Here is a 57,671-nt window from a genome sequence, read left to right on the forward strand (position 1 = left end):
CTTTTGTTTGAACCCTTTGCTACGACAAAATTTAAGGGTAATGGACTAGGTTTAGCCCTGAGTTTGCAGATTGTGGAGGCGCATGGGGGGTGGATCGCGCTCCATGATGAAGCAGGTAAAATTTTTCAGATTGCCATCAAGCAAGAGGCACAAAATGCTGAGGAAAATTCTTGAGTAGATCCGGGGTTTTTTTCAAAAAGTGTAGAGGTTTTTTTAGAAAAAATTTCATTTTCTGATAGAATAGATCCAATTCACTTTTCTAAGGAGCAGCATGAACAACTACGTAGATTCCATTATCCAAAGAGTAAAAAAAGAAAATCCCGACCAAGTTGAATTCCACCAAGCAGTAAGAGAAGTGGTCTCCTCTCTGCGCTTTGTGCTAGAAAAAGAACACAAATACAGAGATTATGCGATTTTGGAGCGCCTCATCGTACCAGATCGAGAGATTGGCTTTCGCATCACTTGGGTGGATGATCGTGGCAAGGTGCATGTCAATCGCGGCTATCGCATTGAGTTTAATAATGCCATTGGACCCTACAAAGGAGGATTGCGATTTCATCCCAGCGTAAGGCAGGGGATTATCAAATTTTTGGGTTTTGAGCAGATATTCAAAAATTCTCTCACCACTCTTGGTATGGGAGGAGGCAAGGGGGGGAGTGATTTTGATCCCAAGGGCAAAAGCACAGGGGAGATCATGCGCTTTTGCCAGGCATTTATGAATGAGCTTTATCGTCACATTGGCGCGCATACTGATGTTCCCGCTGGTGATATTGGTGTGGGAGGCAGAGAGATTGGCTTTTTGTTTGGACAATATCGTAAGCTTACCAATCGCTTTGAGGGAGTATTCACTGGCAAGGGATTAAATTGGGGAGGCAGTCTTGTGCGCCCTGAGGCCACAGGATATGGCGCTGTGTATTTTGCAGAAGAAATGCTAAAGGATCGTGGTGAGAGTCTAGAGGGAAAAATCTGCAGTGTTTCTGGCAGTGGAAATGTGGCCATATACACGATTGAAAAGCTCTATCATCTAGGCGCAAAACCCGTGACTATAAGCGATTCTAAGGGGATGATTTATGACAAAGAGGGGATTGACCTCTCCTTGCTCAAAGAGCTAAAAGAGGTGCATCGCGTAAGCTTGGAAGAATATAAAAAACAGCGTCCGCAAGCAGAATATACTCGCGTAGAAGATTATGAAGAGGATGCGCATGCTGTGTGGAGCGTCCCTTGTTTTGCAGCCTTCCCCAGTGCCACAGAAAATGAGCTCACGCTAAAAGATGCCCAAAATTTGCTGGCCAATGGTTGTAAGTGTGTCAGTGAGGGTGCAAATATGCCCTCCACTGCAGAGGCAGTGGATTTATTCTTGCGCGCAAAAATTTGTTATGGCCCAGGCAAGGCTGCAAATGCTGGTGGTGTGGCTGTGAGTGGATTGGAGATGGCGCAGAATGCGGGCATGCATAAGTGGAGTTTTGAAGAGGTGGATTCTCATTTACGTTCTATTATGGAAAATATCTTTCTCAATGCTTCGCAGACCGCAAAAGAATTTGGCGACCCTACAAACTTGGTGTTGGGTGCAAATATTGCGGGCTTTAGAAAGGTCGCGGATGCAATGATTGATCAAGGGGTGGTGTAAGCAAGGCACAGAAATTCATCGCATTCTTGCACAAATTTTCATCAAAGGGTATAAAAATCGATGGGGTTGGATTGGAGTTTTGTTTTTGCAAATATTCCCATATTTGCAAAAGCCCTTGTTTTGACATTAAAGATCTCTTTTTTTGGGATCTTAGGCGCCGTGATTTTAGGCATGCTGGTGAGCTTTTTGCTTTATTATCAGGTGCGATTTTTGAAAAATATTGCAAAATTTTATATCGAACTCTCACGCAATACGCCACTGCTAATCCATTTGTTTTTTTTGTATTATGGCCTTGGTCAAGTGGGGATTAAGATTGATGCTTATCATTGTGCGGTAATTGGGGTGATTTTTTTGGGCGGAAGCTATATGGCAGAGAGTTTTCGCATGGGTCTAGAATCTGTCGCCAAAAGCCAGATTGAGTCTGCCAAGGCCCTGGGGCTTAGCACTAGGCAAATCCTGGGCTATGTCATTTTGCCTCAAAGTTTGATCTATGCACTTCCTCCTCTAGCAGCCAATGTAATTTTTTTGCTCAAAGAGACTTCAGTGGTTAGTGCCATCGCCCTTGTAGATGTTGTTTTTGTCACCAAGGATTTGATTGGGACTTATTACAAAACTAAAGAAACCCTATTGCTTTTGATTCTCACTTATTTGATTGTTTTGCTGCCTCTGTCTTTGTTTTTTCTCTGGTTAGAGCGCAGATACAAAAGGATTTTGTAGTGGAAGTTTTGTGGGATGTGCATACCTTGCTTCGCATTCTTGATGGCATCAAAAATACGCTTTATATTTCTTTGGTAGCGATTTTTTTCTCCATTATCGGAGGGTTTTTGTTTGGCATTTTGATGAATAGCCCCTTTTTGCTACTTCGTTTTCTTTGCCGCCTGTATTTAGAATCCATCCGCATTATTCCCATCATTGCATGGCTTTTTATTGTGTATTTTGGCTTTTCTTCTTTATTCTCACTGAGTGCTCTACAAGCAAGTATTATTGTCTTTAGTCTCTGGGGTATTGCAGAGTTTGGAGATTTGGTGCGTGGAGCCATTACTTCCATCCCTCCTCACCAGACCCAAAGTGCTAGGGCTCTAGGGCTTAGCGCCCTGCAGATTCAGTTTTTTGTAATTCTACCGCAAACTCTTTTGCAGCTGCTTCCCTCAAGCCTCAATCTTGCCACACGTATGATCAAAACTACGGCACTTGTTTCATTGATCGGGGTGATGGATCTTCTCAAGATTGGTCAGCAAATCATCGAGCTAAAAAGCCTAGAGTTTCCACAAGTAAGTTTTTTTATCTATGGAGAGATTTTTTTTATTTATTTTGTGTTATGTTATTTTCTTTCATTTTTTGGAGATCGATTAGAAAAAAAACTAAGATTTTAAGGAAAGAAAATGTCTATAGTTTTGGAAACAAAAAAATTAGTCAAGTTTTATCAAGAAAATCAGATTGTGCTCAATGGCCTAGATGTACAGATCAAAAAGGGAGAGGTGGTTGTGATTTTGGGGGTGAGTGGATGTGGTAAAAGCACGTTTTTGCGCTGTTTGAATGGGTTGGAATCCATCCAAGGAGGGGAAATTTGGCTTGATGGCAGGCAGCTAGATCTCAAAAACGACTGGCATGGGGTGCGACAAAAAGTGGGGATGGTGTTTCAAAATTATGAGCTTTTTCCTCATATTGATGTATTGGAAAATGTCTTGCTTGCTCCACTCAAAGTACAAAAACGCCAGCGCCAAGAAGTGGAGGAAGAGGCCATTGTTCTCTTGACTCGCATGGGTTTGAAAGACAAAATTCATGCCATGCCAAAGCAATTGAGCGGCGGACAAAAGCAGAGGGTTGCTATTGCGCGTGCACTCTGCACAAATCCTGAGGTTTTGCTGCTAGATGAGATCACAGCTTCATTGGATCCAGAAATGGTAAAAGAAGTCTTAGAGATTGTTTTGGAGCTGGCAAAAGAGGGGATGACGATGGTGATTGTCACCCATGAATTGAAATTTGCAAGCATGATTGCAGATAGAATTTTGTTTTTTGAAAAGGGCAATATTCTTGCTAATCTTCCGCCAAAGGAGTTTTTTACACAATCTGGCAATGACAGAATTAAAAAATTTTTAAGCATTTTTGAATTTTAGTGCAAATGTGTTATGATGCTACCGTGATCCGAAGGGATCTTAATTTTATACGAGGAAAAATATGAAAAAATTCGCATTTTTATTTATTATTTTCATGACGATGATGTTTTGGGGTTGCTCCTCAGATAAAGAAAAACAAAGCAATTTTGATCTCATAAAGCAAAAAGGAGTACTTCGAGTAGGGGTATTTAGTGATAAACCTCCCTTTGGCTATGTTGATGCTAAGGGTGAATTTGATGGTTTTGATGTGTATATTGCAAAAAGAATCGCTAAGGATTTACTCGGAGAAAAGGGCAGGGTAGAATTTTATCCCGTGGAGGCTGCAGCCAGGATAGAATTTCTCAAAAGCGGGAAGGTGGATTTGATTATGGCAAATTTCACCAAAACCAAAGAGCGTGCAGAGGTGGTGGATTTTGCCAAGCCTTATATGAAGGTTTCTTTGGGAGTGGTGTCAAAAAATGGTGAGATCACCACGATTTCCCAGCTCAAAGATCAGACGTTAATCGTAGATCGTGGTACAACTGCAGATTTTTATTTCAGCAAAAATCATCCTGAAGTAAAATTGCTTAAATACGATCAAAACACTGAGGCATTCTTGGCATTAAAGAGTGATAGGGGTGTGGCATTGGCACATGATAATACACTATTATTTGCCTGGGCCAAACAAAATCCACCCTTTGCTGTAGGTATTGCAGAGCTGGGAAATCAGGATGTGATCGCCCCTGCCATTGTCAAGGGAGATGCAAAATTCTTGGATTGGCTCAATCAAGAGATCACAAAGCTTACCAAGGAGGGATTTATGAAACAAGCCTATGATGCCACTCTTAAGCCAGCCTATGGAAATAGCGTTGATCCAGACTCTGTGATTTTTGAAAAATAAGAATTCTTGGATATGATTGCAGGTGTAAATTATTCAAAGGAAACAAGATGAAAAAGATTATTTTGGGTTTAGTTTTGTTTACCAGCAGTGTTTTTGCCTTCAGTATAGGTTCTCTCCAAGTAAGTCCTGAAATCGGCGGAAATATTAGCTACCAAAATACCAAGGGCACGAAATTCACCTTTGGTGGTTATTCTAGGATATGGTTTGGCATTTCGCGTATTGTCATCGCCCCACAGGTCAAGTATGATGTGATTTATCAGGGCAAGGCTAATTATTACAACTTGCAAGCAGGTGGGTTGATTGGATTTGAGATGCCTGTGGTTCCCATCACTCCCTATATTGGTGTGAGCTGGTCAAAATTTTACAATATAGGTCTTCAGAATGCTGCGGCGTTTAATTATGGAGTGAAGTTTAATATCCCCTCCGTTCGCTTCCTTACCTTTGGTGTGGATGGTGTGTATCAAGCACCCAAGATCATAGGTGGCGGTCGTTTGGGAATGAATCGTATTGGCGTTACTCTTGGCGTTGAGTTTTAATGCTGCAAAAATTTCTTAATGTCCTGCAAGAAGCGGGGCAATTAAGGTTGATTGAGCAGCCCGTAGATGTTTATCTTGAAATTCCTCACCTTGCCTATCTTGAGGTAAAAAAGTCTGGTGGTGGCAAGGCCCTGCTTTTTACTCATCCCATCGACAAAAAAAACAACAAGGCTTTTTCCATGCCTGTAGTGATGAATCTTTTTGGTTCACAGGAGCGCCTGAATCTGATTTTTGGTAAGAGTGGTGATGAGATTGCAAGGGACATCCATCAGTTGCTAGAACTTACTCCTCCAAAAAATCTCAGAGATTTTTTTCAGAAAGCAAGGCAGATCTTTGCCCTGCGTCACATCTTCCCCAAAAAGCGTAGAATCTTTGCGCCAAGATCCCAAGAGGTAATTTATAGAGATCAAGAGGTTGATTTGTATGCATTGCCTATTTTGACCACATGGGAGCATGATGCAGCTCCCTTCATTACCATGGGGCAGATTTATACCCAAAGCCTAGATGGTAGGAAAAAAAATCTTGGAATGTATCGCTTGCAAGTCTATGATAAGAATCATCTGGGCATGCATTGGCAGATCCACAAAGATGCTCAGCATTTTTTTCATGAATACCAAAGGCATGGAGAAAAAATGCCTGTGAGTATCGCAATGGGAGGAGATCCCCTCTATACTTGGTGTGGGCAAGCGCCCTTGCCTTATGGGATGTATGAATTGATGCTCTATGGTTTTATCCGAAACAAATCTGCATCCACCGTGCGCTGCATCACTAATCCTCTCTATGTCCCTGAGGATGTAGATATTGTAATTGAGGGTTGGGTGGATCCTGGTGTGATGAGATTAGAGGGGCCCTTTGGAGATCATACGGGGTTTTATACTCCCATGGAGCCTTATCCTGTGATGGAGGTCACTGCGATCACAATGAAGCATTCCCCTATTTTTCCTGCCACGGTTGTGGGCAAGCCGCCATTAGAAGATAAATATATTGGCGCATTGACAGAGCGCATTTTTCTGCCATTGTTACAAAAAACATCTCATGGTTTATTGGATTATTATATGCCAGAAAATGGAGTATTTCACAATCTCATCTTTGCAAAAGTGAATGTGCAATATCCCGGTCATGCCAAGCAGATGATGCATGCTTTTTGGGGTGTGGGGCAAATGAGTTTTGTCAAGCATGCCATTTTTCTGGGAGCAGATGCCCCGGATTTCCATGATTTTGACGCCCTGGGGATGTACATTCTCAATCGCTTTGATGTAAAAAATATCATCATTAGCGAGGGAGTATGTGATGCACTTGATCATGCAAGCAATGATTTTGCATTTGGTGGAAAATTGGGACTGGATGCAAGTGGAGAGGAGTGCAAAAGAGATTTTTCTCTTTGTAATAATGAGGATCTATTATCAGCCCTGCAGGAGTGCATCCCGGAAGTCTTAGGCCTAGAGCAATATTTTGTGCAGAGTAATGCTCCTATTTGCATCGTAGGTGTGCGCAAGCAAAGAAATATGCTAGAGTCCATTAAATCCCTAGATGTTGCGCTTCTCAAATCCATGCGCATCGCGATTTTTGTGGATTTTGATAGAAATGATCTAAAAAATCCTTATATGCTGCTTTGGAGGATTGTGAATAATATTGATGCCAAAAGAGATGTCAGGATTTTGGGGCAGAGTGTATTCATCGATGCGACGGATAAAAGCTTGATTGATGGATATACCAGAGAGTGGCCCATGCAGACAGATTGCACGCCAAGTGTGCTGCAGACACTCAAGGATAGGGGGCTATTAGAGGGAGTTGATGAAGAGATGATGAAGAAATTTCAAATTTGTGGCTAGAGGATCATAAAATGCAGGGTCTAAAAAATAAACTTGATTTTGTTTTGCAAAAAATTGAGCGCGCCCGTATCGCATATAGCAGGCATCAAATCATCAAACTTGTGGCGGTGAGCAAATACAGTGGTGTGGAAAAAATCGCAGAGCTTTATCATTGTGGGCAGAGGGCTTTTGGTGAGAATAAAGTCCAGGATCTGCGCGAGAAACAACAACATCTTCGCTCCTTTCCCTTGGAGTGGCATTTTATTGGGAATTTGCAGCGCAACAAGATCAATGCCCTGCTAGAAAGCCGCCCTTTTTTAATCCATTCTGTGGATTCTTTGGAGTTGGCAAAAGAAATTAACAAAAGAGCCCAAAATCAAGTTGTGCGCATCTTGTTGCAGGTCAATAGCGCAAGAGAGGAGGGCAAAAATGGCATCTCCCCTGAAGAATGCATAGAGGTGTATGACCAAATCCTCTCTACCTGTAAAAACCTTAAACTTGAGGGCTTGATGTGTATGGGTGCTCATAGCATTGACTCCAAAAAGATAGAGCAATCCTTTGGTATTACAAAAGACTTGTTTGATAGATTGCAGGATAGAGGTGCCAAAATTCTCTCCATGGGGATGAGTGGGGATTATGAAATTGCTATTTCTTATGGAGCAAATTTATTGCGAATTGGTTCAGAAATTTTCAAAACTTCTTTTTGAGTTTCCTTTGCTTTCCCTGCGAGCAGGAATGCAGAAATTAGCCATCGATGAATTTCTGCAAAAATTCTGTAAGTCTTATGAACTTGTTTGTGATGTGGGCGAGCATATTTGAGGTTTTTTATCACGGGAGTTTTTTGGTGCTTTTTTCAAGGTAGGGAGAGGAAATATTTTGCTTAAAGATCATTTTCCCTATAGGCAAGGAGAGGAAATTGGCAACCACCTGGCATTTGATCTTAAAAAGAAAAAATAATGTATCTTTTTTATGGCTCTCCAAGCATTCAAAATTCCCCATTCCCTTGGCAATGATGAGATCGGCGCGATCAAAAATCTCTTGGATTTCTTTGGTGGCATCTTCATAGATAAAGCCTGGTGTGCACACATGGCTGCTTGCGATTGTGCAGTATTTGAGAAGATCTGTGCATAGGGGGTTTTGGGTGATGTCCTCTAGGGTGAGATCATTGATGATGGGTGCATGGCGAGTGAGATAGAGGATGTTGAGATCTGGGTAGAGGGTTTTTAGATTTTTGATTAGCAGCGTGTCAAAAATATTTTCTCCGGCATTATCGGCTAAATACAACAAGGTGCTTGCGCGCGAAATTTTCTCCCAGAAAGGTTCAAAGTCAAACCTTGCAAAACTGAGAGCAAGGTCCATTTTTTCCCATGAAAATTTTGCCTGCGCTCCATAGTCAATGACATTTCCCAATGCAGCAATCTTGATGCTTTCTTTAAGTAGACTCCTTGGCTCTTCTTGGCTAGGGGTACCAAGCTCTTGGAGCATTTGATGGGCTTTTTGTATGCAAGCTTTTTTGATGGATTGATAGATATCAGGAGTATTTGTAAGCTTGGCAAGATTTTCATAGATGGGCAGTGCGATTTTTGGGGGAGGGGATTTTTTCTGAGTGCAGAGGAGATTTTTGGTCTGCTCCAAAATTTCTTCATGATTTTCTTGTGGAAAGAGCTTGAGCGTGTTTTGGATTTGCTGGAATATGCATGCCTGGCATTCTTTGGTGGCATTCATGATTCTTTTATGATTCCCATATTTCCAATTTTCCCCCACATGAGTTGGTGCTTGCGCTTGAGGAATGCAATCTCCTCATCACGATTCTTAATCTCCTGTAGCAAAAGATCCAGACTTTGATCTTTTTTTTGGGCCTCTTCTTGAAGGGAGAGTAAAGTCTCTTTGAGCAGAGTATTTTCTTTTATGACATCTTCATTCTGTGTTTGTGAGAGGAGTTTTTCATAGAGAAAACTTAGGGTTTGAAGCGTTTGCTCAAAAAACATGGGTTCTAGGACATGGGAATTCATATCCATTGCGACGAGTTGGCTTTCAATCCTTTGCAAAAAGAGTTCAATGCCCTTTTTTATGGGGATGTGAGGGATGTCTTGGATGAGTGTTGGAGTGAGAGACTCCAAGATCTCCTGCTCTTTTAGATGCGTGGCTGCGAGGAATTCTTGTAAGGAAATTTGTGCCATTATTTTTTACTGCTATCAAGGATGGAATTTACATTTTTGACGCTATTGGGATCTGCCCAGAGGTAGATTTCTACGCGATTGTTTTTGGCGCGATTTGCAGGGGTATTGTTGGGCGCGATGGGGGAATTCTTGCCATAAGAGGTAAAAGAAAGCTGCTTTTGATTGACTCCTTGTTGGATGAGAACATTCATTACAGCCATTGCTCTTGCAGCTGCTAGGAGATAGTGATTTTTGTAGGGGGAATTGGGTGGGAGCGGTGCATTATCTGTATAACCCTTGACATTGATGGAGACTTGTGGGGGGAATTTTTTGATGACATTTGCCATATTGCGCAAATAATCCTTCATCTCATCATTGGCAAGCTCCGCACTCCCATTATCAAAAAGAAGATCTGAGGGGAGTTGCAGGGTGATGCCATGCTCGATTTGCTCTAGTACCCCACCCTCTTGGATGATCTGCTCTAATTGCACGATGTTTTCCACTGTTTTCACTGCATTAGAGTCTTGAGATTGTTGGGCCTTGTCTCCATCTTCTTGATCGGTGACATCGCCTGGATTTGGCGGTATGCGAGTCACGGGCTGGATGGTTTCTGGCTTGGGCGTTGCATCAAAGATTTTGATGAATTCTGTCTTTAGGGCCTCGACCTTGGCTTTGTTTTGCGCAGAAATTGCATAAAGCGCAATAAAGAGTGCGAGCAAAAGCGAGAGAAAATCTGCATAAGGAACCGCCCACTTCTCTCCAGCGGGGCATTCTTGTTTTTTTGCTTTCTTTGCCATAGTCTACTCAAATTGGGAGATTTTTGGGCTGCCTGGAGTGATGTATCCAAGAAGCTTTGCTTCTAGATTGCGAGGATTATCTCCATTGGCAATGCCAATCACCCCCTCCAAAATCACGACTTTTTCTTTGATGATGTCATGAGAATTTGCCTTGAGCTTATTGCCCCAAGGACCAAAGATGGCATATGCACACATAATCCCTGTAACAGTCGCAGTAAATGCTCCAGCAATCCCTGCTGCCATTTCTGCGGGATTGTCAAGCTTTTGGAGTGCAAGCATAAGCCCCATAACCGCCCCCACCAGTCCAAAAGTCGGTGCAGATTCCCCTGCTATTAGCCAGTAATGTGCAGCGCCATGGTAATACTCCTCTAACTGTTCAATCTGGATCTCTAGATCTTCTTTGACGGTCTTGCTTTCCTTGCCATCAATGATCATAGAAAGTGCTTCGCGCATGAAATCATCTTCTACTTGAGCAACCTTGGCCTCTAGCGATAATACGCCATCTTTTCGGGCTAGATTTGCAAATTCAATGAGCTGACGAATGGTTTCATTGAGATTGACTTTCGCACCCAGGAATACGATTTTTACTTCTTTGAATCCCGCCTTGACATAGTGCATATGCGTTCCTGTCATAGCAGAAAACAGGGTTGTGGGAATAATGATAATCACTGAACTGATATGGATGAGGTGTAGAGGATTCCCGCCCTCTAGGATGTCCCCAAGAGAAATTGATGCCAATGCCAAAAGCATACCCAAAAGACTTGTTAAATCCATAAAACTACCTAAAAATCATAAAAATTGCCCTCCATTATAGCAGACTTTTCCAAAAGTTCATCAAAGCATGCCTTCCCTCCCTTTGGTATCGTGCCCCTGCTTTGTTGGCCCTGGTTGATGAAGCTTGATGAGGGCTGAGCGTTTGGATTCTGTGGATTTCAAAATCCCGTCATTTTAAAAACTAAGCAGCTTGTATTTGGTTTGGTTTCAAAAATCAAGCGACCTCAATTGATTCGGTCTTGGAAGCGGAAAAGCAGCATGCCGCTAAATGCATCGCCCTTGTAGAATTCTGCACGGTAGATTTTGCCTTTTTTGTCAATGGAAAAGCGCGGGGCGCATTCTTTTTTGCTGATCAAAATCCCCATTTCATTGGGTTTATCAGAACGATCCTTAGGAGAGACAAAGCCAATGATATTAGCCCGATATCCCGGCAGATCCAGGATTTCAAAATTTTGCTTGACAGGAATGATGCTGCCAATTTTCACTTCTTTGGTCTTCCCATCAACTTGGATTTTTAGGGTTTGGAGTGAATTATCAAAATCCAAGTATTCTGGGGAAAATTTGGTCATGACCTTGTTGCCATATTTGAGAAGCACCTGATTGTCTTTTTGCAAAAGACCTAAAATATGAGCCCTGGATTCTAGTGGGATGCTAGAGATGCTCTGCTTTGGCAGAGGGAAATAATTGAGTTCTTCACGCAGGCCATAAAGGGGCAGGGTGATGCTTTTTGCAATCCTTACATCAAGATGTGTGTCATTGATGAGATGGTAGAGGCTTTGGGGTGTGAGCTCAAAATCCCGTCTAAATTCAATGCCCAATTGCCCCAGCAACCCCTCAATGGCGAGCAAATGATAATACACACGCTTTTCTAAAGAGAGATTCTTGCTGGCCTCATTTGCAAAGGCAGATTTTTTGTTTTTGATGGCAAAAAATGTAAGTGCTTTTTCCATCTCTACATCCCCTTTAGCGGTTTTGGTGTCACGTTTGTAGTATCTGTGCTCAGGACTTAGTAAATGCGCATTGATGTGCTTGATGACATGATCTGTGATCTTCCCAAGCTCTGGGAATTTGGCATTTGTCACTACTTCCTGATCGATGATGCTACAGGATCCCCAGCGATTGGGATTTTTGTTGGGATCGATGTAAGTGGGGCGATAGAATCCGCTGCCATCATGTAGGTGCAAAACCGCATCTACCGAAGGGTCGGTAATGAGGGATTTGATGTGTCTGATAATGGGATATTCAGGGTCATTTTTATCTAGCGCGGCAAATTTGCGATTCATGTCGTCATAAATACCACGGTGATTGCGCAGTATGGAATGTTTGTTGATGGCAGGGACCACCCAAACCTCTCCCTTTTTGATCTCATAATGCATTAAAAAAATATTGGCTGCATTAAATCCTCCTGGCTCATCTCCTTGGATTCCAGCAATTAGCAAGAGTGTGGGGAAGGCATTGGGGCTTTGTTTTTTTTGTACATCAAAATCTAGAGCAAGGCTGGGAGAATTTTTTGCAGGATTTTTCTGTGTTTTTGCTGCAGAATTTTTTACCAAAGCTAGTGGGGTTTTTGTCATCACCTCTGCTGCAGAGTTTTTTTTCTCTGTTTGTTTTTTCCCTGATTTAAAGCCCATCTCAGTTTGCACCTTGGCCTCCGTCTTTGTATCTGCTTCCAAATCCACCCCTTGGGCAAAAAAGCAAAAAAACACAAAGAATAAATATGACAAAGAATTGCCCCGCTTCTGTGCTTCCATCAAAACTCCTGAAAAATGATTTATTATAACAAAAACCCAAGCTACCCGATCGCTTCGTTTTCGCTCTTTTTGTGGAATAAAAAATGCTTGTGAACTTGACATAGAAATTTTAGGATGCAAAGGGAAAAACATGGACAAAGATTTTTTAAAAACACTCAAAAAGCATTTGGATGGGATAGAGGGCGCAGAATTTGAAGTCAAAAACATGAGAAATTCTAGTAGGAAAAATCATCAATTTGGTGAGGATATCAAAAGTGCCAATGAGTTCATTGGCGCGCTGCAGGTGGTGGATATCGCGCTCAAAAAAATTCTCAATGAAGCAAAAAACATTGATGGGGAATTTGAAGAAACCAATACCCAGTATGATCGCGTGAGTTACAACATCGAGCAGCTCATTGAGAAATGCAGCTTCATGGGCATGGCACTCTTTGATGTCAATATTAGCACAAATTTTGGTGGCACAGAGATTTCCTTTGACATTGTTTCGCCTATGGCATTTATCCTGCAAAAAGACATGGAGAGCCTCTGTGGCTATGTGGGAGACAAGCGCGAGGAAATCAAACAAAAGCTAAGTCTCATCTCTGCGCGTCTGTGCGGCGAGATTCAAGAAGAGCCACAGGCTCTAAATCCCTTGGATAGTTTTGATTTCAGAGAATTTTCAAAAATGTTTTAAAGCTTGCTTTGTTTTGGTAGAATGGGCGGAATTTTTTACAAGGGTTTTTATGCTGCGCTTTGCTCCTTCACCCACTGGCGATATGCATATTGGGAATTTGCGCGCTGCGATTTTTAATTACATCATCGCCAAGCAAAGGAAAGAAAAATTTCTCATTCGCATCGAAGATACGGATTTTGCTAGAAATATTGCCGATAAAGACAAGGAAATCTTGAGCCTATTAAACCTCTTTGGGCTTTTGTGGGATGATTTGGTCTATCAGAGCCAGAATTTCTCAAAGCATCAGCATTTTGCACAAATCTTACTGGAGAAGGGTCTTGCATTTTGTTGCTATTGCACCAAGGAATTTTTGGAGCAAAAGCGCCTGGAAGCAAAGGAGGAGAAAATCCCCTTTCGCTATGAGGATGCGTGGGCAGAGTTGCAAAAAGATCAAAACACAAAGCCCGTGATTCGTCTAAGGGGCAGCGCTAGGGCGCTTGTTTTCAGAGATAGGATTAAGGGAGAGATTTGCTTTGAGCCCAGTGAGCTAGATAGCTTTGTGATCTTGCGTGAGGATGGGATCCCTACTTATAATTTTGCTTGCGCCATTGATGACATGCTCTATGATATTTCTTTCATCGTTCGCGGGGAGGATCATGTAAGCAATACCCCAAAGCAAATGCTTATCCAAAAAGATCTAGGCTATGACAAGAAGATAGAATATGCCCATTTGCCAATCATCCTAGGCCAAGATGGTAAAAAAATGAGCAAGAGGGATGCGAGCTCCTCAGTGGGATATCTTTTGAGCGAGGGTTTTTTGCCCCAGGCGATTATAAATTATCTCATTAGCATGGGTAATCACACTCCCAAAGAGGTTTTCACTTTGCAAGAGGCAGTGGAGTTTTTTGACATCAATCTCATCGCAAAATCCCCGGTGAAATTCGACCTTCCAAGACTGCGATTTTTGAATCGCGAGCACCTAAAGCGCCTCAATGAAGGGGAGATGGCATTGCTGCTAGATTCTAAAGATCTTAGCATTGGTGCATTGGCAAAATTATTTTTGCAAGAGGCTAGCACGCTTAATGAGATTCGCACAAAGATAGAGCGAATTTTCTCTCCCAAGGATATTTATTCACCTTATGAAAATCAGGATTTTTCTAAGGAATCTTTGGTGTTATTTGAGGCATTGCAAGAGATGTTATTACAAAAAGATTGCGCAAAAATGGAATATGAAGAATTCAAAAAAGAAGCCATGCAAAAAAGCACCCTCAAAGGGAAGGCGTTTTTTAAGCCCTTGAGGATTTTGCTTACGGGTGAATCTCATGGACTAGAGCTTGATGTTTTGTTTTTGTATCTGCGTCTGCATTTGAAAGAAATTTTGCGAATCAAGGAGGGGTGATGGGGATCTTGTCTTTTTTGATCAATGTGTATATTTGGATTGTAATCATCGTAAGCCTATTGTCTTTTACACGGGTGGATACCACTCATCCCATAGTGAAATTTTTGTTTCAGATCACAGAGCCTGTGTTTCATTTTTTTCGCTCTAGGCTGCCTCTGACATACCAAAATATCGATTTTACCCCCTTAGTGGTGGTTCTTCTTCTAAGCATCATCAATCATCTAATAGCCTAAGGAGTGGGGATGAAGAAGTGGAGTTTGCTTTTTTGTTTTTGTGGATGTATTTTTGCCAAAGAAATCACTATAGATTTTCTTCAAAAGCAACCCCAGGGTGTGGCGCGGGATTTTTATATTTGGTATTTTATTTCGCGGGATAAGACGAGTATTGATGAGGCAAAGGTCGCTTATGATTTGGTTTTTAAAAAAACTCCCAGGATTGAAAAGGCAATGGAAAAAAAAGGCATTATTCATGAAATGCCTCGCGATATTTATTGCAAAAAACTGGATTTTGATGCATTGAAAAAAGAAGATGCAGATTGCATCGCCTATGGAATCAAGCTAAGCCTCATTCCCACATTACCCCAAGCAGATGTAGACATACTTCTTAATGCCCTAAAAGAGGGGCATGAGAATCTCTATGATCAGATTTTGGTGTTGCGCAGTCCAAGCATATTAAATGCTCTTTTATCCACCACTCCCAAAAATTTCGCACAAATTTTTCATGGACTAAGCTATGTGCAAAAACTTGCATTATTTAACCAAGGGGATTTTGACACTCAGGCATTAAAAAAGCTTTTGGATGCCAATTTTTCTGGTGTGAACCGTGCGATAACAAAAATGATCTTAGATCCCAAATTTCATGGAATCAAAAATGCTCTGTCTGAGATTGAAGTTGGTCAATCAGATGCCAACACTTTCTTTTTGCTGGGGATGAATGAGTTGCTATTGCAAAAACCAAAGAGGGCATTGGCGTATTTTGCAAAATCTCAAAATGTGGCAATCGATCCTTTTATGCGGGATAGGGCATTGTTTTGGCAGTATCTTTTGAGTGAGGATCAGAGCTTTTTGCAGCAGGTTGCCCAAAGCACTTTTGTGGATATTTTTTCTATCTATGCCAACAAAAAACTCCAAACCACTCCCAAATATCAAATTATCTCTGATTTTGAAATTTCTGGGGAAATGCCAAAATTTGACATAAAAAACCCTTTTGTATGGCAGCAAAAAAAAACAGAGATTTCTGGACTCAGCGGACAGAAGTATGAGGACGCCCTTGAGCAATTCCACTACAAAGAAAGTCTGCCGCATCTTGTTTTTTTTCTCAATCGCAAACATCGCTACAATCATAACTATTTCATTTTTGCCTATGATGATCCCAAATTATGGAGAAGCCCCTTGCAAAAGGCTCTAGTCTATGCTGTGGCGCGTCAAGAAAGCCATTTGCTCCCCGCACTCATTTCTAGCTCTTATGCACTGGGAATGATGCAAATCATGCCCTTTAATGTGGAGCCATTTGCCAAGGATCTCAAGCTAAGAGACATTACGCTTTTTGATATGTTTGAACCAAGGATCGCGCTAAGGTTTGGAGCATTTTATCTTGACCAGCTAGAGAAGGAATTCAAACATCCCCTGTTCATCGCCTATGCTTATAACGGAGGGCCAGGGTTTTTGCGCCGCACCTTGGCAAGAAATCATTTATTTTTGAAAGACAGAAAATATGAGCCTTGGATTTCTATGGAGCTTTTGCCCTATGATGAGTCTCGTTTCTATGGGATGAGGGTGATTGCCAATTATCTCATCTATGCGCAAATGCTGGGAAAAGATATTGATGTGGAGGATTTTCTCAAGCAAACCATAAAATTTCAAAAAGGAAAGCAATGATAAAAAAATGTTTATTCCCCGCCGCAGGATATGGGACGAGATTTTTGCCTGCAACAAAGGCCATGCCAAAGGAGATGCTACCCATCCTAGATAAGCCTCTAATCCAGTATGGGGTGGAGGAAGCCATGCAGGCAGGATGTCATACGATGGCAATTGTCACAGGTCGCACCAAGCGCGCCATTGAAGATCATTTTGATATTAGCTATGAGATTGAGCACCAGATTCAGGGCACGGAAAAAGAAGCCCATCTCAAGGAGTTGCGCCAAGTCATGGATCAGTGTACCTTTTCATACACGCGACAAAATAAAATGCTAGGGCTTGGGCATGCGATCCTCACAGGAGAGGCATTGATTGGCAATGAAGCATTTGCGGTGATTTTGGCAGATGATTTGTGTGTGAATCAAGAAGAAGGAGTGCTAGCGCAGATGGTGAAGCTTTATGAACGTCATCAATGCAGCATTGTGGCCATTGAAGAGGTGGAGGCAGAACAAATTGACAAATATGGAGTGATCGCAGGTAAGGAAATTGAGCAGAATGTCTATCGGGTGGATTTCATGGTAGAAAAACCTAGGCGTGAAGAGGCTCCTAGTAATTTGGCAGTGATTGGGCGCTATATTTTAACTCCTGATATTTTTGATATCTTGCGCATCACTGAGCCTGGCAAAAAGGGTGAGATTCAGATTACGGATGCGTTGATGAAGCAGGCAAAGGCAGGAAGGGTGCTGGCTTATAAATTCAGAGGCAAGCGTTATGATTGCGGGAGTATTGCTGGTTTTGTAGAGGCCACCAATGCCCTCTATCAAAAAATCCAAGGCTAAATTAGTGTGTATGATCTTGCATTTTATTTGACTTTTTTTATCATTTGTGGACTGTTTGGTTTTCCCATGCTGCTTTTTGCAGTGTTTTTTTTGTGGCAGAGTCCCAAGCCTTCAAAAAGGCCTACTCCAGCCCAGATTATAGAGAGCGTAGAAAACACCCAGAGCGTAGAAGAGATTTCCAAGGCCTATGCAATGTTTTATGATTATTATGGCAGGATCCCAGTGGATCAAGAGGAGGGTAAGGAGTGGTTTGAGTATTTCACAAAGCTAATTAGCCTGTCAGTTGCGAGTGTTGAGATGGTGCTGGATTTGAGTGATAGGATCCAAAAGATTAACCAAGAGAGACAAAGAGAGGTCGTAGATTTGACTGCAAATATTTTGAGGACAAAGAAAAGATAAACAAGGAAGAGTTATGGATTATTTGAGGATTTTGGGGGAGCAAAAGATTGGGGGAGCGATTTGTGTTAGTGGAGCAAAAAATGCCGCCTTGCCACTTCTGGCATGCGCTCTCCTTTATGAGGAGGGGCTAAGCTTGCATCATCTCCCTGATGTGGTGGATGTCAAGACCTTGGTGCGTTTGTTGGAGTATTTGGGATGTGAGATTCTTTGGAAGGGGAGTCATCAATTATTTGTGAGTGCCAGGCGTTTGGTTCATACTAAGGCCACCTATGACATCGTGCGCAAAATGCGCGCTTCCATCCTTGTGCTAGGTCCCTTGCTTGGGAGATTTGGAAAATGTGAGGTGAGTTTGCCAGGAGGCTGTGCGATTGGTGCGCGTCCTGTGGATTTGCATATCAAAGCAATGGAGAAAATGGGCGCAGAAATTCATATTGATAATGGCTATATCATTGCCAAGGCTCCCAATGGGCTTAGGGGTGCGCATATTACATTTGACAAAATTACTGTAACGGGGACAGAGAATGTATTGATGGCTGCAGCTCTTGCCAAGGGAACCACGCAGATTCTCAATGCTGCCAAAGAGCCAGAAGTCGTGCAGCTGTGTGAGCTACTGCAACAGAGTGGGGTGAAGATAGAGGGGATTGGGAGTGATACTCTTGTGATTGAGGGCAGAGATGGCATAGCACTTCAAAGTCAAGAGATTCAAGTCATCCCAGATCGTATTGAGGCTGGGACCTATCTGTGTGCTGGTGCGATTTTGAATCAAAGGCTTGCATTAGAGAATGTAAATCCAAGGCATTTAGAGAGCATCACAGACAAGTTAGAAGAGATTGGATTTGGGATTGTGAGAAGGGAGAGTAGTGTGGAGATCTTGCCTGCTCAAAAGCGTAGAGCTTTTGAGGTAATCACCACAGAATATCCTGGATTTCCCACCGATATGCAGGCCCAATTCATGGTGCTTGCCACGCAATGTGAGGGGACTAGCGTGATTGAGGAGCGTTTGTTTGAAAATCGCTTCATGCATGTGAGCGAGCTTCAAAGACTGGGTGCACACATCACGCTAAAGGGCAAGGTTGCTCAGATCACTGGTCCAATAGAGCTTAATGGCGCGGATGTGATGGCAACGGATCTGCGTGCGAGCTCTGCTTTGGTTTTGGCCGCACTTGTTGCCAAAGGTTATACTCAAATACATAGAATTTACCATCTTGATCGCGGCTATGAGGCCATTGAGGATAAGTTGCGTCAGATTGGGATTGACATCCAAAGATTAAAAGAATAGAGGTGAAGAATGAAGACAAGAAAAGAGCATGATTTTATCGGGGAAATGGACATTAGTAATGAAGTTTATTATGGGATTCAGACATTCCGCGCGCTGGAGAATTTTTGCATCACCAGAAGAAGGCTTGGGGATTATCCCATTTTTGTCGAATCTCTAGCAAAGGTCAAAAAAGCTGCTGCGCTGGCAAATCACGAACTTGGAAAACTCGATGATAGGCTTTGTGATGCGATTTGTAGGGCCTGTGATAAGGTGATTGCTGGGGAATATCATGATCAATTTGTTGTGGATATGATCCAGGGGGGTGCGGGCACGAGTACAAATATGAATGCCAATGAGGTGATTGCAAATCTAGCCCTTGAGATCTTGGGGCATAAAAAAGGAGAGTATCAATACTGCCATCCCAATGATCATGTAAATCTCTCTCAATCCACCAATGACGCCTATCCCACCGCGCTTCGCGTTGCGCTGTATGAGCGTTTGACCAATATGACAGAATACATGAAGATCTTGCGTGATTCTCTTGCTAGGAAGAGTCATGAATTCAAACATGTCATCAAGATGGGGCGCACCCAACTCCAGGATGCTGTGCCAATGACTCTGGGTCAGGAATTCAAAACCTTTGAGCTCATGATATCTAAGGTCATTGACCGGGTTTTGGAGTCTAGAAATCTTGTGCGCATTATCAATCTTGGGGGCACTGCCATCGGCACTGGGATCAACACCCATCCAGATTACAAAAAAATCGCAGAGAAAAAGATCCAAGAGGTCACGGGTCATCCCTTCATCACCGCCCAAGATCTCATTGAGGCCACACAGAGCACAGGTGCATATGTACAGGTGAGCGGTTTGCTTAAGCGTGTGGCTGTCAAGCTCTCAAAAATCTGCAATGACTTGCGTTTGTTAAACTCTGGACCTAGAGCAGGACTTAATGAGATTAATCTACCCAAGATGCAGCCAGGCAGCTCCATCATGCCAGGCAAGGTCAATCCTGTGATTCCTGAGGTGGTGAATCAGGTATGCTTTGCAGTCATTGGAAATGACGTGGCAATCACCATGGCAGCAGAGGGTGGGCAGCTTCAGCTCAATGTCTTTGAGCCTTTGATTGCTTATAATATCTTTGAATCCATCATCATGCTCTCTCGCGCCATGGAGACCTTGGCTACAAAATGCATCGATGGAATCACTGCAAATGAAGAAATCTGCAAGAATTTCGTGCTAGGAAGTGTGGGCATCGTCACTGCACTCAATCCCTACATTGGCTATGAAAACTCCGCATCCATTGCAAAAGAATCGCTTAGCACTGGCAAAAGAGTCTATGACATCGTGCTGGAGCGCAATTTGCTGAAAAAAGAACAGCTTGATGAAATTCTTTCTTTAGACAATCTTGTCCCTCAAAGATGAAATATAGGCTCAAGCAATACCAGCAACTCAAAAAACTCTATATTCTCAAAGCTCTGGGGCAGCGCTACATAGAGCGCGCTCAAGAGCCCTCTCTAGCTCAAGATGACCAAAAAGAGGATTTGCATTCCCTGCGTCAAAAAATATTGCATTGTAGGTTCTGTGAGCGCAGCAAGATCCAAGAACCTATTTTTGGTATCTTGAATACAGCTGCACGCGTGGTTTTTGTCACTCCCACTCCCATCCTGGATGCCAAAAACCAATTCCTGCCAAATCGCAGTGCCAGGATGCTTCAAGACATCTTGACCAATGTTTTTGGTTTTGATGCTAGGGAATATGGCATTCTCTCTCTTTTAAAATGCGCAGATACCCCCATCACAAAAGAAGAATTTTTGCAGTGCCAATTACATTTTTTTGCCCAATTGCAAAAAATGCCCCATGCCATGGTTTTATGTTTTGGAGGCAAGGAGGCTTTGGATTTTTTTGATTTATTGGATCAGAATTTCTTTGGAAAGTTGATAAAATTGCGGGATCAGAGGTTTTTAATTACTTACTCTTTATTGGATTTATTGAAAAACCCCTCCCTGAAAAGAGAAACCATGCAGCACCTATCCTTGCTAAAAGAGGCTTTATGAGATTGATTTTGTTTTTTGTATTTTGTGCATTTTTGTGGAGCAAGAGCTATGTGATCTCTCCACTGCCTCCCCCGCGCCAAGAGGTTTTGGACATCAATACAAAGAAATGTGATGCTAAATGTCTCTATAAAATGTATGAGAAAAAGCGCTATTTTTCTTTTATCTCTGAATTTGACCCTGCAATCAAAGATCAAGACCTGCGCGCAAAGCTTACTTATTTGCTGGGTGAAATGAATATTTTCATGGATGCGAGTTTTTTTGAAGAAATTAAAGATGCCAAAAAAATCCGCATTGCCCTGCTTGTCCCCAAGGATGTTGTAGGGCGCTATTCTGTGATTGGGATCAATATGATTTTGGCATATCTTACCAGCAGAAATGTGACTTTTTCCTTTGAGGTATTTGATAGTAAGATCGAGGAGCCAGAGGCGCTGCACTATGCTTATGAGGAAATTCGCCAAAAGAAATTTGACTCTGTTGTGGCAATGCTTACTCAAAATGGAGTGGAGAAGTTATTGAGTGATACAAAGATTTCTTTGCCTACTTTTGTACCTACAGTCAATAAAAAACAGATAACAGATCGCCATATACCTGAAAATTTATTTTTTGGCGGGATTGATTACAAAGAGCAGATTCAGATGCTCTATGACTTTGCCAAAAGCGACGCTGTGGTGGAATACAATGATACCAGCAATATTGGAAGGTGGCTTGCAGACTTGAGTAAGCAGGCTGGCTTTCCTATCATATTTCAAGAATCCATCAATAACGAAAAGGCTGCGCGTTTTTCCAAAGAGATCAAAAAACAAGTTGAGATCCTCAAAGAAAGCGATGTTTTGTTAAATATCCCTGTAATCAAAACAGGCCTCATCCTCCCTCAAATTGGTTTTTTAGAAGAGGGTCCCAAGCGCTTCTTTTCCACTCAGATCAATTATAATCCCTCGCTTTTGATGCTAGTTAAACCCAAAGATCGGGTGAATTTCTATGTGGTCAATGCCATTGGCAAGGCGGATAATTATCTTGTTGGTTATGGGCTTTTGCTAGGCAGTGATTTGCAATATGATTGGGTGAGTTATTCCATTGGCATTGGGGTGGAGATGTTTTTTTTGAATCGCGGCGAAAAGATTCGCAAATTTTTCTCTGAAACCCTGCAAGATGGGCAGGTCCAATATGTCAACAAAATCTACCGCACACAGAAAAATAATTTTCAAGAAATGCAGCAACAATAAGGAGTGCTGGTGAGTAGCAAGCTGAAAAAAAGACAACAAACCCAAAAAGAAATTCAAAGAGGCGCGCTTGTCTTCTTTTTTATCTTGGGGGTGGCATTTTTGGGTGCACAATTTGGCAATATCGCTTACCATCCTTTTTTGGTGATTTTTTCCTGTGTGATTGGTGCGTACATGGCCATGAACATCGGTGCCAATGATGTGGCCAATAATGTGGGGCCTGCAGTGGGTTCTAAATCTATCAGCATGTTTGGAATCATTATCATTGCTGCTATTTGTGAGTTGGCAGGAGCGATTTTGGCAGGAGCAGATGTAATTAATACGCTCAAATCTGGGATCATCGATCCTTTGGGATTTCATGATGCTAAGGTTTTTGTCCTAGTGATGCTCTCAGCCCTCATTGCTGGTGCTCTATGGTTGCATCTAGCCACAGTAATCAAGGCTCCTGTCTCTACCACGCATTCCATCGTAGGCGGGATTTTGGGCGCAGGGATTGCTGGGGGTGGAATGGAAGTGGCCAAATGGAATGTGCTTTTAGAGATTGGCGCAAGCTGGGTGATCTCGCCATTGCTTGGGGGTTTGATTGCTGCGGGGTTTTTGTTTTTTATCAAAAAAACCATCACCTATCAACAGGATAAAAAGCAAGCTGCCAAAAAAATTGTCCCTCTTTTGATGTGTTTTATGACCTTTGTCTTTAGTCTCTATCTGATTTATAAAGGCCTCAAAAATGTCATCAAAATCCCACCTCTTGGGTCTTTTGGCATTAGCTTTGCCTTGGGCTTATTGGTGTACATTGTGCTAAAGCCTTATTTTGAGAGGAAGGTTGGGAAGCTAGAAAACACCAAGGATGCAATAAATAAGCTTTTTTCCCTTCCTCTTGTGGTAGCAGCGGCATTTTTAAGCTTCGCACATGGGGCCAATGATGTAGCCAATGCCATTGGCCCGCTTGCTGCAATCAATCAAATGCTGGGGAATCTTGATGGGGTGAGTACTGAGGCAAGCATTCCTTTTTGGATCATGGTTATTGGGGGATTTGGCATTGCTCTAGGACTAGCACTCTATGGTCCAAGGCTTATTAAGACTGTGGGCTGTGAGATTACTGAGCTCAACAAAATCCGTGCATTTTGTGCGGCCATGAGTGCTGCTATCACCGTGCTTATTGCCTCTGCTCTTGGGCTTCCTGTGAGCTCGACTCATATTGCTATTGGGGCGATTTTTGGGATAGGATTTTTGCGAGAATATCTCAAAAGACGTTATGGAAAGATGCTCCAAACCATACAGGATGCTCATAGCACTAAGAGCGAACTTGATTTTTTTATGGAAAAATTTCGCAAAGCAAGCGTGAAGCGCAAGGGATTCATGCTAGAGAGTCTCAAAAAAAATAAGCAGCAAGAAATCCTGCTAGCAAAAAAACAAAAAAAGGTGCTGAAAAAAGTCTACAAAGAGGAGTTAGTCAAGCGCAGTGCGATCAAAAAAATCATCGCATCCTGGCTCATCACAGTCCCCGTGTCTGCCGTGTTCTCGGCACTCATCTATTGGATTTTATCCACAAGTAAGCTCGCTTTTTAAGATTCTGTGATACAATAGCGCCACTTCAGGCAGGGCTTTGTTAATCGCTGAAAAGCTCAAATTTAAGGAGTACTTTTGGACCCCTACCACTCGGTTTTAATGTTATTTGTGACAGTGCTTCTGGTGTTTCTGAATGGCTTTTTTGTGCTTTCAGAGTTTGCGATGGTCAAGGTGAGAAAAACAAGACTAGAGGAATTGGTAAAAGCCAAGGCTATCAATGCAGGTCTAGCACTAAAAATCATTGGCAACCTTGATACATATTTGAGCGCCACGCAGTTAGGGATTACTTTTTCTTCTTTGGCATTAGGTTGGATTGGAGAGCCAGCCATCGCCCAGCTCCTCAATGTTCTTTTCATAGATTTTTTTGGAAATAATGGCATCTTGTTGCACACTCTTAGTTTTGCCATCACATTTGTGTTTATCACTTTGTTGCATGTGGTGCTTGGAGAAATCGTCCCCAAATCCATCGCCATCGCCAAGGCTGAGCGCTGCGCTCTCATTGTTGCGCGTCCCCTGCATTATTTTTGGGTGGTGTTTTATCCCATCATTTGGCTTTTTGATCGCCTGGCAGGATTTTTCCTACGTCGCTTTGGCGTTAAGCAGGCCAAGGAGCATGAGAGTGTGCATTCTGAAGAAGAGCTTAAAATCATCGTGGGAGAGAGCTTGAAAGAGGGGTTGATTGATTCGATTGAGGGGGAGATTATCAAAAATGCAGTGGATTTTTCTGATACCACTGCCAAAGAGATTATGACCCCTCGCAAGGATATGATTTGCTTGGATGCAGAGAAGAGTTATGAGGAAAATATCCAGACTGTTCTTGAGACACGCCACACACGCTATCCCTATTATGAGGGGAGTAAGGATAATATTTTGGGCATGATTCACATCCGTGATCTGCTCAAAAATACTCTGACCTGCAAAAAAACTGATCTCAAAAGTATTTTGCGCGAGATGATCATCGTGCCAGAGACTGTTTCCATCGCCCAAGTCCTTAGCAAGATGAACAAAGAGCAGCGCCATACTGCATTAGTGGTGGATGAATATGGCGGTACAGCCGGGCTGCTTACCATGGAGGATATCATCGAGGAGATTATGGGGGATATTGCTGATGAATATGATGAGCGCATAGAGGAGCATTATAAAATCGATGAGGACACTTATGTATTTGATGGAATGATGGATTTAGAGAGTATTGAGGAGATTTGTGATATTGCATTTGATGATTCTTGTGATCAAGTCACCATTGGAGGGTATGTGTTTAGTTTGCTAGGACGCTTGCCTGTGGTGGGCGATGTAATTAAGGATTCTAATTGCAAATTTGAGGTGTGTGAAATGGATGGGGCAAGGATTAAAAAACTCAAGCTTAAGTGCATCTTAGAGCCTCAAGACCCAGAACAAAGCTAAGTTCCCTTCCTGTTTGGCGCAGAGATTCTCATCAAAAATCCATATCTAAACATATTCCATTTTCAGCAGCTACTCCCCCTAAATCTTGATCCCACCCTCTAGTGCATTGCAAGAATGGAACCCATTGGCGTGCAGTTCAAGTGGCTTAGTGCTTGGTTGGTGGGGTTGAAAATTTTTCGCGCAGGCGTTGCAAAAAGTCAATGGAGTCTTTAAGATTTGTGTGGTGTAATTCATAGCTAAAGTTAGATTTTTTGTAGACCCTGTCGTAATACTGGGTAATCAAAAGCCTTGTGGTTTGCTTGAGATCTCCAAGCTCAAAGGCTCTATGGATGGTATCAAAAGTCTCTTTGTTCATATAGGATTGGATTTTTTGCATGGCTTTAGAAAATTGTGCTGCTGGGATGGGGTGATAGAGCTTGATGATGCGCTCTATGCGCGATTGCAATGATGCATTCACAAAAACTTTAGGTGCATTTTGATAGCATTCAAAGATCTTACGTGGCACGATAAGATTTCCTAGCCTCTTGCTCTCTGCCTCGATAAACAATGGCTGGGGTTTTGTATGAATTTCATGGGCAATGAGATTTTCAAACATCTTTTGACTAGGCTGGGGGCCGAGCTCTTTGGTAGCAATATCTCCAAAGCTTGAGCCATAATGATGGGCTAGGGATTCTAGGTGGATGCACTGCTCTTTGAGTGCTTCTAAAATCTCGCTTTTTCCACATCCCGTAGGGCCAGAGAGTGTGATGAATTGAACGGGTTTTTCTAGGGTCTCTAGCACAAAGGTGCGGTAGCTTTTATACCCGCCCTGCAGTTTTGTCACTTGGAAATTGAGATTTTTTAAGACCTCATAGAGAGCCTGGCTTCTTTTGCCTCCGCGCGCGCAATAAATGAGGATTTTGTATTTGTGCTGCAGGGGGATATGAGACTCCCTGCTGGCAACTTTTTGTAAAAATTTGGCGATATTTTGGCATGCTAGGCTTGCTCCCAAAAGATTTGCTTGCAGCATGTTTTGGTGGTAGAGAGTTCCGATTTTTTGAAATTGCTCATCTTCAAGTACGGGCATGTTGTAAGCATGGGGAATGTGAGAGTGTTTGTATTCTAGGGGAGTGCGCACATCAATAATGAGGTCAAAGTCTTTGTAATTATCCATTAATCCACCTTAGAGCCCTTAAAGATCAAATACCAGCTAATTGCACGCGCAAGATCTAAGCGCTCATATTCTTTTTTTGCAGATTCTAGCAAGGTAGGATTTTTGTTTTTGGCGTAGTAATAATGCTCTTTTGGGTTATAGATGAGCTCGGGAGTCGCGATGGCAAAATACCCCAATGCAATATGATTATTAAGCTTAAAATCAGGATTGTTGCTAGCAAGGGGCTTACCAAAGCTCGCATAAGAAAAGTCTTTGGGTGCAATGAGTTCAAGGATTGTCGCAGAAATATCTATATGGGATCCAACAGAAGTGGTTTTGTGCATGTTGAGGGTAGGAGCATAGAGGATGAGGGGGACTTGCTTGGTGATAGAGAGATTGGGATCTTTGGGACTAAAATGTCCATAATGATCCCCAGTAATAACAAAAAGACTATCAGGATATTTAGCGCTCATTTCTCGGATAAACCTTGCTAATATGCGATCTGCATAATAAATATGCCCTAGGATCTTGGGGTCAATTTCAAGTTGATTTTCTTTGACAAATTGTTGGATTTTTTCCATTGGCACATGATAACTCTGCAGGGGGATATCAAAGGGCTGGTGATTGGAGGTTGTCATAATCATATTAAAACTGGGAGCATCTGTAGTGTTTTCTAAAATAAAATCAAACAGCACTGCATCGCTATATCCCCAGACATTGTGGTAGGGGGTGGGATAGGATTTTTTGGTATTGTGGAGAAAATTTTCTAGATTTTTATCATCAAAAAATTCTCTAAAGCCCTGCAAGAGACTAAGGGTTTGGAGTTTTTGCCAGCGACCACTCCCTCCATAAAAAAATGCGGTTTTATAACCAAGTTGATTCATAGCATAAGGAATGGCAGTCTGGAATTTGGGCAGAATTCCTAGCAAGCTTTGTAGAGGGATATCTAATTGAAATAGCCCTGTGATTTGGGTTTCTAGGCTTTTGGCAGTAGAGGGGGCATTTTCTAGAAATGGTTCAAAATAAATTGCGTGCGGGCTTTTAAGCAGGGCTTTTGTCTGGCTAACAAGATGGATTGCATCATACAAGGAGTCATAAAACCATTGGCTCATACTTTCTGCAACAATATAAAAAATATGACGGATTTTGGTGTTTGAGGTATTGTGAGAGTGCTGCTCTAGCAATTTATAAATGTCTAACTGCCCTTGTTCATTTGAAAGGTTGAAATATTTGCCTAGGATTTCTCTGATATCTCCAGTGGCAAAATCCTGCATTTTAGAGTTTTTGATGATTTTATAGCCTTTGTAAACCAGATAAAGGGAGCGATAGGAATCTGTGGTGATTTTACGCAAGAATGGATTTTCGCAAGGAATTAATTGCTGATCAAGGGAATGGATTTTTATGCCAAATGAGGAGCTAAGCATCATGGTAAGCAAAGCACAAAGCACAAAAAATAACCCTAGACTGGGGAATAGATGCAAAGAGATTGTGGAAGCATCGATGCGGCGCATGCAAAATTTATAGATAAAAATCATCAAAAAACTTGCAAGCAGCCAAATGATGACTTTGATACTGATATCATAATTTCCTGAGAATCCCGTAGCAAGAATTGCACCACGATCATCAAAAACAAGTCCTAAGAGATTGGTGTCATAGGGTTCTTGATAGATTGTGTAAAAAAGCATATTTCCCATACCAAGAAAAATACTAAGAGAAAAGACAAATCCCGCATAATAGATGAGAAAACGATTTTTTGGCAGGAAGCTAAGAAACAGATACAAGATTGCAAATGCTGCAATATTGCGATTATCATACATCCCTCCATTATAAAAGCCTCTCAAGAGATCCCCCCAAGTAAAGGCCCCTAATTCCTGATGATAGACTCCTACATAGAGGATAAAAGCCCCACGCAATAAAACAAATAAGATTACAAGCAAGAGAGCAAAAACAAATGTTTTGCAGATATTTTTAAAAATCATTTTTTTGTTTTCTTCTTATAAAAAATAATTTTTAAAAACGCAAAAAGAAGGCTTAGAGGATCAAAGAAATAATCAAGAATTTGATAAGAAGGAAAGAGCTTGATGGCACAGGCAAGCAAGGAAAGCAGATATAACAAAGCCAAAACCCGATCAAAAAAATAAGCCACCAGAGTAAAAGCACAGACAAAAACTAGCGCAAAATATGGCGGCCAATAATAAAGTGGCAGAGGGATGATGTCAAGATAGCACAGGAAAAAAACAAGATTTGCAATGAGTAAAAACACATATCCACGCAAAGAAATCAGTACATGCTTCTTGTTCTGGGTCTTTTCTAGCAATAAGATGACGCAAAAGCCAAGGGTGGTGAAACTTAGAGGCCCAAGGAAGCTAAAGAGGATGTCATTGATGCTAAGATGCCATCCAAAAAATAGCGGGAGATTGCAAAAAATCCCAATCAAAAACAGGAGGAAAATTTGTGTGATGCGCCCAGAAATAGGCAGGCTGGCCACTCCAGCCAAAATGGGTAGGGTGAAGAGGGAGTGCATCACCGCGCTCCCTCCAAAGCATCCATGTCTATCCTCACATAGCGAATGAATTTGCGATCAAATGTGTAGGTGACATGCAAAATGCCATGCGGATCCATCCATGCGGTGGGGTAGCTGACCTCTCCCTTTTGTGTGGGCGTGGAATCGATGTCAAAAAGCTTCTCAAACACTTCAGGGCTCTGCATTTTTGAGAGTGTGAGTTTGCCGCGGTTGGAGTTATGGAGGGGGGTATTGTGCAAAAGATAGACCTGTTTGTTTAGTGCAAAGAGATTGAGAGAATTGTCGTAATTCTTGAGATTTGTGGGGGTGAGTGGGCCATATTTTAGGTTATTATCACAGGTTTGGGTATAGAGGATATTTTTGGCTTTTTTGTTGGCGCGATATGCTAGCATGCAGGAAGTTTGGCTGATGCTAGTGAGCGAGGGTTGCAAAAGCCCATTGAGGTGATTGGGCTGGGAGGTCATCAAGAGATTTCCCCTAGCATCAAAAACGAGATTGATGGGATATTTGGTGGCAAGTTCATGATAAATAGGCAGAATGAACCCCTTTTCTTGTGTACTTAAGGTAATTTCCACGGGACGAGTGCGCACTAGATTGCTGATGTTGAGAAAGGGGCTTAGATGCAGGGCCTTTTGGAAGACAAAGGTGGGGATGGCGCCTTTGTTTTCTGCGCTGTAGTGATAAATTTTACTTGTCGCCCATCCTCCAATACTCACCCCAACCACAAAAAGATGGAGAGTATCGCCCAGGGTGTAGAGCACGGGATTGCCAAGTTTTGCAATATATTCTCTGCTATCTTGCATAAGCATGAAGCGATCGAGGATTTTGAAGGGTTGCTGCCATTTTTTGGAGTAGGCAGATTCCAAAATACTGCCATAGATGGCCACATCAGCTGCCCCCTCCCTGCTGCCAGCAAAAAATGCTACCAATAGGGAGTTGTCACGAATGGGAGTGATGGTGCTAGAATGCGCAGAGGCAGCATCTGGGGGCATGGGAATATCGCTACGATAGGTTTCTTTGCTGTTTTTTGATGGTTCTTGATTTAGGGAGATGGAGTCAAAGGTGAATTTTGGCGTCTTTGGGATGCCCAGAAATGTGAGCACCCCAAGTGCTAAAACGGAGCAAAAAAAGAAAAAAAAATACCTCATTTAAAAAGTTTTTTTCAATAAAATCTCTGTTTTTAGGATGGTGATGAGGCGATTGTCTCTCTTGCCAATGCCCTGCATGCTTTGCATGAGATTTTCTTGCTCATCAAAGCTCTCAGGGATGGAATCGATCTCAGAATGCTTGAGGCGAATGGCTTCTGTGAGTTTGTCGATTACAAAGCCCGCTGTCTTATCTTCATGTTTGATCACAAGGTAGCGTGTGTCCTTGTCCTGAGCAATAGCAGAGAGTCCAAATTTGAGACGTAGGTTGATGAGGGGGAATACATTACCGCGTAGGTTGAAGACCCCCAATACATAGTTAGGAGTGCCAGGGACGCGCGTATATTCGATGGGTTTGACGATTTCAATGACATTCAAAATGGGGATGGCAAATTCCTCATCCCCCACCACAAATCCAATGACTTGCAGGGTGTCCTCGATGTTTTCTTTTTCGCTATTTTTCGTATAGTTTTGCTGTTTTTTCAAAACTTCTTTGAGGTTTGTTTCAGTCATTTTTCTCTCCTAGTTCGTTCATATTGATATTGCGTTTGACGATGTTTACGAGATATTCCTGTGTGTAGGGTTTTGTGAGATATTCTGTGATGCCCGATTCCACGCCTCGCATTCTATCCTCCCTGCTTGATCTGCTAGTTAGGGCGATAAGGGGTAGGTTTTTGAATTTGTTAAATTTGCGAATTTCCCCAGCAAGCGTGTAGCCATCCATTTTTGGCATTTCAATATCTAGTAGTACCGCATCAAATTTCTTTTCGCTATTTTTAAGGAGTTCAAGACCTTCTAGGCCGTTGGTGGCCTCTTTGATGGTGATGCCAAGTGGACTTAGGAATTTTTTGGCGATGCCTCGATCTGTGGCGCTGTCATCCACGATGAGCAAAACATAATCGCTTGGCTGCTGTTTGATATTTGTAGCATCTGCATCATCCATGAGCTGATTGATATTGACTTTTACTTCTTTTGCCATTGTGATGAGTGCTGGCACATCTACAATGAGCGTGATCTTGCCATCCCCGCGCACAGTAGCCCCAGCAATGCCCGCAGTGCCCTTGAGATAATACCCTAGAGATTTGATTACGACCTCTTCTTGTCCGATGAGATAATCCACGATGATTCCGACTTTTTGATCGGCGATGCCAATGATGACTACATAGACTTCATTGATATTTTCCAGTGCGCAATCCACGCCAAAAATATCTGCCAAGCGTACAAGAGAAAGCACCTCATCTCTAAGGCGCAAGACACTCTTGCCATTGATGGTATAGATCTCCTCCTGGCTGACTTTGACAGTCTCTAATACTGAGGAGAGAGGGATGGCATAGTATTCTTCCTGTACACCTACAAGTAGAGCTTGAATGATTGCTAGGGTGAGTGGGATCTTTAGCTTCATAATCGTTCCCACATTTTTTTCAGATTCGATTTCAATCATCCCATTGAGTTGCTCAATGTTGGTCTTTACCACATCCATCCCCACACCACGTCCAGAGATATTTGTGATTGAGGAGGCAGTGGAAAATCCTGGCTTTAGGATGATGGAATAGGCCTCTTTGTCACTGAGACCATCTGCTTCGGCTTGGGTGATGAGATTTTTTTCTACAGCCTTGCGCTTGAGCATCTCAGGATCTAGCCCCTTGCCATCATCTTGGATTTTTATTACGATGTGATTGCCCTCATTGTAGGCGCTGAGATTGATTATCCCTGTGGGATCCTTTCCTTTTTCTTGGCGGTCATCTGGGGATTCGATTCCGTGATCGCAGGCATTGCGGATGATGTGCACGAGTGGATCTCCGATTTCTTCGACAATGGACTTGTCTAGCTCATTTTCCTCTCCACTGATGACAAGTTCGATTTTTTTGTCCAGATCGCGTGCGAGATCTCGCACCATCCTTGGAAACTTATTAAACACCTTGCTGATGGGTAGCATCCTTGTTTTCATGACGGCAAGCTGCAAATCCGTGGTAACTGTAGATACAGAAGATACGACCTGATTGAGTTCTTCGAGAAATTTCTCTCCATCATAGCGCTCCTCTACATCTCCATAAATCCTAAGCAAGCGATTCTTGCCAAGCACGAGCTCTCCGATGAGATTCATCAAATGATCCAGTCTTGTGACATCCACGCGTATGGTTTGCTCAATAATATTGCCTCTTGCTTCTTTTCCATTATTTGCACCGGAATTTGCAGGAGTGTTTTGCTCAGCTTTTTTGGCAGCTTCTTCTTGATTGCGTTTCTTCGCACGTTTTGCCTTGTCGCTTTCTTGGCGTTCATGAAGCAATCGAGCAATCTCCTCCTCAACTTCTTGGGCATTCATCTTGGAATAATCCACATTTTCCTCTGGCTCAGCTTTCTTGGTTTTGGAGGTGGATTTTTTGGCGGGGGTGCTTTCTTTTTGGTAGTTGCCATCCTGGATGGCTTGGAGATGAGTTACGCATTCTTCAATGTCAATGCCGCTATCTGCATCGGTTTTGTTTACTCGGATGGCCTTTAGCAGCCCCTTCATCAGATCCACAGACTCCAAAATAACATCCATGATATCAGAGGTGATCTCAAGCTCATTTTTTCGTGCCTTGTCTAGGACAAATTCCATATTATGAGTGAGACTGGTTAGTACATCAAAATTCAGAAAGGAGCCAGATCCTTTGATAGTGTGTGCAACTCTAAAGATTTTGTTGAGCAGATCTAGATCTTTGGGGTTATGTTCCAATTCCACAAGATCTTGATCTAATTGATCAATCATTTCAAATGCTTCAATCAGAAAATCTTCCATTATTTCTTGCATCTCTTCCATTATCCACCTTCATTGCTTTTTTTTCGTAATTCTACAACGGAAATGTTTAATTTGAGCTGTAAAAAATGTGAAATTCCCCATGAATGAGTTGGAGGATTTTCTTCTGACAATAAAAGGATGGAAGCGCCTTGTATAGGGAGTTTTGCGCAGTGGAATGGAAATGTCCTTCGATGATGAAATGCAAGATTTCAGGGGCGAGATTGTGATTTTTGGCATAAGAAAAATAGTCATCTAGACGCTTATTAATAAAGCTTTTTTCATCGGGATTTTTTAGGGCAAAAATCGATTTTTGTAGCACTTTTTTGTGGATGGAGGTATAAAGATGCCCAAGAGTGATCTTATCTAGTAGACGCAAAAAAAAAGTTACCAGAGGATGGGTCATTGTCTGAATATAGCGCTCATAAAAAGGAGAGATAAATAAATCTCCATGTGCAAGAAGTATGGTTTTGCCCTCATATTCCAGCACTAGAGGCTGTCTTTTGCGCGGAAAGATTTGCACATTCTCCAAAGAAGGCAGGGAAAAGTCATGATTGCCTTCCAGATAAAACACTTCACTCTGCCTAGCAAGTTCGCTGATCTTTGCCAATAGGGGAGCATGCAGACGCAAGGAGGAGGGGATGGCGCCAATGAAAAGCTGGAAAATATCGCCCACAAAAAAAATTTGAGGAGGAGGATTTTTGGCTAGAAAGTCTAAGAGCTTATAGGCCCTGGGATCTTTGTGGGAAAAATGAGAATCCGCAATAAAAACCGCACCATTCCTTAGCTCTAGAGATGGATGGGGCAGCATGAGTTAGCCTAGCAGTGGGATTCCGCTAAGCTCATCAAGCCCAAACATCAAATTCGCATTGACCACGGCCTGCGAACTTGCCCCACGCATGAGATTGTCAATGCTTGTGCAAACATAAAGATCTCTGCCAGAGGTCTGGGCATAGATATCGCAAAAATTTGTACCGCGCACGCTTAGCACATCTGTGCTATGTTCGCGGATGCGGATGCAGGGCTCATTTGCATAATGCTCCTGCAAGATGGAAAGAGGGTTGATTTCTGTGTGCAGCGTGGCAAAAATGCTCACTAGCATGCCCTGGGTCAGTGGGGTGAGATGGGGGATGAAATTGATTTTAACATCTTTGTGACCAAAGGTCTGGCATTTTTCTGCAATCTCGATTTGGTGGCGATGTTTTAGAGGTTGGTAGGAAAAAATATTTTCATTAATGAGGGGATAGTGGGTGTTTGGACTGAGTTTTTTGCCAGCCCCACTCACTCCGCTTTTTGCATCAATAAACACGCTGGAATCCATATAGGGCAAAAATGGTAAAAGCCCAAGCAAAGAGGCTGTGGGGTAGCAGCCAGGATTAGCGATGAGAGAGGCATTTTTGATAGCTTCGCGCTGATACTCCACAAGCCCATAGACTGCATGCTCTAGATTTTTGGGATCCTTATGGGTGCAGTAGTTTGCCTCATAATGCTCCTTGCTTAGGCGATAGTCTGCAGAGAGGTCGATGACTTTTGTCCCAAGCTCTAGGGCTTCCTTGGCAAATTGCATACTTTCTTGATGGGGAAGTGCGAGGAAAAGCAACTCACAAAGTCCTGCTGCTTTCTTGGGATCTGCTGGAGATAGGGGCATGGAGCTGATTTTTGTGAGAGAAGGATGTAGCGCATCGATGCGATCTTGCGCGCTTGTATTTGCGACATAAGCAATCGTAAAATAAGGATGTTTGGAGAGGATTTTAAAAAGCTCAAGGCCGGTGTATCCACCTACCCCAATGATGCCAACAGGGATTTTTTTCATGACCTTCTGCCTTGCTTTTCTTTTTGCAATGCGATGACGCGCCAAATAAGACTGATGCTAAGCAAAACCAAAAGAAACTGGAAGACATACTCGCTTTGGTGATGCAGACTGGCAAATTCTGGCGTCCCCGTGCTAGCTGCACCCATTTGCTGGGCTTGGATAATGCGAGGGGTGTAGAAAAAAGAAAAAGTAAAAATGAGACACACGATAATGGCATTGAGGACGAGGGGAAAGAAGGTTTTTTTATTTTTGAAATTAAATCTTAAAAGCTCATAGACCAAAATTATAATCGCACTGAAATTGAGTAAAGTATTGAGTTTTGAAAAGATTTGACTCATCAAAATACCAGAGTCAAAATTTGTGATGCCAAGATCAGGCAGGAAGGCATAGGATTTGAAAATCACGGGAGCTACGAACGCCCCACAAGCAAGAATCGCGCCGATATTTATGCCAAGCAGCCAAATATAAAGTGCATGGATGATCAGTAAAACCGAGTTTGTTTTCATAAAATGGATGCCTTAATTTTCTTGGGAATTTTTCTATAATCATAGCAAAAAGTCCTAGTAAAAGGTAGGAGAAGAATGAAAGTTTTATTTAGCCCTAGCGAGGGGAAAAACATCTCCCCAAGCGCGCAAAAACCTCTGCAAAAAATGCAAAAAAATCTCTGGGAGGAATTGGAGCCGCAAATGCCCCAGAGAAAAGCAGTGATTGAGGCGTATCTGGAGGCTTTGAGAGAGAATGGGGATGAGGTTTATAAAATCTTTGGAGTAAGGAAGATTTCACCCCATGAGTTAGAGCTCTGCAAAAATCTGTTGCATACTCCAAGGACTGCAGCCATTTTGCTTTATGATGGGGTGGCATATAAGGCGCTAGATTTTGCAAGTTTGGGGGATGGCGCACAAAAGTTTGTGCGTGAGAATGTGTATATTTTTAGCAATTTATTTGGAGCAGTGCTAGCAGATAGCCCCCTGCCTTTTTATAAGCTCAATCAAAACTACAGGGGCAGGGGATTTGGCCTGCAAGAAATTTATAAAAAGACCAAAACACAGATGGATGAGGTGCTCATTGGAGAATGCGTGATTGACCTGCGTGCAGAAGTGTATACCAAGGCCTATGCTTTAGATTTTTTTCATATTCGCGTGGAGTTTTTGAAAAATGGGAAAAAACTCAGCCATATTGCCAAGCATTATCGAGGCATTTTCCTGCGTCATTTGGCCCATGCTTGGGCACAGGGCGATAGGATAGAGCAGCAGGAAGTGCAATGTATCATCAAGGACATGCAGATGGAGGGGGTAGAGCTAAGCGATATTCGCACCACACCGCTCGCACATACCTATGTCTATCAAGTTCAGTCCTAAGGTTAGAAATTTTTCTGTGTATTGCTAAAATCCCCACTTTTTGATGGGGGTTTTGATGAGTTTTTGTGCGTGCTTGCTACTCCTAGGTCAATGGGGGATAATAAGCCCTGGGTCAAAATCCCAGTGCTTGCAAGGATTGTGGTTTGATTTTTGAGTTCTTTTGGCTGGGTTGTGCAAGCTTTTTTGTGTGAGATTTTGTCAATCCCTTCCTTTTGCTGGATTTTGTTTGGTTTTTGTCATTTTCTTTTGGAGTTTTGAGTTGTTTTTGATCCCAGGTTTTTCATGGGATTGGCCAGCTTGATAACTTTATTTTTGCACAAAGGATTTTTCTTGCTTGTTTTTGGTGGGCATCTCGCCTCTAGATTTACATGGATTGAAGCGATTTATTTTAAGAATTTTTGCGCGAGTTTGATTTGGAGCATTTGATCTTGGACTTCTTGTCTTTCTTGCTTGAGTAGCTCGATGCCTTGAGCGATGAGCTCTCTTGCACTTAGGAGTTCTTCTGTCTCTGTGAGCTCCTCTGTGGGGACTTTGGTAATGAGTTCATAGCATTGCTTGGAGTCCTTTTGCAAAATGGCGATTTTTAGTTGATCATGCCATTTCATGGGCGTGGATTTCCTTCCATGCATCTAGCAGCCCCTTGGTGACATTCACCACCGTGCCAATCTTCTCGGTGTTATTTTCCACATTGGCCTGTGTAAGGAGTTTGATTTGATAGGTGTAAAGCCCCGTGAGATAGACTGCCACCTCTCCGCCTTTCTCGTAATCTAGGGCATTCAAAAGTTCTGTGAAGATGTCGGTGATGCGATTGATATAGTAGATTTTTCCCTCGATGTCATCAGAGAGGATGGAGCGCTGCGCCAAGCCAGAGAAGCGCAAAATCCCCTCATAGAGCATCTCAATGAGCTTGGTGGGGGATTCGATTGTGATGGAATTTTGTTGATAAGAATTATAGGCATTGATCATTTTCATGGGTGGATCCTTGTTGTTTTTATTTTTTCTTGTTTGCGGCGCCTGTAGACTGATCGATCATCATCTGCACGGCATTGAAGGAATTGTTTGCCTGTGCGATTTGTTCATCATAAGCAGCGAATCGATTTGCCATGGTGTCGTAGTGGGTTTTGAGTCTCTCATTGGCTTGTATTTTGTCTTTTTCGAGATTTTTCGCATCCTTGGTGAGGGAGTCTTGAAAGAGATTGAGGCTGGCATTGCTGCCATCAACAAGGGATTTTAGATAGGTATTGAACTTCACAAAAATCCCATCCACATGCTCATCCCTGCCAAAGCGATTTGTGGAATCATAGCCATAAAAAGTCTCCACGACTTTCTGGGGGTCTTGGGTGAGCGCGGTGTCTAGTGCTCCTTCATTGAGTGTCATACGGCTTTTTTCATCGATTGAGAGGCCGAAATCTACCAAGCTTTTGGCGGAATTTCCTCCAACAGATTGGGAAAAAATGCTATTAATGCTGGGACGGATGGAGCGAATATCTCCCACACCATTGAAGATCCCAGCTACCTTGCTCTCCTTGTCAAAGCGAGTGACTTCATCAAGCTTTGGAACCAATTCATTGTAAGTCTTGACAAAATCCTTTACTTTTTCTTTGATGGCATCTGTATCCCTTCCCACGCTGATGATGGCAGGCTTGTCTGGCTCTGTGGGGTGCACAAGAGTGAGATTCACACCTTTGATGACATCTGTGATCTCATTGGTGGGGCGTGTGATGCCCACTCCATTATAAGAAAATCTCGCATCAGAGCCCTGCTGAAGATTTTTAAAAGCAAAGGTCTCTTCTTGGAGCTTGATGTAGTTTTGGATCAATCCGTTTTTTATGCCCATGTCTTTGAGGAATTCCTCCCCCTTAGCATCATTGGCATGGATGTCGACCTCCCCGACTTCTGAGGTGATGTGCAGCCTGCCGCTGCCATCACTGCTAGCATGCAGTCCAGCGATATTCTCAATGGCTTGGGCTAGGATTTTTGCATTTTCTTGGCTGGTGTTTTCTTTTTTTGTCATTTTGGAGAGATCCATGGTGATGCTACCAATGGTAATGCTGCCCTCTAGCTGCCCTGCTGGGATGGGGTTTTTGGTATTGAACAATCCATCCTCTTTGGAGGAGGCAGGTGTGATACCAATCTCTGAGAGTTTATTACCCTCGATTTTTACACTAAATCCCCTGCGATCATTGAGGATGAGCTTTTTGCCATCATCAGAGATGCCCACATTAAGTTCGTTGCCCACCAGATCCTTTGTGAATTCATTTTCTTTTAGTGCTTTTAAAATGGCATTTTTGAGTGCTTCGGGTTTGTTTTGGGCCTGTGCATCTTTGGCATCAAGCATGACGCTAATGGTGTGCTCATTGGCATTAGCATCCCTTACGACGAGATTGAAATCTCCCTCTCCTAGTTCTGGGAGTGAGTTGATGGACTCTGTGGCAAGTGTGGAGCCAAAATAAATCCTGCTGCCCTCTCCAGTGTCTTTGGAATTGATCATGAGTTGGTAGGGTTTCTCGCCCCCAGTCTTCATTACAATTCCCATAGCCTCACCATTGGTGGTATCTGTGATTTTCTGGGCGACATCATTGAGCGTCATGCCTCCTTTGATGTCGATGGTATAGTACTGCCCTTTTACATAGAGATTGAGCTTGATATCTTTGGCGCTAAAAACATCATCTCTAGAATTAAATTTTACACCTACTTCATTGATATCCCCTTGTGCGAGGGATTCTACATCAATCTTGATGTCTTGCAGTGGTATGCCCGCATTCACGCTGGCTTTGATGGCATCATTGCTGACATTAGAGGTCCTGCCAAGATAGGTGGAATAATCCGCTAGAGAGGAAATAGGAGATTTGAAGGCACTGATGAGAGTGTTAATTTCAGTGAGCTCTTTTTGTTTTTCGATATTTTCCTTCATCTTTCGATCGATGGGTGCGATGATGGTTTTTTCATCGGCCTTTTTGAGCTTATCGATTACATCATAATTTAAAACCCCACTCCCTATACCAAGAGAGCTCAACTGTCCGATTGCCATAAAATTAACCTCTTTGTTTTTATTAAATTTTGTGCTTTTTATTTTGTTGCTAAGATTTCACTTCAACTTCTGGGCCATCTTATTATGCCCATCATAGCCCCCGTTACCTCATCATGGCTCTGCTTTGATCCAGCGACTAAAACGCTAGATCAAAGCACGTGAGTATCAGCCCTTTTTGTCAAAAATCAATCCCGTGATGATGTCACGCATCTTGCTCATGAGCTCGATTGCTTCCTTGGAGGGAATCTCTCGGATAATTTTATTGCCACCATCCTCTTTGACTGTCACCACCAGCCCACGAATCTCATCATTATAGTTGAAGGTGATATCGGTATTGATGCGCTTCATTTCTTTATTGAGTTCTGCGCTGAGTTCATGAAGCTGTTTTCTGAGGTCTTGGCCTTTTTGCCCTTCTTGGATCTTTTGTGGACTGTCCATCCGTGGCGCCTCTGTCCTGATGGCTGTTTCCCTTTGACTGGCGGGTACCCCTGCGTTAGCGGCTATGTTGATGAGTTGCTTTTTGATCGCTGCTTGATCTGTATTGCTGTGAATGCTTTCTACCATGTTGTACACCTTGAAATATAGCTATGCTCTAATATCGAATAAAGTGAATTTTTTTTTATTTTATTGTTGATTTTTTTGTGAGATCACCTCTAGGGGATCGATATGCTTGTCTTTTTGTGTGATTTCAAAGCTGAGTTTTTGCTCCACTCTGCCGATGATGTAGCCTTTTTGGATCTTGAGCCCCACCTTAATGGTGGGGGCGATTTTGTCTAGCTGAGAGTAGATGGTGTGCATTCCCTCTTTGTTTTCAATGATCACGACTTTTTTTAAGATCGGCACCTCTTTGGCATATACCACCTTGCCATCAAAAATGCTGCGTACCACGGCATTTGGGGTTTTGGAGACGAGGATCACGGCTTCATTGAAGACTTTGAGTTTGTAGACGGGATCAAAATACGTGCCAAATTTTTGCTCCACGGTGAAATTTTCCAATGGCGCGATGGTTTTCTTGCCCTTGTATTTGGCAGTGGAGAGCATTTTATAGGAATTTGCGACCTGCTTGACTTCTAGTGGCGCATCAATAATGCTGTCTTTTTTTTGAGATTTTTTTATACTCACTTCTTTTTCTTGCTGCTTGCGTTTTTCTTCGAGTTCTCTTTGAGTGTTTTGCTTCAAGATATTGAGATTACTCAAAATCAAATCCAGACTTTTGCGCTCATTATTAATTTGCTCGAGCTTTTTGTTGTAGGTGCTTAGGTCTTGGTGTAGGGTCTTTTCTAGTGCCTTTTGTTCGCTTAGGATTTTTTGCAAGGACTTTTTTTTGCTCATTTGGAGGTTGATGCTGGCATTGAGGGCCTGTATGCCCTCTGTGGTTTCTTGTATTTTTTGATTAATGAGGTTTTCTTGATCGGTGAGCAGGAGGATCTTTTCTTGGGATTGTTTGCCAAGAGATTTGAACATCTCTTGCAGGATGATGTCATCAGGGGAAGTGGGATTTTTTTCATTGAGAAGGATCAAAAAAGATGCATCATTAATGAGGATCTTTACAATCTTTTGGCGAATCTCTTGCTTTTGGTCTTGGAGTTGTTTGAGGAGATTTTTATACTGTTCTAGTATTTTTTCTTCATTGAGATTTTTCCCCTGATTGCTATTGATATTTTCTTGCAATCTTAGGATTTGGAGATGATAATCTCTGATTTTTCTGCGATTGTTGTTAATCTCATTTCCCAGCTTTTGCAAGAGGTTGGTGATTTGATTTTTTTCATTTTCTTTTTTTTGGATTTTTTGTTGATTGAGATTGATGTCTTTGTTGATCTGCTGGAGATCCAGTGCATAGATCGCGCCAAAAACCCCCAAAACCCAAAAAATTTTCTTCACTGCTTGTAGCCTTTTTGTAGCACGATCACAAAAAACACAGAGAGCATGGAGATTCCAATTGTCAAAAGCGTGAGATAGAAAAAATCTTGCGCCAGATAGAAAACATTTTCTTTGATCCCAAGGATTTGTAAAAATTCCTTGACCCTTGGGTTTAGTGACGCATAAAAACTCCCCAAAAAAATAATGCAAGAAGCAATTAGAGAATCAAAAAAAGCAAGTTGAAATAGATATTTATGTTTGAGCCAGCCTTGCGCGCCTAGTAATTCCATGATATACATTCTTTCTTGATGCTCCAGGCGCCAGATTTGGACTTGACGCATCATCAAAGAAAGGCTAAAGAGTGCGAGCAATGTGGCAAAAACATAGATTAATTTTTTGATAAAAAACAGCAATTCATAGACTTGGTTATGGGTTTTGCTAAAGGTCTCGATTTTGGAGATGGTAGGGATTTTGGAGAAGGCCTTTTGCATCTGCTCTAGGGTATTTTGGTCTGGGAAGCTGCCAAGTTTGAGAGAGTAAAAATAGGGCAGATCCTGCGCAATGAGGGCGAGATTTTGCGCATCATTAAAATCTTTGAATCTTTGGAGCAAAAAATCAATATTGAGGACCTTTATGCCCTCAATCTTTGGATAGATATTGCGGGCATCTCCTAGGGTGAGCTGGGTTTTTGAGGCAATCAGGATGGAGTAGCTTTGATTGAGTTTGTTTTCTTTGATTTGGATAGCGCGATTGATGAGCAAAATACTCTGCAGGCTAAAAAGCAGCGCCACCAGCGGGAGAATTAATACCAAATGCCTCTTAAGAAAATTCATAGACTTCCCCTTCTTGGATGTTGAGTTTGCGATGTGCGAGATTGAAGCGCGATGGGATGCGATGCGTGGCCACGATGATAGTGATGCCTAGATGTTCATTGGCACTTTTGAGCAGGCTCCAGATGAGCTCGCTTGAGTAATCATCAAGATTGCCTGTGGGCTCATCTGCCAAAATGATATCAGGCTTATGAGAAATCGCCCTAGCAATGGCCACACGCTGCTGCTCTCCACCGCTAAGTTCTAGGGGATAGCGATTACCCTTATGCAAGAGATTGATGTGGGTGAGCAACTCCTTGACCTGATGCTTGCAGATGCTTTTGCTATAGCCATTGATGCGCATGGGAAGCATGATATTATTTTCCACATTCCATTCTTTGATTAATTTATAATCTTGGAAGACAATGCCCATGTTGCGGCGCAAGGCGCTAAGTTGATTTTGTTTCCCCAGATGCACAGGAGTGCCACAGATCTCTAGCTCCCCAGAAGCAATCCTTAAATCCCCATAAAAAGAGCGCAATAGCGTGCTTTTGCCACTTCCACTAGCGCCAGAGATGAAGACAAAATCTTTTTTGTTGATGAGGAAATTTGCCTCTTTGATGACATTTTCATTTTTTTTGTAACCAAGACAGAGTTTTTGTGCTTTGATGATGGGTTTCACTTAGAGCCTCCAAAAATGCTTTTTAGCCTTTCATATGCCTTGAGATTCGCCTCTGTGGGGATGATGTCTTGGCCTAAAAAAGAAGTTTTTTGCACCAGATGATCAACAAGTACAAAGCTTGTAAAAGGTGCGTGGAAATCCCCAAAATTTATGTGCAGCATTATACAGTTTTTGCTCTCATAGCAAGCCTGAACATGGACAAAAAAATCCTCTTCTAGGATCTTTTGGGTCGATGGGAAAAAATCCCTGTGATAGGGCAGGGGGAAATTTTTGGCTAGGGAGAGTGGGGGGGAGTTTTGCAGGCAGTGAAAAAATATATCATAAATATTTTTGTTTTGCTTCTGCCAGCGTGCTTCATATTTGCTAATGATGCCTTGTGTGAGATTTTTGTGGACCTCAAAGCTTGCATGCTTGGCACTTAGTGCTAGTTTTAGTGCGTCTTGGAAATATTCCTCATCATCAGTGCGCAGATGCAGGGTGTCATTTTTTTGCAAGATGCGAAAGGCCTGGGAGAGAAAACTAGGACTTAGAACGCGGCGGTGTGGCTTTTTGTTCCAAGGCACAGGGAAATGCAAGAAAATCCCTCGTGCGCTGTTTGATGGCAGGATGTTACTAAGGATTCTTGCATCGACCTTGGTGATGTAGAGATTTTTAAGGTCTAGGATTTGGATTTGGCGCAATACCTGCTCGATGCTTGGAGTATGGATCTCAATGCCTATGACTGGCGTATTGGGGTGCTTTTGCGCGAGATCTAAAATATGCCTCCCAGATCCAAAGCCAATTTCTAAAAAATAGCAAGAAAACTGCTGGGTCAAAAAATCTTTTGCGCTGAGGAGATAGGGGGATTGCACGCTTTGTTTTGGAGAATTTTTAGAAAGATTGTGCGTGATGACATCACAAAACTTGCTCAAATGCCCAAGCGCATCTTTCAAGATCCCCACAGGGCTTGGCCTTGCTGCCTTGTGCGCTTTGAACAGCATGCCTTTTTGATGTGGGACTTTTTTGATGAGAAAGGGCTCATCTTTGAAGGTGACTAAAATTAGGCTTTGCTTGGGGAATTGCGTGTGGATGAATTCCTCATGGAAGTGATATTCTCCCGCGCAAAATGGTAGGGGCAGGGAGCTAGCCTTGGCGATAAAATGAGGCATTTAATATCCCAGCGTGAAGCTTTGGCTAGGCAGGGATTCTAGATCATTGGCATCTATGCTTTGCACAGAATATTGATATTTAATCTGTGGCTTCATTTCCTTGTCTATGAATTCTTCTTGGGAGATGTTGTCAAAGCAGACTTTGCTCCCTCCATTGGCTAGGCGACAGACCTTGAAATGGGCGATCTGGCGAGCATTCTCTGGCATCCTCCATTGCAAAAGCGCCATATTTCCATTGATCATCCTAGCAGCAATGACCTTTGGAGTGGCAGGCAGTGGCAATGCATTGCCCTCCACCGCGCCATTTGGCATCTCACCATCTACGTCGTCTGCATCCACTGCGATGATTTTGTAATAGCGGATCTCTCCGTCTTTGAGATTTTGATCTTTGTAGGAATTTTGCTTTGTTTGTGCGAGGAATTTGAATCCCTGATTGAGCATGGGAGAGGCAAAGATCTTGTATCTAGCAATGGGGCTTATGGGATTTTGTGGCACATCCCAATGCAGCAGAATGCTCTTTACTAGATTATTAGAGGCAGTGATGTTTTGCAGTGGCAGTGGGGGCTTTCGCGTGATACCACTTACGCTTTTGCTAGGCAGGCTCAATGCCCCCTCAAAGCTCTCTGCTAAAACCCTATATGTATAGGCCTTGTCATCTTCAAGATTCTGATCAAAAAACTCCACATATAACCGATGGGGCACCACGCCCACTCTTAGGAACTGCCCATTCTCTGCCCTGCGCTCAATGATGTAGCGCTGGATGCTGGGATTGGGATGAGGGCTCCAAAAAATCTTGATTTGCTTGGGGAGATCCTTGCTGGCAAAGACATTCTCGATGGGATCGATGTAGGAGGTCTTGATGGTGATATTTTCTGATTTTACAGAGATGTTATTTTGTCGCCCTAGTGCAGCGATTTGGTAGTTGTAGCTGCTTTGGGGTTTGAGTTTTCCCACATAATAATGCGTGGCAAAAGGGTTTTTGATAACATGCAGAATTTTTTGGGTTTTTTTGTCATCGATGGCATAGATAACATAGCCACTAATCTGCTCAATATCACTAGGCAGCTGCCATTCAATCCCAGCAGATGTTACATCGCTAATGGTGCGGATGCCTTCTACTTTGGAGAGGGTATTATCGACCCTGCGCTTATTGACTTCACTCTCCAAAAAAAAGCAACCCTGGATCAATGCAAGGCTACAGAGTAAGCAAAATCTCAGGATTTTGTAGGAAGCCATAAACCTGTTCCTTATCAAAATTTTTTTCCAGAAATTCTAGCATATCCTGAAAAACAGGGGCGCGAAAAAGCATGTTTTTTTGTGTGCTGGGATGAATGAGATAGAGCAAAAATGCATGCAGCATGATGCGTTTAGAAAAATTACCCCTATATCCATAAAGTCCATCGCCTAAGATATGGCGCGAGATGCTCTCTAGATGCACTCGGATTTGATGTGTCCTACCAGTAAAAAGCTTGATGGCAACAAGTTGATAGGAATGATTATGCGAGAGAAACAAAGGTAGAAAAAGGCTTTTGCTCTCCCTTGCCTGTGGAAATACCAAGGGATCAAGTTTGCACATTTTCAGGCGATTTTTGGGATTTCTGCCCATGTGGCAATGGATGCTAAGGGCTTCTTTGATGGGTTGATCAATGATGGCAAGGTAATAGCGCCCCATGGTGCGAGTTTGTAGCTGATTTGCCAGGGAATTGTGCGCAAGATTATTTTTTGCAATGGCAATTGCACCTGTAGTGTCTTTGTCTAGACGATGCACGATGCCACAGCGCTCTTCCCCGCTAATGGTGCTAAGGGTATAACCCTTTGCCTTGAGCCAATCAAGCAGTGTCTCGGCCTTTTGGCTTGGGGCTGGATGGATGACAAGATCGCTGGGTTTATTAAGGATCAAGAGATGATCATCTTCATAGATGGTGTCAATCTCTAAAGAAGTCTTAGATTCTAGGATTTTGGGCCTAGATGTTGGAGCAAGGATGTTTATACGATCACCAATTTTCAATTCCTTGCCACCCTTGGCACATGGACTGCCATTCAACAAAACGAGGGAATTTTTAATCAGTTGCAAGATTTGATTTTTGGGCAGATGAAGAAAGCTGCACAAAAAAGTATCAATTCTTTTGTGTGGTGTGGTGGTGATAATCTCTTGTTCTTGCATATTTGCTCACTAGAAGGCTATTTGTGTTAGAATCTCGCTTATTTGTTTGGGTTTTGGGATGATTGATCGGCGCATTCTAACACATTTTGATTTTCTTTTGGTTTTTTTGGTGGTTCCCATTGTTGTGCTTTCTTTTCTTTTGGTGAATGGATTTGATAGCAGCAAGGGATTGCGTGAATTGATTTATGTCGGCATAGGCATTGGATTATTTTTTATATTTTTTCTGATTCCTTTTCGCAGGCTAAGCCGCAGTATTACGATTTTTTATTGGTTATTTATTGGGATGCTTTTGATTATCGATCTTTATGGTGCAGTGCGTTTGGGAGCACAGAGGTGGATTATTATCCCAGGGACTGGGATGTCCTTCCAGCCTAGTGAACCAATGAAAATCGCATTGATTTTAATGCTTGCAAATTTGATTTGTCACAATCCACCCCCCAAGGGTGGCTATCATCTAAAAGAAATTATAAAGTTTAGTTTTTATATTTTGCTGCCCGTATTTTTGGTGGCAAGGCAGCCAGATTTGGGTAGCGCGATTGTTATTTTTCTCATGGGTTATGGGATTTTATTTATCGTGGGAATTCAAAAGCGTTTGATTTTCTGGGCGCTGGGATTGTTTATCGTTTTTGCGCCAATCTTATATTCTTCTAATATGCTCACACGCTGGGAATATCAAGCAAAAAGAATTCATGATTTTATCGCTACCACTCCCTCCCATCAAGTGCAACAATCCCTCATTGCCATTGGATCTGCGGGATGGGTGGGGAAGAGCAAAGAGAACATCACACAAACAAAATTTGGTTTTTTGCCTATTCCCATCACGGATATTATTTTTTCTTATTATGTGGAGCGCTTTGGATTCTTGGGAGCATTGGCTCTTTTTGTGATTTACATTGTGCTGATTTTGCACATCCTTTCTTTTTGTCTATTGGATTCTCGAGATTATTTTCTGCAGGTGGTGGCTGGGGGAATTGCCATCCTGCTCTTTGTATACATGAGTGTAAATATTGCTATGACGGTGAATTTTGCCCCCATTGTGGGCATCCCTCTACCCTTCCTTAGCTACGGTGGGAGCAGCTTTGTGACCTTCATGATCCTGCTTGGCATTTTGGAGAATCTGCTTGCATTTAAGTTTGATTTTGAGTATAATTCCAGCCCCATTGCGAACATGCGAAAAAAAAGAAAAGGACCCTTAGCTCAGCTGGTCAGAGCACTCGGCTCATAACCGATTGGTCGTAGGTTCAAGTCCTACAGGGTCCACCACTTTTTGATTTTTTCATTTCTCTCGCTCTCTTGGTTTTCTTGATTTTTCCTCGCCAAATTTTTCCTATTTCTCCCACAGTTTTTCTAAGGACCCCCCTGTGATTCCTCTCTCAAATTTTGCAAATTTTTCCCAACTTTTTAGGATTTTTTGGATTCCCCTTCATGCTGCGCTTTCATGCCACAAAATCCCCGCGTCTTTTCAAAAACCCCTTGCTTCCCTCCATCATGCAAAATTTGCAAATCTCGCGTGACAAAGCTCAAAAATCCTAAAAAATTTTGCTTAGATGCAGCCAATCTCAAGGATCTAGCCCCAAGATATCTAAGAGGCTTTTGTACACTGCATTGGCGGTTAAGCGATAGCCTTTTGGTGTGAGATGTACATCCTTTTTGGAGAGTGAGAGAGCAATCCACTCTGCCTTTTTGCCATTTTTTTGCATCAGTGCATCCCAGTCAAAATACAAGAGATTTTCCTCTTTTGCCAGTGCAAGGAGACTGGATTTCACCGGAGCGAAATTTTGTGTAATGATATATTGCTTGTTTGATTGCTTGGCCACGACGGTGGGAGGACCTATGAGTAAGATTACAGCATTAGGATTGTATTTGCGAAGCTTGCGAATCAAGCTCTTGTAGTGGCGCAAAAACTCTTTTTTGTCAAAGACATTAGAGATGGCATCATTGGATCCATAAGAGAGGATGATGAGATCATATTGCAGCACCTGCATTTCTTTATTAAGGATTTCTTGATTCCACTGCAGCCACAAATCGCTCCTAGCTCCATTGATGCCCATATGATCGATGATGTTATTGTCTTCTTGATTGTAGATGAAATACCCTCCAAGCATGCCATTTCGCAAAAGAGCATGGATTTGCAGAGGGAGGCTGAGTTTATAGGGTTTGCTAATTTCCCAAAATCCTGGATTTTTGGAGTTAAGAGAAAGGCTTTTGCCCTGCGCATCTTTGATGCAAAAGCTTGCGAGATGATTGGGGGATTTGAAGACAAAGCGGATTTTGTAGGTCTTTTTTGGCAGTGTGGTATCTAGATTGATAAAAGCCTCACTATTTTTGGCCTGTGCGATCACCCCGCCCATGGGGTAATCCATCCCAGGGGCGCGCAGAGAATTATACACCTCAAAGCCCTTGCTTTGGATTTGCAGCAATGCATTGCGGTGGAAGGCTGGGAAGAGGGGGTAGACAAAGCCAATGGCATTGGGTGTGAAAAAAAGCCTTCGTAATTCATCAGAAAAAATATCTGCTGCGATGTGAGAATCCCCAAGAATGTGGATTTTTAGATCCTCTTTTTTTTGGATTTTTTCGCGAAGGAGATCGAGATTTTGGGAGGAGAAATTTTGTATTTTGGCGCTTTGTATGATTTTGCGCAGAGGTTTTGAGGATTCTTGATAATTCTCCCAAAAGGCGTCTTGCCCCATACAGATCCAAAAAAATCCCAAAACAAGGCAGAGGATTCTCATGGATTTTTTCCTTTTGTAGGTCTTGGGTTTATGGGTGCTTGGCCATCTTTTGTAGGGGTTGATACCCCAGGCTTTGCCACCTCTTTTGTAGGCTTTAGGGTTGTTTGGGGCATCCCTGCTGTGCTTGCTGCTTGTGATGCTTTTTCCTCTCTTGGAATCACTGTGATGCGCTCTAGCAAAAGATTGGTGAGGATTCTAGAGCCAGAGCGCGTGAAGTGAATCCCATCATTTGCGCGCAGAGAGATGCTCTTGCCATCTTTATTTTCTAAGAAGGGTGCGTAATTGCCATTGGGGGCAAAGATTTCATTCACGCTCAAGAACAAATCCCCGCTATGTTGCAGCGCCTCCTTATAGAGTGCATTGAGATGGGGGAGCCTGGCGCTTAGCTTGGGGTTTTTGACAAGGGGGATCTCATACCATATCACAGCGGATTGATAGTTTTTTGCGAGTTGCAAGATCGCATCCACACGCTCTTTGTAGATCGCATCCCAATTGGGTGTTCCATAGCGCACCTTGCCTAGATTCCAAGGGTCATTGGCCCCAAGCATGATTACAATGACATCAATTTTGTTTTGCTTTAGTAGATTTTCTAGTTCTCTTGGCCAATTGAAAAAATTCACATAAGTAAGTCCAGTGCTTTGCTTGGCCTCATTTATGACCACAAAGCCCATTTTTTTGAGCGCTGAGACTAGGCTCATGCCAATGCCCTGCATCATGGAATCGCCAATGAGCAAGAAATTGCTATGGGAGAGCACCTCGATTTTTCCCCCAGCGATCCGGGGATATTTTGGCGTGGGCTTGATGGGGGTGGGCTGGGAAATTTTAGTTTTTTTTGGCTCTTGGGGTTCTTTTGTGGGAAAGATGCTAATGTGATATTTTTGTTCCAGATAATTTTTTATGCTTTGGTGGAATGCTGCGATATTGATGAGAAAGATCACACAAAGTGAGAGAAAGAAATGCAAAAACCTCATCAAAAGCTCGCATAAATGAAGTTTGGCACGCCATCTGGCATGAGGAAAAATACCAGAATTAAAATCATGCCAAGCAGGATGGGTTTGATGAAATGGGGGATTTTTTCTAGGAACTTTGTGCAAAATTCTAGAAAATCCTCCATGAATTGATAGAGTACAAAAAGCACAAAAGCCGCAAAAAGCAGCAGCGCATCCCTTTTATGGATGGGAATTTGTGGATCAAAGGCTTGCAAAAAGCCAAGTGAGCTAGCAAAATCTGCATAATAGAAAAAGATCCAGCAAAATGTCACATAATGAAAGGTAGCAAGCTTTGGCAAAAGTGGAACATTTTTGAAATGGATGTTATAGCGTTTGAGTACATTCAAAAACACGATGCCAAAGCCATGCAAAAGTCCCCAAAGTAGGAAATTTAGCGTATTTCCATGCCAGATGCCAGAGGCACCAAAGGCAATGAGCACAAAGATTTGGGTTAGCAAAAATCCTCTTTTGTTGCCTCCAAGGGGAATGTAAATAAAATCACGTATGAAAGTAGAAAGGCTGATGTGCCATCGATTCCAAAAATCTTTGAGATTGCGCGCGATGTAGGGGGCTTTAAAATTGGGGGGCAGGGTAAAGCCTATCATGAGCGCAAATGCACCAACCAGATTGATATAGCCGCTAAAATCGCAATAAAGCTGGATCCCATAGCCATAGATTGCCAGTAATAATTCTATGATGTTATAGCCTGAGGGGCTTTGCAAAATGGGGGAGGAAAATTGCTCGATACTGGTGGCAATGAGGACCTTTTTTATAATGCCAAAAAGCAGCAGCATGAAGATGAGATTGACATGCCCAGGATTCCAGATGCGGCTTTTTTTGAGCTGCGTAAAAAAGAAATTGCTCCTCATGATGGGGCCAGAGATGAAAGTGGGAAAAAAGGAGAGATAGGTGGCAAGATTAGCAAAATTCTCCAAATTAGGATTGATTTGCTTAAATCTTTGCTCATAGACTGCTCTAAGATAGGTGATGGAGGTAAAAGTATAAAAACTTATGCCAAGGGGCAGGAGAATCTGGGTTTGGTGGAGGAAGGAGAATCCAAGAAGTGATAGAATCTGCTCTAAGAAATTTTTGAGATCATCGTGATATTTGAAAAAGCAAAGATTGAGTACCGCCAAAGTGATGCAGGCGATGAAAAAAAAGCGAGCTTTGGTTTTTTGGATGAATAATGCGCAGAAATAAATGAAAATCGTATAGCAAAAAATCATGAGCGTGACCCAGGGCCCGCCCAAGAGAAAAATAATCAAATGATTGAAAAGCAAAAGCAGGGTATTTTTGAGGGTGAGGTTTTTGATATTCCAATAAATGAGCAAAAAAGCAAGGAAGATGAGGCTAAATTCGATGGAAAAAAAACTCATTAGTCTTCCAGGTTGGTGATGCGATAATGAAAGCGCAGGGTTTCTAATTCTTTTTTCAAGAATCTATTTTCTTCATAGAGCAGATCATAGCGCGCCTGGAGTTTTGTGATTTCTTTGCTGGAGTAATAAATATGATTGACAAGGAAAATCTTGATGACAAAAAAGAGGACACAGCCAAGAAAAATACAATAGGCTAGGACGAGACTGGGTGCACCTAACCCACGAAACTTTATGGTTTTGACTTCATCGAGGAGTTCTTGTCGATCTTGCACTCTCTTTGCTCCTTGTTTTAGGGCTAGGATTATAGCATAAAATTAGCGCGCAAGCCTCTGTTCTGCTAGGGCTAAGATTCTAGCATCTGTGCCAAAATCAAAAAATCTAAATCGCTCTCCGCTTTGCTTTTCTCCAGAAAACAAATCCCCGCCACTGCGATATTTGAGATCGATCTCTGCGATGTCAAAGCCACTGAGATGATTGCAAAAATCTTCTAGGCGCTTGTTTTTGGGAGTATTGGTATAGAGGAAGCAATAGCCCTTTAATCCATTGCGGCTCACCCTTCCGCGCAATTGATGCAGCGTAGCAAGTCCTATACGCTCAGGAGCGATGATGACAATGGTGCTAAGACGAGGGAGTGATATGCCTACCTCAATGAGTGTGGTGGCAAGCAAAATGCTTCCTTCATCGCGAAATTTGGAGAGCACTTCTTCTTTTTCCTTGTCTCCGCCAGAGGTGAGGAAAACCCCCTCAAAATGCCTTTTCCAAAAGGGCGCTCCTTCTGTGAGTGAGAGATATTCTAAATGCTCGCTTTCCTCTACCAGCGGATAGACGATGGCGCACTGGTGGGATTTTGCTACTTCGTCTTTGATGTGGCTCAAAAGCTGGTTGAAATCTGTTTTTGTGATAATGCGGGTTGTGATGTCTTTTTTGTAGGGGAGATCGCGCATGAAGCTAAAATCAATCAAATGCGCATGGAGCATGCTGAGTGTGCGCGGGATGGGGGTGGCGGAGAATTGCAGAAAGTGGGGTTTTTTGAGTGTTTTGCTGTCTCCTTCCTGGGCCATTTTTTCTAAATGATGTCTTTGGTTGGTGCCAAAGCGATGCTGCTCATCTGTCATGACAAGGGCGAGATTTTGCACATCAAATTCCCTATACAGCAGGGCCTGGGTACCAATGATAAAATGCGCATTTCCCCCTTCTTTCCCCCCTTGTTTTTCTTTGCGACTCTCTTTGCCAGCGATGCATCGGATCTGGATGTAGGGGGGGAGAAGTTTTTTTGCCTCTTCATAGATTTGGAAGGCAAGAATGGTGGTTGGCACCATCAGGAGGCATTGATGGGGATAGGCCATCACCACGCTTGCTAAGATCACGATGGTTTTTCCACAGCCCACATCTCCCATGATGATACGCCGCGCTGCTCTCTCTCCAGAGAGATCTTTAGCGATGGTGGCAATAGCGCTGGTTTGGGAATTTGTGAGGGAGAAGGGCAGGGAGGTGACAAAATCCTGGTAGGGATTTTTGCAAGAGATTTTTGCAGGAAAGTGGCGGCGCTTTGTAGAGAGGGTGTGGATGTGGCGATAAATTTCGATGAATTTGAGTGCTTCTAGTGTCTTTGGTGGGAAATTGCCATGGGTCTCAAAATAATGCAAAAATGAGGGATTGGGGTGGAAAATCTCTAGGAGATGAGGGATGAGAGAGGGAGGCAGGGGCGAGGCTAGAAGGGCGTCGTGGGTGAGGTGGCGAGAGAGGATATCCTGCAAGGTGGAATCACGGATGGAGGGGAATTTAAAATGCAGTAAAATGGTGTTGCTTGTAGAAACGCATTTGGGTTGGATGAGTGAGAGCTGTCCTAATTGGATCTGGAGCTTGCCATGAATTAGCATTTTTTTGTTGGGTTGAAAAATTTTTCTGTGGAAGGGTTTGTGATTAAAAATAATTAGGGTAATATCACGGTGAAAATTGGGAATGTGAGCAGCGATTCTTAGTGTATTTCCTGCAATGAGTTGTGATTTTGTCATGACTTCCAGCGCTCCAGTGGCGTTGTTGACAAGATGGGGGATCATGAAGGTATTGGTATAACTTTTTGGCACACACAAACAAAGATCCAAAAGGCTGTGAATGCCTATTTTTTTAAGCTTGTTGTAGTCTTGCTGTGTAAAATCCATGAGTCACATTCTAACAAAAAAATGACAAAAAAGGCCCTGGCATGAAAGATTTGAGCTTACTTGGCAAGCAGGATGTGGAGTATGCATTCCACTACAATCCAAAGATTTTAGAAACATTTGAAAACAGGCATAAGGAAAATGATTATTTTGTGAAATTTAATTGCCCAGAATTCACCTCGCTCTGCCCAATGACGGGGCAACCGGACTTTGCTACCATTTATATCAATTACATTCCCCAGCACAAAATGGTGGAATCCAAATCCCTCAAGCTCTATCTCTTTTCCTTTCGCAATCACGGGGATTTCCACGAGAATTGCGTAAATGTGATCATGAAGGATTTGATTGGGGTAATGGAGCCAAAATTCATCGAAGTGTGGGGGAAATTTTTGCCACGAGGGGGGATTAGCATCGATCCCTATGCAAATTATGGGCTGCCTAACACAAAATATGAAGAAATGGCGCATTATCGCCTGCTGCATCATGATCTTTCTTTTGAAAAGATTGACAATCGCTAGGCGGGATATTGAAGTATTAAGCGGCCGGTGATAGTAAAGTTTAGTTTATATGACTAAATATTTATTATACACACAGTATAAATATCTTGATTTGTTTATGAAATTGTGATAGGATTCTGTCACTTAAAATTTTAAGTGCTAATTAAACCAAATCAAGGAGTTTGATGATGAATTTTAAACCACTAGGCAAAAGAGTTTTGGTAGAGAGACTTGAGGAAGAAACAAAAACCAGCTCAGGGATTATTATTCCTGATAGCGCCAAAGAAAAGCCTTTGATGGGGATCGTGAGAAAAATCGGAGGAAAGGTATCTGAGGAGTGTACCTGCATTCATGAGGGCGATACCATCGTATTTGGCAAGTATAAAGGAAGTGAAATCAAGCTAGAAGACAAAGATTTTATTGTGCTAGATTTTGAAGATATTTTAGGCGTTATTAAATAAATTTCTTATTAAGGAGTAAAAAATGGCAAAAGAGATTAAATTTAGCGATCATGCAAGAAATAAACTATTTGAAGGAGTCAAGCAACTCAATGATGCAGTCAAAGTAACGATGGGGCCAAGGGGTAGAAATGTGTTGATTCAAAAATCCTATGGCGCTCCTAGTATCACAAAAGATGGCGTATCTGTAGCAAAAGAAATTGAGCTCTCAGACCCAATTGCAAATATGGGTGCTCAGCTTGTCAAAGAAGTGGCTAGCAAAACCGCAGATGCTGCAGGAGATGGCACTACAACTGCCACAGTGCTAGCCTATAGCATTTATAAAGAAGGCTTGAGAAATATCACTGCAGGTGCCAATCCCATCGAAGTGAAGCGCGGCATGGACAAGGCAGTGGATGCCATCGTAGCAGAGCTCAAAGCAGGCAGCAAAAAAGTCGGCGGCAAGGGCGAGATCGCACAGGTGGCTACCATTTCTGCAAATTCTGATGAAAAAATCGGGAATCTCATCGCAGAGGCAATGGAAAAAGTGGGTAAAGATGGCGTGATCACTGTGGAAGAGGCAAAGGGGATTGATGATGAGCTCAATGTGGTTGAGGGAATGCAGTTTGACCGCGGCTATCTTAGCCCTTATTTTGTGACCAACGCAGACAAAATGACCACCCAGCTAGAAAATCCCTACATTCTTTTGACAGATAAAAAGATTTCTTCTATGAAGGATATTCTCCCTCTTTTGGAATCCACAATGAAAAGTGGCAAACCCCTGCTCATCATCGCAGAAGATATTGAAGGAGAAGCACTTACTACACTTGTAGTAAATAAACTCAGGGGCGTGCTCAATGTAGCTGCAGTGAAAGCTCCTGGCTTTGGAGATAGAAGAAAAGAAATGCTAAGAGATATCGCGATCCTTACAGGTGGGGAAGTGATTAGCGAAGAGCTTGGTAAAACTCTAGATTCTGCAAGTATTGAGGATTTGGGAACTGCTGCAAGAATTGTCATTGACAAAGACAATACCACCATCGTGGATGGCAAGGGTTGTGCTAATGCGGTCAAAGAGCGTATTGCTCAAATTCGCACCCAAATTGATACAACTACAAGCGATTATGACAAGGAAAAATTGCAAGAGAGACTTGCAAAGCTAAGTGGCGGCGTGGCTGTGATTAAAGTAGGTGCGGCTAGTGAGGTAGAGATGAAAGAGAAAAAAGATCGCGTAGATGATGCTCTCTCTGCCACAAAAGCAGCAGTGGAAGAGGGCATTGTCATTGGTGGGGGTGCAGCACTAATCCGTGCAGCCCAAAAAGTCAATCTCCATCTTCATGGTGATGAGGCAGTGGGCTATGACATCATCAAAAGAGCGATCAAAGCTCCTCTAGCACAAATTGCTGCGAATGCGGGATTTGATAGCGGAGTGGTTGTCAATGAGGTAGAAAACAAAAAAGATGCTTTTGGCTTTAATGCAAGCAGCGGGGAATATGTAGATATGTTCCATGCTGGGATTATTGATCCATTGAAAGTCACAAGAGTGGCGCTCCAAAATGCTGTCTCTGTTTCTAGTCTCTTGCTCACTACTGAGGCCACAATCAATGAAATCAAAGAAGATAAGCCAGCTCCTGCAATGCCAGATATGGGCGGCATGGGCGGCATGGGCGGCATGATGTAATGCCCTCCCTTTTTTTTGAATTCCTTTTATCCCCTCCTTTTTGGAGGGGTTTTTTATTTTTCATCTACTAAAAAGAGAGTTTTGCTCTCTTTGAAGTCGTTGGAGGGTTTTGCCCTTTTAAAAAACCAAGTTAGGGCCAAGATACTTTTTCATAGTTTTCCCTCTGTCATTTTGGTGTTGGTGACATTTTTTCTTTTTATTTTTCTAGATTTTTATCCTATCAGATCCCCATGCTTATTGGTGCAAGCTTTGTTTTTATGCGTATGGCTAGCCTTTGTTGCTATTTCTTTCTACCTCGCTCAATGCCTTCATCAGTTATTAGGTTTTTTTCATCGCCTCATAAGGGCCAAAAAATTTTATGCTTACTTTGGTGTGATCCTCAATCTCTTATGGCTTGCTAGTTTTAATACAGTCCATTTTTTGGCAGGATCTTTGAATCCTTTCATCACAAGAGCTTTGCAGAATTGCTATTAATAGCGCCCCTGCTAGTTGGAGTATCTTTTTATGCATTTCAGGGCATTAGCATCGTTGTAGATCTCTATTGTGGGGATCATTACTTGCGCATTGAGCGCCATTATTTTCGCACTTTATTTTTTTTATTGTGTTTTTCCTTGCGCTGATTGCGGGTCCCATCATCAAGGCCTATCAATCTATCCCCAAATCACTCCCAAATTTTTGAAGAGATTTTTTGCTGCCCAAATATCTCATCTTATAAATCATCCCATCCAACTTCTTCCCAATCCCCCCAAAACACCCATCACCATCCTAATCTGTTTTATCATTTAGCATGCGAATTTGGCAAAAATCCCTCTTTATCTTGCGAATTTGTATGGGTTCTTTTATTTGTATCAAGGAGAATTGAGATTTAGGCCTTGAATTTAGGCTTTTGTGGGCAGGATTTAGCTTCTTTTATGAGGAAATATAGTAGAATGAGCGCGATTTTTTTCTTAAAATCTAAAAAAAATAGAAGGAGTAGGCAATGGCCGAAGTCAAAAGAAGAGATTTTTTGGGAATGGCCCTTGGGGGTGTTACCGCACTGGGTGCTGTAGCTTCTCTCATCGCCATGAAAAAGACCTGGGATCCTCTTCCTAGCGTTGTCGCAGCCGGATTCACCACGGTGGATGTAGGCGGTATGAAAGAGGGGGAATTTTCCACAACAGCATGGAGAGGCAAGCCAATTTATATCATCAAAAAGAAGGCGGGTGAAGAATTCAATCAGGCTAGAGATTTTAAGGTCGGAGAGGGTGTATTCACTATGGGGATCCAGATTTGCACACATCTGGGCTGTATTCCGATCTTTCACCCCGATAAGTCAGAGTTTTTGTGCCCCTGTCATGGAGGGCGCTTCACCCTTGATGGTGTGAATATTGCAGGCACCCCTCCACCTAGACCCTTTGAAATCCCTCCCTTCAAGATAGATGGCACCAAACTTGTGCTAGGTGAGGTCGGTTCAGAATACAAAGCAATGATAGCAAAAGCATAAGGAGCAGCAATGGCAGAGATTAAAAAAGCCGATGGCGTTGTGGATTGGTTGGATCAGCGCCTTGGAGTGAAAAAATTCATCGAAGTGATGATGACAAGATATTGGATTCCCAAAAATATTAATTTTCTTTGGGCGATGGGGGTAGTGTTGTTGACACTCTTTACCCTTTTGTTTGTTTCGGGATTGTTTTTATTAATGTATTACAAACCCGATGCAAAACTGGCATTTGACAGTGTGAATTATACAATCATGCAGGAAGTGGAATACGGATGGCTATGGCGACATATTCATGCGGTGGCTGCAAGTATGATTTTTGTGATTATCTACATCCACATGTTTGTGGCCATTTATTATGGATCTTACAAGAAGGGTCGTGAGATGATTTGGATTGGCGGGATGCTGCTTTTTGTGGTTTTCTCCGCAGAGGCATTTAGTGGCTATATGCTTCCCTGGGGGCAAATGAGCTACTGGGCAGCTACAGTTATTACCAATCTCTTTGGTGGAATCCCCTTCATCGGACATGAAGTCGTAGAATGGGTGAGAGGAAATTATGTCGTAGCAGATGCGACTCTGACAAGATTTTTTATGCTGCATGTGTGTCTACTCCCCATTGTGATCATCTCTCTTATTGCCTTCCACTTCTATTCTTTGCGATTCCCTCATGTGAACAATCAAGAGGGCGAAGTGTTGGATTTTGAAAAAGAGGCAGAGAAATATCTTGCTGGCAAGAAAAAAGAATCCAAAGTCATCCCCTTCTGGCCTGTGTTCTTGTCCAA

Annotated in this window: 57 protein-coding genes, 1 tRNA gene and 1 pseudogene (2 of these 59 running past the window's edge); 30 read left to right on the forward strand and 29 right to left on the reverse strand. The window is 42.5% G+C overall.

Annotated features, from left to right (window positions below; translation table 11 throughout):
- From DQN48_RS01930 to DQN48_RS01970, 9 genes are all read left to right on the forward strand, one after another.
- Positions 1-174, forward strand: partial view of a sensor histidine kinase gene (locus DQN48_RS01930; RefSeq protein ID WP_013022699.1) — the 3' portion only. Its footprint begins 1,092 nt before the window's first position; the window shows 174 of its 1,266 coding nt (coding positions 1,093-1,266); its start codon lies beyond the left edge, outside the window; the stop codon is at positions 172-174.
- A gap of 97 nt (positions 175-271) precedes the next feature.
- Positions 272-1,627, forward strand: coding sequence for an NADP-specific glutamate dehydrogenase (gene gdhA, locus DQN48_RS01935; RefSeq protein WP_013022700.1), 1,356 nt, complete (start codon positions 272-274; stop codon positions 1,625-1,627).
- 60 nt (positions 1,628-1,687) lie between these two features.
- Entirely contained in the window at positions 1,688-2,344 is a 657-nt protein-coding gene (locus DQN48_RS01940) for an amino acid ABC transporter permease (RefSeq protein WP_013022701.1), read from the forward strand.
- Positions 2,344-3,000: an ABC transporter permease subunit gene (locus DQN48_RS01945; protein WP_013022702.1), complete on the forward strand. Its 657-nt coding sequence runs from the start codon at positions 2,344-2,346 to the stop codon at positions 2,998-3,000. The genes DQN48_RS01940 and DQN48_RS01945 overlap by 1 nt, the downstream gene beginning before the upstream one ends.
- 9 nt (positions 3,001-3,009) lie before the next feature.
- Positions 3,010-3,744 carry an amino acid ABC transporter ATP-binding protein gene (locus tag DQN48_RS01950; protein WP_013022703.1) on the forward strand — a complete coding sequence of 245 codons (735 nt, stop codon included), beginning with the start codon at positions 3,010-3,012 and terminating at the stop codon, positions 3,742-3,744.
- Between the two features lie 61 nt (positions 3,745-3,805).
- Positions 3,806-4,624: a cysteine ABC transporter substrate-binding protein gene (locus DQN48_RS01955; RefSeq protein WP_013022704.1), complete on the forward strand. Its 819-nt coding sequence runs from the start codon at positions 3,806-3,808 to the stop codon at positions 4,622-4,624.
- A gap of 47 nt (positions 4,625-4,671) precedes the next feature.
- Positions 4,672-5,160 carry a hypothetical protein gene (locus DQN48_RS01960; RefSeq protein WP_013022705.1) on the forward strand — a complete coding sequence of 163 codons (489 nt, stop codon included), beginning with the start codon at positions 4,672-4,674 and terminating at the stop codon, positions 5,158-5,160.
- Positions 5,160-6,992 carry a menaquinone biosynthesis decarboxylase gene (locus DQN48_RS01965; protein WP_013022706.1) on the forward strand — a complete coding sequence of 611 codons (1,833 nt, stop codon included), beginning with the start codon at positions 5,160-5,162 and terminating at the stop codon, positions 6,990-6,992. The genes DQN48_RS01960 and DQN48_RS01965 overlap by 1 nt, the downstream gene beginning before the upstream one ends.
- An 11-nt stretch (positions 6,993-7,003) precedes the next feature.
- Positions 7,004-7,678, forward strand: a complete 675-nt coding sequence (locus DQN48_RS01970) for a YggS family pyridoxal phosphate-dependent enzyme (protein WP_013022707.1) — start codon at positions 7,004-7,006, stop codon at positions 7,676-7,678.
- Positions 7,679-7,799: 121 nt separating this feature from the next.
- Here the strand turns inward: DQN48_RS01970 and DQN48_RS01975 are convergent, their stop codons facing one another.
- The 5 genes from DQN48_RS01975 to DQN48_RS01995 all read right to left on the reverse strand — a co-directional run bounded on the left by DQN48_RS01975 (position 7,800) and on the right by DQN48_RS01995 (position 12,452).
- On the reverse strand, positions 7,800-8,696 hold the full coding sequence (locus tag DQN48_RS01975) for a damage-control phosphatase ARMT1 family protein (protein ID WP_013022709.1): 897 nt from the start codon (positions 8,694-8,696) through the stop codon (positions 7,800-7,802).
- Positions 8,693-9,151, reverse strand: a complete 459-nt coding sequence (locus DQN48_RS01980) for a DUF3972 domain-containing protein (protein WP_013022710.1) — start codon at positions 9,149-9,151, stop codon at positions 8,693-8,695. The genes DQN48_RS01975 and DQN48_RS01980 overlap by 4 nt, the downstream gene beginning before the upstream one ends.
- A complete protein-coding gene (gene motB / locus DQN48_RS01985) occupies positions 9,151-9,927 on the reverse strand; it encodes a flagellar motor protein MotB (RefSeq protein ID WP_013022711.1) in 777 nt (258 codons plus the stop codon). Before motB ends, DQN48_RS01980 begins: the two co-directional genes overlap by 1 nt.
- A 3-nt stretch (positions 9,928-9,930) precedes the next feature.
- Complete coding sequence (motA, locus tag DQN48_RS01990; RefSeq protein ID WP_111713497.1) at positions 9,931-10,701, reverse strand: flagellar motor stator protein MotA; 771 nt, start codon at positions 10,699-10,701, stop codon at positions 9,931-9,933.
- A gap of 224 nt (positions 10,702-10,925) precedes the next feature.
- A complete protein-coding gene (locus DQN48_RS01995) occupies positions 10,926-12,452 on the reverse strand; it encodes a M99 family carboxypeptidase catalytic domain-containing protein (RefSeq protein ID WP_231843992.1) in 1,527 nt (508 codons plus the stop codon).
- 130 nt (positions 12,453-12,582) lie between these two features.
- On the opposite strand from DQN48_RS01995, the gene DQN48_RS02000 reads away from it, so the two are divergent.
- The 12 genes from DQN48_RS02000 to DQN48_RS02055 all read left to right on the forward strand — a co-directional run bounded on the left by DQN48_RS02000 (position 12,583) and on the right by DQN48_RS02055 (position 25,102).
- On the forward strand, positions 12,583-13,125 hold the full coding sequence (locus DQN48_RS02000; protein WP_013022713.1) for a flagellar FLiS export co-chaperone: 543 nt from the start codon (positions 12,583-12,585) through the stop codon (positions 13,123-13,125).
- A gap of 49 nt (positions 13,126-13,174) precedes the next feature.
- Positions 13,175-14,503 carry a glutamate--tRNA ligase gene (gltX, locus tag DQN48_RS02005; protein ID WP_041913264.1) on the forward strand — a complete coding sequence of 443 codons (1,329 nt, stop codon included), beginning with the start codon at positions 13,175-13,177 and terminating at the stop codon, positions 14,501-14,503.
- Positions 14,503-14,736: a YggT family protein gene (locus DQN48_RS02010; RefSeq protein WP_013022715.1), complete on the forward strand. Its 234-nt coding sequence runs from the start codon at positions 14,503-14,505 to the stop codon at positions 14,734-14,736. Before gltX ends, DQN48_RS02010 begins: the two co-directional genes overlap by 1 nt.
- Positions 14,737-14,745: 9 nt before the next feature.
- Positions 14,746-16,380 (forward strand): lytic transglycosylase domain-containing protein, encoded by a 1,635-nt coding sequence (locus tag DQN48_RS02015; RefSeq protein ID WP_013022716.1) that lies wholly within the window; start codon positions 14,746-14,748, stop codon positions 16,378-16,380.
- A complete protein-coding gene (gene galU / locus DQN48_RS02020) occupies positions 16,377-17,198 on the forward strand; it encodes a UTP--glucose-1-phosphate uridylyltransferase GalU (RefSeq protein WP_013022717.1) in 822 nt (273 codons plus the stop codon). Before DQN48_RS02015 ends, galU begins: the two co-directional genes overlap by 4 nt.
- A 27-nt stretch (positions 17,199-17,225) precedes the next feature.
- Entirely contained in the window at positions 17,226-17,597 is a 372-nt protein-coding gene (locus DQN48_RS02025; protein ID WP_170118051.1) for a hypothetical protein, read from the forward strand.
- A 13-nt stretch (positions 17,598-17,610) separates the two neighbouring features.
- Positions 17,611-18,876, forward strand: a complete 1,266-nt coding sequence (murA, locus tag DQN48_RS02030; protein ID WP_013022719.1) for a UDP-N-acetylglucosamine 1-carboxyvinyltransferase — start codon at positions 17,611-17,613, stop codon at positions 18,874-18,876.
- A gap of 9 nt (positions 18,877-18,885) precedes the next feature.
- Entirely contained in the window at positions 18,886-20,277 is a 1,392-nt protein-coding gene (gene aspA / locus DQN48_RS02035) for an aspartate ammonia-lyase (protein WP_013022720.1), read from the forward strand.
- Positions 20,274-20,909 (forward strand): uracil-DNA glycosylase family protein, encoded by a 636-nt coding sequence (locus DQN48_RS02040; protein WP_013022721.1) that lies wholly within the window; start codon positions 20,274-20,276, stop codon positions 20,907-20,909. The genes aspA and DQN48_RS02040 overlap by 4 nt, the downstream gene beginning before the upstream one ends.
- Positions 20,906-22,132 carry a hypothetical protein gene (locus tag DQN48_RS02045; protein WP_041913063.1) on the forward strand — a complete coding sequence of 409 codons (1,227 nt, stop codon included), beginning with the start codon at positions 20,906-20,908 and terminating at the stop codon, positions 22,130-22,132. Before DQN48_RS02040 ends, DQN48_RS02045 begins: the two co-directional genes overlap by 4 nt.
- Positions 22,133-22,141: 9 nt before the next feature.
- Complete coding sequence (locus DQN48_RS02050) at positions 22,142-23,698, forward strand: inorganic phosphate transporter (RefSeq protein WP_013022723.1); 1,557 nt, start codon at positions 22,142-22,144, stop codon at positions 23,696-23,698.
- Between the two features lie 99 nt (positions 23,699-23,797).
- A complete protein-coding gene (locus tag DQN48_RS02055) occupies positions 23,798-25,102 on the forward strand; it encodes a hemolysin family protein (protein ID WP_173051815.1) in 1,305 nt (434 codons plus the stop codon).
- 145 nt (positions 25,103-25,247) lie between these two features.
- Here DQN48_RS02055 and mnmH read toward each other — a convergent pair whose 3' ends face one another.
- From mnmH to DQN48_RS02100, 9 genes are read right to left on the reverse strand one after another with little or no spacing between them, the layout of a single operon-like run.
- Positions 25,248-26,255 (reverse strand): tRNA 2-selenouridine(34) synthase MnmH, encoded by a 1,008-nt coding sequence (gene mnmH, locus DQN48_RS02060; protein ID WP_013022725.1) that lies wholly within the window; start codon positions 26,253-26,255, stop codon positions 25,248-25,250.
- The gene (locus DQN48_RS02065; RefSeq protein ID WP_013022726.1) at positions 26,255-28,213 is read right to left on the reverse strand and encodes an LTA synthase family protein; all 1,959 of its coding nucleotides are present in this window, start codon (positions 28,211-28,213) and stop codon (positions 26,255-26,257) included. The genes mnmH and DQN48_RS02065 overlap by 1 nt, the downstream gene beginning before the upstream one ends.
- Positions 28,210-28,758, reverse strand: coding sequence for a hypothetical protein (locus DQN48_RS02070; protein ID WP_013022727.1), 549 nt, complete (start codon positions 28,756-28,758; stop codon positions 28,210-28,212). The genes DQN48_RS02065 and DQN48_RS02070 overlap by 4 nt, the downstream gene beginning before the upstream one ends.
- Entirely contained in the window at positions 28,758-29,861 is a 1,104-nt protein-coding gene (locus DQN48_RS02075; RefSeq protein WP_158303461.1) for a sialidase family protein, read from the reverse strand. The genes DQN48_RS02070 and DQN48_RS02075 overlap by 1 nt, the downstream gene beginning before the upstream one ends.
- Positions 29,862-29,906: 45 nt before the next feature.
- A complete protein-coding gene (locus tag DQN48_RS02080) occupies positions 29,907-30,416 on the reverse strand; it encodes a chemotaxis protein CheW (RefSeq protein ID WP_013022729.1) in 510 nt (169 codons plus the stop codon).
- Complete coding sequence (locus DQN48_RS02085) at positions 30,409-32,703, reverse strand: hybrid sensor histidine kinase/response regulator (protein ID WP_013022730.1); 2,295 nt, start codon at positions 32,701-32,703, stop codon at positions 30,409-30,411. The genes DQN48_RS02080 and DQN48_RS02085 overlap by 8 nt, the downstream gene beginning before the upstream one ends.
- 46 nt (positions 32,704-32,749) lie before the next feature.
- Positions 32,750-33,490, reverse strand: a complete 741-nt coding sequence (locus tag DQN48_RS02090; RefSeq protein WP_013022731.1) for a metallophosphoesterase — start codon at positions 33,488-33,490, stop codon at positions 32,750-32,752.
- Between the two features lie 3 nt (positions 33,491-33,493).
- The gene (argC, locus tag DQN48_RS02095; RefSeq protein WP_013022732.1) at positions 33,494-34,492 is read right to left on the reverse strand and encodes an N-acetyl-gamma-glutamyl-phosphate reductase; all 999 of its coding nucleotides are present in this window, start codon (positions 34,490-34,492) and stop codon (positions 33,494-33,496) included.
- Positions 34,489-34,998 carry a DUF4149 domain-containing protein gene (locus tag DQN48_RS02100; RefSeq protein ID WP_013022733.1) on the reverse strand — a complete coding sequence of 170 codons (510 nt, stop codon included), beginning with the start codon at positions 34,996-34,998 and terminating at the stop codon, positions 34,489-34,491. The genes argC and DQN48_RS02100 overlap by 4 nt, the downstream gene beginning before the upstream one ends.
- 75 nt (positions 34,999-35,073) lie before the next feature.
- Between DQN48_RS02100 and yaaA the strand changes: the two genes are divergently transcribed.
- On the forward strand, positions 35,074-35,850 hold the full coding sequence (yaaA, locus tag DQN48_RS02105; RefSeq protein ID WP_013022734.1) for a peroxide stress protein YaaA: 777 nt from the start codon (positions 35,074-35,076) through the stop codon (positions 35,848-35,850).
- 21 nt (positions 35,851-35,871) lie between these two features.
- Positions 35,872-35,997: a hypothetical protein gene (locus tag DQN48_RS07855; RefSeq protein WP_269460491.1), complete on the forward strand. Its 126-nt coding sequence runs from the start codon at positions 35,872-35,874 to the stop codon at positions 35,995-35,997.
- Positions 35,998-36,233: 236 nt separating this feature from the next.
- On the opposite strand, the gene DQN48_RS02110 is transcribed toward DQN48_RS07855, so the two are convergent.
- The 10 genes from DQN48_RS02110 to DQN48_RS02155 form a co-directional block, all read right to left on the reverse strand.
- Positions 36,234-36,455, reverse strand: a complete 222-nt coding sequence (locus DQN48_RS02110; RefSeq protein ID WP_013022735.1) for a hypothetical protein — start codon at positions 36,453-36,455, stop codon at positions 36,234-36,236.
- Positions 36,442-36,822, reverse strand: coding sequence for a flagellar export chaperone FliS (gene fliS, locus DQN48_RS02115; RefSeq protein WP_013022736.1), 381 nt, complete (start codon positions 36,820-36,822; stop codon positions 36,442-36,444). The genes DQN48_RS02110 and fliS overlap by 14 nt, the downstream gene beginning before the upstream one ends.
- Positions 36,823-36,841: 19 nt before the next feature.
- On the reverse strand, positions 36,842-38,881 hold the full coding sequence (gene fliD, locus DQN48_RS02120; RefSeq protein WP_041913064.1) for a flagellar filament capping protein FliD: 2,040 nt from the start codon (positions 38,879-38,881) through the stop codon (positions 36,842-36,844).
- A gap of 165 nt (positions 38,882-39,046) precedes the next feature.
- Complete coding sequence (locus DQN48_RS02125; protein WP_013022738.1) at positions 39,047-39,445, reverse strand: FlaG family protein; 399 nt, start codon at positions 39,443-39,445, stop codon at positions 39,047-39,049.
- Between the two features lie 60 nt (positions 39,446-39,505).
- Complete coding sequence (locus DQN48_RS02130; RefSeq protein WP_013022739.1) at positions 39,506-40,762, reverse strand: murein hydrolase activator EnvC family protein; 1,257 nt, start codon at positions 40,760-40,762, stop codon at positions 39,506-39,508.
- Entirely contained in the window at positions 40,759-41,574 is an 816-nt protein-coding gene (locus tag DQN48_RS02135; RefSeq protein WP_013022740.1) for a hypothetical protein, read from the reverse strand. The genes DQN48_RS02130 and DQN48_RS02135 overlap by 4 nt, the downstream gene beginning before the upstream one ends.
- Positions 41,561-42,232: a cell division ATP-binding protein FtsE gene (locus DQN48_RS02140; RefSeq protein WP_013022741.1), complete on the reverse strand. Its 672-nt coding sequence runs from the start codon at positions 42,230-42,232 to the stop codon at positions 41,561-41,563. Before DQN48_RS02140 ends, DQN48_RS02135 begins: the two co-directional genes overlap by 14 nt.
- Positions 42,229-43,380, reverse strand: a complete 1,152-nt coding sequence (gene trmB / locus DQN48_RS02145) for a tRNA (guanosine(46)-N7)-methyltransferase TrmB (RefSeq protein WP_013022742.1) — start codon at positions 43,378-43,380, stop codon at positions 42,229-42,231. Before trmB ends, DQN48_RS02140 begins: the two co-directional genes overlap by 4 nt.
- Entirely contained in the window at positions 43,381-44,616 is a 1,236-nt protein-coding gene (locus DQN48_RS02150) for a fibronectin type III domain-containing protein (protein ID WP_041913066.1), read from the reverse strand.
- A complete protein-coding gene (locus DQN48_RS02155) occupies positions 44,576-45,544 on the reverse strand; it encodes an RluA family pseudouridine synthase (protein ID WP_013022744.1) in 969 nt (322 codons plus the stop codon). The genes DQN48_RS02150 and DQN48_RS02155 overlap by 41 nt, the downstream gene beginning before the upstream one ends.
- Before the next feature lie 58 nt (positions 45,545-45,602).
- On the opposite strand from DQN48_RS02155, the gene DQN48_RS02165 reads away from it, so the two are divergent.
- On the forward strand, positions 45,603-46,769 hold the full coding sequence (locus tag DQN48_RS02165) for an FtsW/RodA/SpoVE family cell cycle protein (RefSeq protein WP_081441309.1): 1,167 nt from the start codon (positions 45,603-45,605) through the stop codon (positions 46,767-46,769).
- Positions 46,731-46,807, forward strand: a tRNA-Ile gene (locus DQN48_RS02170). The genes DQN48_RS02165 and DQN48_RS02170 overlap by 39 nt, the downstream gene beginning before the upstream one ends.
- 296 nt (positions 46,808-47,103) lie before the next feature.
- Here DQN48_RS02170 and DQN48_RS02175 read toward each other — a convergent pair.
- The 5 genes from DQN48_RS02175 to recG are packed head-to-tail and all read right to left on the reverse strand — an operon-like array spanning position 47,104 to position 52,803.
- A complete protein-coding gene (locus DQN48_RS02175; protein WP_013022746.1) occupies positions 47,104-48,276 on the reverse strand; it encodes a GDSL-type esterase/lipase family protein in 1,173 nt (390 codons plus the stop codon).
- Positions 48,273-49,247, reverse strand: coding sequence for an SGNH/GDSL hydrolase family protein (locus tag DQN48_RS02180; RefSeq protein WP_013022747.1), 975 nt, complete (start codon positions 49,245-49,247; stop codon positions 48,273-48,275). The genes DQN48_RS02175 and DQN48_RS02180 overlap by 4 nt, the downstream gene beginning before the upstream one ends.
- Entirely contained in the window at positions 49,247-50,641 is a 1,395-nt protein-coding gene (locus DQN48_RS02185; RefSeq protein ID WP_013022748.1) for an MBOAT family O-acyltransferase, read from the reverse strand. The genes DQN48_RS02180 and DQN48_RS02185 overlap by 1 nt, the downstream gene beginning before the upstream one ends.
- Positions 50,641-50,913 (reverse strand): hypothetical protein, encoded by a 273-nt coding sequence (locus tag DQN48_RS02190; RefSeq protein ID WP_013022749.1) that lies wholly within the window; start codon positions 50,911-50,913, stop codon positions 50,641-50,643. The genes DQN48_RS02185 and DQN48_RS02190 overlap by 1 nt, the downstream gene beginning before the upstream one ends.
- A 42-nt stretch (positions 50,914-50,955) precedes the next feature.
- The gene (gene recG / locus DQN48_RS02195) at positions 50,956-52,803 is read right to left on the reverse strand and encodes an ATP-dependent DNA helicase RecG (RefSeq protein WP_013022750.1); all 1,848 of its coding nucleotides are present in this window, start codon (positions 52,801-52,803) and stop codon (positions 50,956-50,958) included.
- A 41-nt stretch (positions 52,804-52,844) separates the two neighbouring features.
- On the opposite strand from recG, the gene queF reads away from it, so the two are divergent.
- From queF to DQN48_RS02230, 5 genes and pseudogenes are all read left to right on the forward strand, one after another.
- Positions 52,845-53,318, forward strand: a complete 474-nt coding sequence (gene queF, locus DQN48_RS02200; RefSeq protein WP_013022751.1) for a preQ(1) synthase — start codon at positions 52,845-52,847, stop codon at positions 53,316-53,318.
- 167 nt (positions 53,319-53,485) lie between these two features.
- Positions 53,486-53,752 (forward strand): annotated as a pseudogene (gene groES, locus DQN48_RS02205) (co-chaperone GroES); the annotation flags it as partial.
- A gap of 28 nt (positions 53,753-53,780) precedes the next feature.
- On the forward strand, positions 53,781-55,412 hold the full coding sequence (gene groL, locus DQN48_RS02210; protein WP_013022753.1) for a chaperonin GroEL: 1,632 nt from the start codon (positions 53,781-53,783) through the stop codon (positions 55,410-55,412).
- A 979-nt stretch (positions 55,413-56,391) separates the two neighbouring features.
- Positions 56,392-56,895, forward strand: a complete 504-nt coding sequence (gene petA / locus DQN48_RS02225; protein ID WP_013022756.1) for a ubiquinol-cytochrome c reductase iron-sulfur subunit — start codon at positions 56,392-56,394, stop codon at positions 56,893-56,895.
- 9 nt (positions 56,896-56,904) lie between these two features.
- A protein-coding gene (locus DQN48_RS02230) for a cytochrome b (RefSeq protein WP_013022757.1) crosses the window boundary here: on the forward strand, positions 56,905-57,671 show its 5' portion. It continues 469 nt past the right edge of the window; the window shows 767 of its 1,236 coding nt (coding positions 1-767); it begins with the start codon at positions 56,905-56,907; its stop codon lies beyond the right edge, outside the window.

It is taken from the genome of Helicobacter mustelae, assembly GCF_900476215.1.
Taxonomy (GTDB): domain Bacteria; phylum Campylobacterota; class Campylobacteria; order Campylobacterales; family Helicobacteraceae; genus Helicobacter_H; species Helicobacter_H mustelae.

Bases quoted from the DNA above. Each gene is read 5' to 3' on its own strand.
- gdhA (WP_013022700.1), top strand. From the start codon at position 272: ATGAACAACTACGTAGATTCCATTATCCAAAGAGTAAAAAAAGAAAAT.
- DQN48_RS01940 (WP_013022701.1), top strand. From the start codon at position 1,688: ATGGGGTTGGATTGGAGTTTTGTTTTTGCAAATATTCCCATATTTGCA.
- DQN48_RS01950 (WP_013022703.1), top strand. From the start codon at position 3,010: ATGTCTATAGTTTTGGAAACAAAAAAATTAGTCAAGTTTTATCAAGAA.
- DQN48_RS01955 (WP_013022704.1), top strand. From the start codon at position 3,806: ATGAAAAAATTCGCATTTTTATTTATTATTTTCATGACGATGATGTTT.
- DQN48_RS01960 (WP_013022705.1), top strand. From the start codon at position 4,672: ATGAAAAAGATTATTTTGGGTTTAGTTTTGTTTACCAGCAGTGTTTTT.
- DQN48_RS01965 (WP_013022706.1), top strand. From the start codon at position 5,160: ATGCTGCAAAAATTTCTTAATGTCCTGCAAGAAGCGGGGCAATTAAGG.
- DQN48_RS01970 (WP_013022707.1), top strand. From the start codon at position 7,004: ATGCAGGGTCTAAAAAATAAACTTGATTTTGTTTTGCAAAAAATTGAG.
- DQN48_RS01975 (WP_013022709.1), bottom strand. From the start codon at position 8,696: ATGAATGCCACCAAAGAATGCCAGGCATGCATATTCCAGCAAATCCAA.
- DQN48_RS01980 (WP_013022710.1), bottom strand. From the start codon at position 9,151: ATGGCACAAATTTCCTTACAAGAATTCCTCGCAGCCACGCATCTAAAA.
- motB (WP_013022711.1), bottom strand. From the start codon at position 9,927: ATGGCAAAGAAAGCAAAAAAACAAGAATGCCCCGCTGGAGAGAAGTGG.
- motA (WP_111713497.1), bottom strand. From the start codon at position 10,701: ATGGATTTAACAAGTCTTTTGGGTATGCTTTTGGCATTGGCATCAATT.
- DQN48_RS01995 (WP_231843992.1), bottom strand. From the start codon at position 12,452: ATGGAAGCACAGAAGCGGGGCAATTCTTTGTCATATTTATTCTTTGTG.
- DQN48_RS02000 (WP_013022713.1), top strand. From the start codon at position 12,583: ATGGACAAAGATTTTTTAAAAACACTCAAAAAGCATTTGGATGGGATA.
- gltX (WP_041913264.1), top strand. From the start codon at position 13,175: ATGCTGCGCTTTGCTCCTTCACCCACTGGCGATATGCATATTGGGAAT.
- DQN48_RS02010 (WP_013022715.1), top strand. From the start codon at position 14,503: ATGGGGATCTTGTCTTTTTTGATCAATGTGTATATTTGGATTGTAATC.
- DQN48_RS02015 (WP_013022716.1), top strand. From the start codon at position 14,746: ATGAAGAAGTGGAGTTTGCTTTTTTGTTTTTGTGGATGTATTTTTGCC.
- galU (WP_013022717.1), top strand. From the start codon at position 16,377: ATGATAAAAAAATGTTTATTCCCCGCCGCAGGATATGGGACGAGATTT.
- murA (WP_013022719.1), top strand. From the start codon at position 17,611: ATGGATTATTTGAGGATTTTGGGGGAGCAAAAGATTGGGGGAGCGATT.
- aspA (WP_013022720.1), top strand. From the start codon at position 18,886: ATGAAGACAAGAAAAGAGCATGATTTTATCGGGGAAATGGACATTAGT.
- DQN48_RS02040 (WP_013022721.1), top strand. From the start codon at position 20,274: ATGAAATATAGGCTCAAGCAATACCAGCAACTCAAAAAACTCTATATT.
- DQN48_RS02045 (WP_041913063.1), top strand. From the start codon at position 20,906: ATGAGATTGATTTTGTTTTTTGTATTTTGTGCATTTTTGTGGAGCAAG.
- DQN48_RS02055 (WP_173051815.1), top strand. From the start codon at position 23,798: ATGTTATTTGTGACAGTGCTTCTGGTGTTTCTGAATGGCTTTTTTGTG.
- mnmH (WP_013022725.1), bottom strand. From the start codon at position 26,255: ATGGATAATTACAAAGACTTTGACCTCATTATTGATGTGCGCACTCCC.
- DQN48_RS02065 (WP_013022726.1), bottom strand. From the start codon at position 28,213: ATGATTTTTAAAAATATCTGCAAAACATTTGTTTTTGCTCTCTTGCTT.
- DQN48_RS02070 (WP_013022727.1), bottom strand. From the start codon at position 28,758: ATGCACTCCCTCTTCACCCTACCCATTTTGGCTGGAGTGGCCAGCCTG.
- DQN48_RS02080 (WP_013022729.1), bottom strand. From the start codon at position 30,416: ATGACTGAAACAAACCTCAAAGAAGTTTTGAAAAAACAGCAAAACTAT.
- DQN48_RS02085 (WP_013022730.1), bottom strand. From the start codon at position 32,703: ATGGAAGAGATGCAAGAAATAATGGAAGATTTTCTGATTGAAGCATTT.
- DQN48_RS02090 (WP_013022731.1), bottom strand. From the start codon at position 33,490: ATGCTGCCCCATCCATCTCTAGAGCTAAGGAATGGTGCGGTTTTTATT.
- argC (WP_013022732.1), bottom strand. From the start codon at position 34,492: ATGAAAAAAATCCCTGTTGGCATCATTGGGGTAGGTGGATACACCGGC.
- DQN48_RS02100 (WP_013022733.1), bottom strand. From the start codon at position 34,998: ATGAAAACAAACTCGGTTTTACTGATCATCCATGCACTTTATATTTGG.
- yaaA (WP_013022734.1), top strand. From the start codon at position 35,074: ATGAAAGTTTTATTTAGCCCTAGCGAGGGGAAAAACATCTCCCCAAGC.
- DQN48_RS02110 (WP_013022735.1), bottom strand. From the start codon at position 36,455: ATGAAATGGCATGATCAACTAAAAATCGCCATTTTGCAAAAGGACTCC.
- fliS (WP_013022736.1), bottom strand. From the start codon at position 36,822: ATGAAAATGATCAATGCCTATAATTCTTATCAACAAAATTCCATCACA.
- fliD (WP_041913064.1), bottom strand. From the start codon at position 38,881: ATGGCAATCGGACAGTTGAGCTCTCTTGGTATAGGGAGTGGGGTTTTA.
- DQN48_RS02125 (WP_013022738.1), bottom strand. From the start codon at position 39,445: ATGGTAGAAAGCATTCACAGCAATACAGATCAAGCAGCGATCAAAAAG.
- DQN48_RS02135 (WP_013022740.1), bottom strand. From the start codon at position 41,574: ATGAATTTTCTTAAGAGGCATTTGGTATTAATTCTCCCGCTGGTGGCG.
- trmB (WP_013022742.1), bottom strand. From the start codon at position 43,380: ATGCCTCATTTTATCGCCAAGGCTAGCTCCCTGCCCCTACCATTTTGC.
- DQN48_RS02150 (WP_041913066.1), bottom strand. From the start codon at position 44,616: ATGGCTTCCTACAAAATCCTGAGATTTTGCTTACTCTGTAGCCTTGCA.
- DQN48_RS02155 (WP_013022744.1), bottom strand. From the start codon at position 45,544: ATGCAAGAACAAGAGATTATCACCACCACACCACACAAAAGAATTGAT.
- DQN48_RS02165 (WP_081441309.1), top strand. From the start codon at position 45,603: ATGATTGATCGGCGCATTCTAACACATTTTGATTTTCTTTTGGTTTTT.
- DQN48_RS02175 (WP_013022746.1), bottom strand. From the start codon at position 48,276: ATGAGAATCCTCTGCCTTGTTTTGGGATTTTTTTGGATCTGTATGGGG.
- DQN48_RS02180 (WP_013022747.1), bottom strand. From the start codon at position 49,247: ATGAGGTTTTTGCATTTCTTTCTCTCACTTTGTGTGATCTTTCTCATC.
- DQN48_RS02185 (WP_013022748.1), bottom strand. From the start codon at position 50,641: ATGAGTTTTTTTTCCATCGAATTTAGCCTCATCTTCCTTGCTTTTTTG.
- recG (WP_013022750.1), bottom strand. From the start codon at position 52,803: ATGGATTTTACACAGCAAGACTACAACAAGCTTAAAAAAATAGGCATT.
- queF (WP_013022751.1), top strand. From the start codon at position 52,845: ATGAAAGATTTGAGCTTACTTGGCAAGCAGGATGTGGAGTATGCATTC.
- groL (WP_013022753.1), top strand. From the start codon at position 53,781: ATGGCAAAAGAGATTAAATTTAGCGATCATGCAAGAAATAAACTATTT.
- petA (WP_013022756.1), top strand. From the start codon at position 56,392: ATGGCCGAAGTCAAAAGAAGAGATTTTTTGGGAATGGCCCTTGGGGGT.